At 59.6% G+C, this 57,280-nt stretch carries 50 protein-coding genes and 2 pseudogenes (2 of these 52 running past the window's edge); 22 read left to right on the top strand and 30 right to left on the bottom strand.

Translation table 11 applies throughout. The features are described from left to right. The 7 genes from glyA to fdhA all read left to right on the top strand — a co-directional run. Positions 1–555, top strand: the end of a protein-coding gene (glyA, locus tag HBN61_RS09385) for a serine hydroxymethyltransferase (RefSeq protein WP_094992769.1). It extends 699 nt beyond the left edge of the window; the window shows 555 of its 1,254 coding nt (coding positions 700–1,254); the start codon falls outside the window, past its left edge; it ends in the stop codon at positions 553–555. Between the two features lie 22 nt (positions 556–577). Beyond that, a complete protein-coding gene (locus HBN61_RS09380; RefSeq protein WP_170046588.1) occupies positions 578–1,828 on the top strand; it encodes a sarcosine oxidase subunit beta family protein in 1,251 nt (416 codons plus the stop codon). A 14-nt stretch (positions 1,829–1,842) separates the two neighbouring features. Next, positions 1,843–2,178: a sarcosine oxidase subunit delta gene (locus tag HBN61_RS09375; RefSeq protein WP_170046587.1), complete on the top strand. Its 336-nt coding sequence runs from the start codon at positions 1,843–1,845 to the stop codon at positions 2,176–2,178. Beyond that, positions 2,175–5,192 (top strand): sarcosine oxidase subunit alpha, encoded by a 3,018-nt coding sequence (locus tag HBN61_RS09370; RefSeq protein WP_170046586.1) that lies wholly within the window; start codon positions 2,175–2,177, stop codon positions 5,190–5,192. Before HBN61_RS09375 ends, HBN61_RS09370 begins: the two co-directional genes overlap by 4 nt. A gap of 11 nt (positions 5,193–5,203) precedes the next feature. Beyond that, positions 5,204–5,836, top strand: a complete 633-nt coding sequence (locus HBN61_RS09365; protein ID WP_170046585.1) for a sarcosine oxidase subunit gamma — start codon at positions 5,204–5,206, stop codon at positions 5,834–5,836. A 79-nt stretch (positions 5,837–5,915) separates the two neighbouring features. Then, positions 5,916–6,773, top strand: coding sequence for a formyltetrahydrofolate deformylase (gene purU / locus HBN61_RS09360; RefSeq protein ID WP_094992773.1), 858 nt, complete (start codon positions 5,916–5,918; stop codon positions 6,771–6,773). A gap of 82 nt (positions 6,774–6,855) precedes the next feature. After that, positions 6,856–8,055, top strand: a complete 1,200-nt coding sequence (fdhA, locus tag HBN61_RS09355) for a formaldehyde dehydrogenase, glutathione-independent (RefSeq protein ID WP_094992774.1) — start codon at positions 6,856–6,858, stop codon at positions 8,053–8,055. Between the two features lie 62 nt (positions 8,056–8,117). Here the strand turns inward: fdhA and HBN61_RS09350 are convergent, their stop codons facing one another. The 3 genes from HBN61_RS09350 to HBN61_RS09340 form a co-directional block, all read right to left on the bottom strand. Next, on the bottom strand, positions 8,118–9,104 hold the full coding sequence (locus tag HBN61_RS09350) for an RHS repeat-associated core domain-containing protein (protein ID WP_170046584.1): 987 nt from the start codon (positions 9,102–9,104) through the stop codon (positions 8,118–8,120). A 317-nt stretch (positions 9,105–9,421) separates the two neighbouring features. Continuing rightward, on the bottom strand, positions 9,422–10,396 hold the full coding sequence (locus HBN61_RS09345) for an RHS repeat-associated core domain-containing protein (protein WP_170046583.1): 975 nt from the start codon (positions 10,394–10,396) through the stop codon (positions 9,422–9,424). Between the two features lie 130 nt (positions 10,397–10,526). Next, positions 10,527–10,793, bottom strand: coding sequence for a short-chain dehydrogenase (locus HBN61_RS09340; RefSeq protein WP_170046582.1), 267 nt, complete (start codon positions 10,791–10,793; stop codon positions 10,527–10,529). 418 nt (positions 10,794–11,211) lie between these two features. On the opposite strand from HBN61_RS09340, the gene HBN61_RS09335 reads away from it, so the two are divergent. Beyond that, positions 11,212–11,787, top strand: a complete 576-nt coding sequence (locus HBN61_RS09335; protein WP_170046581.1) for a DUF2780 domain-containing protein — start codon at positions 11,212–11,214, stop codon at positions 11,785–11,787. Between the two features lie 3 nt (positions 11,788–11,790). Here the strand turns inward: HBN61_RS09335 and yihG are convergent, their stop codons facing one another. Beyond that, entirely contained in the window at positions 11,791–12,678 is an 888-nt protein-coding gene (gene yihG / locus HBN61_RS09330; protein ID WP_094992778.1) for a 1-acylglycerol-3-phosphate O-acyltransferase, YihG family, read from the bottom strand. 244 nt (positions 12,679–12,922) lie between these two features. Between yihG and rloA2 the strand changes: the two genes are divergently transcribed. Further along, positions 12,923–13,423: a retropepsin-like aspartic peptidase RloA2 gene (gene rloA2, locus HBN61_RS09325; RefSeq protein WP_094992779.1), complete on the top strand. Its 501-nt coding sequence runs from the start codon at positions 12,923–12,925 to the stop codon at positions 13,421–13,423. Here rloA2 and HBN61_RS09320 read toward each other — a convergent pair. The 9 genes from HBN61_RS09320 to HBN61_RS09280 all read right to left on the bottom strand — a co-directional run bounded on the left by HBN61_RS09320 (position 13,420) and on the right by HBN61_RS09280 (position 23,680). Next, complete coding sequence (locus HBN61_RS09320; protein ID WP_094992780.1) at positions 13,420–14,046, bottom strand: glutathione S-transferase family protein; 627 nt, start codon at positions 14,044–14,046, stop codon at positions 13,420–13,422. The two genes, rloA2 and HBN61_RS09320, sit on opposite strands and share 4 nt — an antisense overlap. Positions 14,047–14,344: 298 nt before the next feature. Then, the gene (locus tag HBN61_RS09315) at positions 14,345–14,521 is read right to left on the bottom strand and encodes a hypothetical protein (protein WP_094992781.1); all 177 of its coding nucleotides are present in this window, start codon (positions 14,519–14,521) and stop codon (positions 14,345–14,347) included. Further along, positions 14,518–15,630, bottom strand: coding sequence for a PepSY-associated TM helix domain-containing protein (locus HBN61_RS09310; protein WP_170046580.1), 1,113 nt, complete (start codon positions 15,628–15,630; stop codon positions 14,518–14,520). The genes HBN61_RS09315 and HBN61_RS09310 overlap by 4 nt, the downstream gene beginning before the upstream one ends. 86 nt (positions 15,631–15,716) lie before the next feature. Then, positions 15,717–18,131 carry a TonB-dependent receptor gene (locus tag HBN61_RS09305; RefSeq protein ID WP_170046579.1) on the bottom strand — a complete coding sequence of 805 codons (2,415 nt, stop codon included), beginning with the start codon at positions 18,129–18,131 and terminating at the stop codon, positions 15,717–15,719. Between the two features lie 154 nt (positions 18,132–18,285). Continuing rightward, positions 18,286–19,281 (bottom strand): acyltransferase domain-containing protein, encoded by a 996-nt coding sequence (locus HBN61_RS09300; RefSeq protein ID WP_170046578.1) that lies wholly within the window; start codon positions 19,279–19,281, stop codon positions 18,286–18,288. A 118-nt stretch (positions 19,282–19,399) separates the two neighbouring features. Next, positions 19,400–20,377, bottom strand: a complete 978-nt coding sequence (locus tag HBN61_RS09295) for a FecR family protein (protein WP_170046577.1) — start codon at positions 20,375–20,377, stop codon at positions 19,400–19,402. Next, a complete protein-coding gene (locus HBN61_RS09290; RefSeq protein ID WP_170046576.1) occupies positions 20,374–20,898 on the bottom strand; it encodes an RNA polymerase sigma factor in 525 nt (174 codons plus the stop codon). The genes HBN61_RS09295 and HBN61_RS09290 overlap by 4 nt, the downstream gene beginning before the upstream one ends. Positions 20,899–21,038: 140 nt before the next feature. Beyond that, positions 21,039–21,749 (bottom strand): 3'-5' exonuclease, encoded by a 711-nt coding sequence (locus HBN61_RS09285; protein ID WP_170046575.1) that lies wholly within the window; start codon positions 21,747–21,749, stop codon positions 21,039–21,041. After that, the gene (locus HBN61_RS09280) at positions 21,746–23,680 is read right to left on the bottom strand and encodes a putative nucleotidyltransferase substrate binding domain-containing protein (RefSeq protein WP_094992787.1); all 1,935 of its coding nucleotides are present in this window, start codon (positions 23,678–23,680) and stop codon (positions 21,746–21,748) included. The genes HBN61_RS09285 and HBN61_RS09280 overlap by 4 nt, the downstream gene beginning before the upstream one ends. Before the next feature lie 297 nt (positions 23,681–23,977). Between HBN61_RS09280 and HBN61_RS09275 the strand changes: the two genes are divergently transcribed. After that, the gene (locus HBN61_RS09275; protein ID WP_094992788.1) at positions 23,978–24,427 is read left to right on the top strand and encodes a response regulator; all 450 of its coding nucleotides are present in this window, start codon (positions 23,978–23,980) and stop codon (positions 24,425–24,427) included. A gap of 63 nt (positions 24,428–24,490) precedes the next feature. Here HBN61_RS09275 and HBN61_RS09270 read toward each other — a convergent pair whose 3' ends face one another. After that, positions 24,491–26,668, bottom strand: a complete 2,178-nt coding sequence (locus HBN61_RS09270) for a malate synthase G (RefSeq protein ID WP_094992789.1) — start codon at positions 26,666–26,668, stop codon at positions 24,491–24,493. A 423-nt stretch (positions 26,669–27,091) separates the two neighbouring features. On the opposite strand from HBN61_RS09270, the gene HBN61_RS09265 reads away from it, so the two are divergent. Then, the gene (locus HBN61_RS09265; RefSeq protein ID WP_094992790.1) at positions 27,092–27,610 is read left to right on the top strand and encodes a glycine cleavage system transcriptional repressor; all 519 of its coding nucleotides are present in this window, start codon (positions 27,092–27,094) and stop codon (positions 27,608–27,610) included. A 107-nt stretch (positions 27,611–27,717) separates the two neighbouring features. Here HBN61_RS09265 and rarD read toward each other — a convergent pair whose 3' ends face one another. The 5 genes and pseudogenes from rarD to HBN61_RS09240 all read right to left on the bottom strand — a co-directional run bounded on the left by rarD (position 27,718) and on the right by HBN61_RS09240 (position 33,395). Beyond that, positions 27,718–28,605, bottom strand: coding sequence for an EamA family transporter RarD (gene rarD / locus HBN61_RS09260; RefSeq protein WP_094992791.1), 888 nt, complete (start codon positions 28,603–28,605; stop codon positions 27,718–27,720). A 167-nt stretch (positions 28,606–28,772) separates the two neighbouring features. After that, positions 28,773–29,747, bottom strand: a complete 975-nt coding sequence (gene srkA, locus HBN61_RS09255; RefSeq protein ID WP_170046574.1) for an SrkA family protein kinase — start codon at positions 29,745–29,747, stop codon at positions 28,773–28,775. Between the two features lie 103 nt (positions 29,748–29,850). Then, positions 29,851–31,752, bottom strand: a complete 1,902-nt coding sequence (locus HBN61_RS09250; protein ID WP_170046573.1) for a PhoX family protein — start codon at positions 31,750–31,752, stop codon at positions 29,851–29,853. Positions 31,753–31,836: 84 nt separating this feature from the next. After that, positions 31,837–32,598, bottom strand: a complete 762-nt coding sequence (gene modE, locus HBN61_RS09245) for a molybdenum-dependent transcriptional regulator ModE (protein WP_094992794.1) — start codon at positions 32,596–32,598, stop codon at positions 31,837–31,839. 57 nt (positions 32,599–32,655) lie between these two features. Further along, positions 32,656–33,395: pseudogene (locus HBN61_RS09240) on the bottom strand (ComF family protein). Between the two features lie 88 nt (positions 33,396–33,483). On the opposite strand from HBN61_RS09240, the gene bioB reads away from it, so the two are divergent. The 6 genes and pseudogenes from bioB to HBN61_RS09210 all read left to right on the top strand — a co-directional run bounded on the left by bioB (position 33,484) and on the right by HBN61_RS09210 (position 38,431). Continuing rightward, a complete protein-coding gene (gene bioB / locus HBN61_RS09235) occupies positions 33,484–34,539 on the top strand; it encodes a biotin synthase BioB (protein ID WP_094992796.1) in 1,056 nt (351 codons plus the stop codon). Positions 34,540–34,660: 121 nt separating this feature from the next. After that, complete coding sequence (gene bioF / locus HBN61_RS09230) at positions 34,661–35,833, top strand: 8-amino-7-oxononanoate synthase (RefSeq protein WP_170046572.1); 1,173 nt, start codon at positions 34,661–34,663, stop codon at positions 35,831–35,833. Then, a complete protein-coding gene (locus HBN61_RS09225; protein ID WP_094992798.1) occupies positions 35,826–36,545 on the top strand; it encodes an alpha/beta fold hydrolase in 720 nt (239 codons plus the stop codon). Before bioF ends, HBN61_RS09225 begins: the two co-directional genes overlap by 8 nt. Further along, a complete protein-coding gene (gene bioC, locus HBN61_RS09220; protein ID WP_170046571.1) occupies positions 36,538–37,338 on the top strand; it encodes a malonyl-ACP O-methyltransferase BioC in 801 nt (266 codons plus the stop codon). Before HBN61_RS09225 ends, bioC begins: the two co-directional genes overlap by 8 nt. Further along, positions 37,335–38,015: a dethiobiotin synthase gene (gene bioD, locus HBN61_RS09215; protein ID WP_170046570.1), complete on the top strand. Its 681-nt coding sequence runs from the start codon at positions 37,335–37,337 to the stop codon at positions 38,013–38,015. Before bioC ends, bioD begins: the two co-directional genes overlap by 4 nt. Positions 38,016–38,134: 119 nt before the next feature. Beyond that, positions 38,135–38,431 (top strand): annotated as a pseudogene (locus HBN61_RS09210) (pyrroloquinoline quinone biosynthesis protein PqqE). Positions 38,432–38,492: 61 nt separating this feature from the next. Here HBN61_RS09210 and HBN61_RS09205 read toward each other — a convergent pair. Next, positions 38,493–38,687, bottom strand: a complete 195-nt coding sequence (locus HBN61_RS09205) for a hypothetical protein (RefSeq protein ID WP_169962043.1) — start codon at positions 38,685–38,687, stop codon at positions 38,493–38,495. Positions 38,688–38,717: 30 nt separating this feature from the next. On the opposite strand from HBN61_RS09205, the gene HBN61_RS09200 reads away from it, so the two are divergent. The 3 genes from HBN61_RS09200 to HBN61_RS09190 all read left to right on the top strand — a co-directional run bounded on the left by HBN61_RS09200 (position 38,718) and on the right by HBN61_RS09190 (position 43,989). Further along, positions 38,718–40,523 carry a phenylacyl-CoA dehydrogenase gene (locus HBN61_RS09200; RefSeq protein ID WP_170046569.1) on the top strand — a complete coding sequence of 602 codons (1,806 nt, stop codon included), beginning with the start codon at positions 38,718–38,720 and terminating at the stop codon, positions 40,521–40,523. 268 nt (positions 40,524–40,791) lie between these two features. Further along, positions 40,792–42,084, top strand: coding sequence for a GGDEF domain-containing protein (locus HBN61_RS09195; protein ID WP_170046568.1), 1,293 nt, complete (start codon positions 40,792–40,794; stop codon positions 42,082–42,084). Between the two features lie 126 nt (positions 42,085–42,210). Then, entirely contained in the window at positions 42,211–43,989 is a 1,779-nt protein-coding gene (locus tag HBN61_RS09190; RefSeq protein ID WP_170046567.1) for an acyl-CoA dehydrogenase C-terminal domain-containing protein, read from the top strand. 273 nt (positions 43,990–44,262) lie between these two features. On the opposite strand, the gene HBN61_RS09185 is transcribed toward HBN61_RS09190, so the two are convergent. Continuing rightward, the gene (locus tag HBN61_RS09185; RefSeq protein ID WP_170046566.1) at positions 44,263–45,162 is read right to left on the bottom strand and encodes a LysR family transcriptional regulator; all 900 of its coding nucleotides are present in this window, start codon (positions 45,160–45,162) and stop codon (positions 44,263–44,265) included. 229 nt (positions 45,163–45,391) lie between these two features. Here HBN61_RS09185 and HBN61_RS09180 point away from each other — a divergent pair, with 229 nt between their 5' ends. Further along, complete coding sequence (locus HBN61_RS09180; RefSeq protein ID WP_169962036.1) at positions 45,392–46,675, top strand: aspartate aminotransferase family protein; 1,284 nt, start codon at positions 45,392–45,394, stop codon at positions 46,673–46,675. A 191-nt stretch (positions 46,676–46,866) separates the two neighbouring features. Next, the gene (locus tag HBN61_RS09175; RefSeq protein ID WP_047278059.1) at positions 46,867–47,025 is read left to right on the top strand and encodes a YqaE/Pmp3 family membrane protein; all 159 of its coding nucleotides are present in this window, start codon (positions 46,867–46,869) and stop codon (positions 47,023–47,025) included. An 88-nt stretch (positions 47,026–47,113) separates the two neighbouring features. Here HBN61_RS09175 and HBN61_RS09170 read toward each other — a convergent pair whose 3' ends face one another. The 9 genes from HBN61_RS09170 to HBN61_RS09130 all read right to left on the bottom strand — a co-directional run. Then, positions 47,114–48,949: a S9 family peptidase gene (locus HBN61_RS09170; RefSeq protein ID WP_170046565.1), complete on the bottom strand. Its 1,836-nt coding sequence runs from the start codon at positions 48,947–48,949 to the stop codon at positions 47,114–47,116. Continuing rightward, positions 48,915–50,045 (bottom strand): pyrroloquinoline quinone biosynthesis protein PqqE, encoded by a 1,131-nt coding sequence (pqqE, locus tag HBN61_RS09165; RefSeq protein WP_524539066.1) that lies wholly within the window; start codon positions 50,043–50,045, stop codon positions 48,915–48,917. Before pqqE ends, HBN61_RS09170 begins: the two co-directional genes overlap by 35 nt. Positions 50,046–50,052: 7 nt before the next feature. Continuing rightward, positions 50,053–50,328: a pyrroloquinoline quinone biosynthesis peptide chaperone PqqD gene (pqqD, locus tag HBN61_RS09160; RefSeq protein ID WP_094992810.1), complete on the bottom strand. Its 276-nt coding sequence runs from the start codon at positions 50,326–50,328 to the stop codon at positions 50,053–50,055. Further along, complete coding sequence (gene pqqC, locus HBN61_RS09155) at positions 50,325–51,077, bottom strand: pyrroloquinoline-quinone synthase PqqC (RefSeq protein ID WP_094992811.1); 753 nt, start codon at positions 51,075–51,077, stop codon at positions 50,325–50,327. Before pqqC ends, pqqD begins: the two co-directional genes overlap by 4 nt. A 104-nt stretch (positions 51,078–51,181) precedes the next feature. After that, positions 51,182–52,093 carry a pyrroloquinoline quinone biosynthesis protein PqqB gene (gene pqqB / locus HBN61_RS09150; protein WP_169962030.1) on the bottom strand — a complete coding sequence of 304 codons (912 nt, stop codon included), beginning with the start codon at positions 52,091–52,093 and terminating at the stop codon, positions 51,182–51,184. Positions 52,094–52,178: 85 nt separating this feature from the next. Further along, a complete protein-coding gene (pqqA, locus tag HBN61_RS09145) occupies positions 52,179–52,253 on the bottom strand; it encodes a pyrroloquinoline quinone precursor peptide PqqA (protein ID WP_003444522.1) in 75 nt (24 codons plus the stop codon). A gap of 154 nt (positions 52,254–52,407) precedes the next feature. After that, entirely contained in the window at positions 52,408–54,852 is a 2,445-nt protein-coding gene (gene pqqF / locus HBN61_RS09140) for a pyrroloquinoline quinone biosynthesis protein PqqF (protein WP_170046564.1), read from the bottom strand. Positions 54,853–54,900: 48 nt separating this feature from the next. Next, positions 54,901–55,695 carry a carbon-nitrogen hydrolase family protein gene (locus tag HBN61_RS09135; RefSeq protein ID WP_170046563.1) on the bottom strand — a complete coding sequence of 265 codons (795 nt, stop codon included), beginning with the start codon at positions 55,693–55,695 and terminating at the stop codon, positions 54,901–54,903. A gap of 36 nt (positions 55,696–55,731) precedes the next feature. After that, positions 55,732–57,280: the 3' portion of a flavin monoamine oxidase family protein gene (locus HBN61_RS09130; protein ID WP_169962024.1), read on the bottom strand. The gene runs 134 nt beyond the window's last position; only the last 1,549 of its 1,683 coding nucleotides appear in the window; the start codon falls outside the window, past its right edge; the stop codon is at positions 55,732–55,734.

Genomic DNA, 57,280 nt, shown 5'->3' with positions numbered 1-57,280 from the left:
GGGCCGCGGGGCGGGCTGATTCTGGCCAAGGCCAATGAGGCGCTTGAGAAAAAGCTCAATTCGGCTGTGTTCCCCGGTGGTCAGGGCGGCCCGCTGATGCACGTGATTGCCGCCAAGGCCGTGTGCTTCAAAGAAGCACTGGAGCCGGGTTTCAAAACCTATCAACAGCACGTGATCGACAACGCTCAGGCGATGGCCGATGTGTTTATCAAACGCGGCTATGACGTGGTCTCCGGCGGTACGGACAACCATTTGTTTCTGGTCAGCCTGATCCGCCAGGGCCTGACCGGCAAGGATGCCGATGCCGCGCTGGGCCGCGCCCATATCACGGTCAACAAGAACGCCGTGCCCAATGATCCGCAGTCGCCCTTTGTCACCTCGGGCCTGCGCATCGGCACCCCGGCGGTGACCACGCGCGGTTTCAAAGTGGCGCAATGCACGGAGCTGGCGGGCTGGATCTGCGACATCCTCGATCACCTCGGGGATGCCGACATTGAGGCGGACGTGGCACAGCAAGTGACGGCGCTGTGCAAAGACTTCCCGGTTTATCGCTGAGCGCGGTTTTGGAGTAAATCCTATGCAACGGTATTCAGGCTTCGGCCTTTTCAAGCACTCCCTCAGCCACCACGAAAACTGGCAGAAGATGTGGCGCACCCCCACGCCGAAAAAGGTGTACGACGTGGTCATCGTCGGTGGCGGCGGGCACGGTCTGGCCACGGCGTACTACTTGGCCAAGCAACACGGCATCACCAACGTGGCGGTGGTTGAAAAAGGCTGGCTGGGGGGCGGCAATACGGCGCGTAACACCACCATCGTGCGCTCCAACTATTTGTGGGACGAGTCGGCGCATTTGTATGAGCACGCGATGAAACTGTGGGAAGGCCTGTCCCAGGACCTCAACTACAACGTCATGTTCTCGCAACGGGGTGTGTACAACTTGTGTCACACCTTGCAAGACATGCGCGACTCGGAACGCCGGGTCAGTGCCAACCGCCTTAACGGGGTGGACGGTGAACTGCTTAACACGCAGCAAGTGGCCGATGAAATCCCGTACCTGGATTGCTCCAAAAACACCCGTTACCCGGTGCTGGGTGCCACGGTGCAGCGTCGCGGCGGGGTGGCACGTCACGATGCGGTGGCCTGGGGGTTTGCCAGGGCGGCCGATGCGCTGGGTGTGGACTTGATCCAGCAGACTGAAGTGCTGGGCTTTCGCAAGGAAAACGGCGTGTGTATCGGCGTCGAAACCAGCAAAGGCTTTATCGGTGCCAAACGCGTGGGCGTGGTCACGGCTGGCAACTCGGGGCACATGGCGCGTCAGGCCGGGTTCCGCCTGCCGATTGAGTCGCATCCGCTGCAAGCGCTGGTGTCCGAACCGATCAAGCCAATCATCGACAGCGTCATCATGTCCAACGCCGTGCACGGCTACATCAGCCAGTCCGACAAGGGCGACCTGGTGATCGGCGCGGGCATCGACGGCTGGGTCGGTTATGGCCAGCGCGGTTCCTACCCGGTGATCGAACACACGATTCAGGCGATTGTGGAAATGTTTCCCGTGTTGTCCCGCGTGCGCATGAACCGCCAGTGGGGCGGCATCGTCGACACGACGCCCGACGCATGCCCGATCATCTCCAAAACCTCGGTGCCCAACCTGTTTTTCAATTGCGGCTGGGGCACGGGCGGGTTCAAGGCCACGCCTGGTTCAGGCAACGTGTTTGCCGCCAGCCTGGCCAAGGGCGAGATGCACCCGCTTGCTGCCCCGTTTTCCCTCGAGCGTTTCCACAACGGCGCGCTGATTGACGAACACGGCGCTGCTGCCGTCGCTCACTAACAGGAGAAAAACCTATGTTGCATATCTTCTGTCCCCATTGCGGCGAGTTGCGCTCTGAAGAGGAATTCCACGCGTCCGGGCAGGCGCATATCCCGCGCCCGCTCGACCCCAATCGCTGCACCGATGCCGAGTGGGGCGATTACCTGTTCTTTCGCGACAACCCGCGCGGGCTGCACCACGAACTGTGGAACCACGTGGCCGGTTGCCGTCAGTTTTTCAACGCGACCCGTAACACCGTGACGTACGAAATTCTTGAAACGTATCGCATCGGCAGCCAGCCACAGTTCACTGAACAGTCGCCTGCGCCCGCCTCGACAACGGCCCCCCGCGAGCTGGGAGAAAAGGTATGAGTCAGACCCATCGCTTGGCCCATGGCGGCCGCGTCAATCGCAGCAACGTGCTGACCTTTACCTTTAACGGGCAAACCTATAAAGGCTACGAAGGCGACAGCCTGGCCGCTGCGCTGCTGGCCAATGGGGTGCACATCATCGGCCGTAGCTTCAAATACGCGCGGCCACGGGGCATTTATGCCGCAGGCGCCGAAGAGCCGAATGCCGTGCTGCAAATCGGCGCCACTGAGGCCACGCAAATCCCCAACGTGCGCGCCACGCAGCAAGCGTTGTATTCAGGGTTGGTCGCCACCAGCACCAATGGCTGGCCCAACGTGAACACCGACATGATGGGCATCCTGGGCAAGGTCGGCGGCACGCTGATGCCGCCAGGGTTCTACTACAAAACCTTCATGTACCCGAAGTCGTTCTGGATGACCTACGAGAAGTACATTCGCAAAGCGGCCGGGCTCGGCCGTTCACCGACGCAAAACGACCCCGACACCTACGACTACATGAACCGCCACTGCGACGTGTTGATTGTCGGCGCCGGGCCTGCGGGGCTGGCGGCAGCATTGGCGGCGGCGCGCAGTGGCGCCCGGGTGATCGTGGCCGATGAGCAGGAAGAGTTCGGCGGCAGCTTGCTCGACAGCCGTGAAAGCCTCGATGGCAAACCGGCCATGGACTGGGTCGCCAGCGTGGTGGCCGAGCTTGGCGGCATGCCGGACGTGGTGCTGTTGCCGCGCGCCACGGTCAATGGCTACCACGATCACAACTTCCTGACGATTCATGAGCGCCTGACCGATCACCTGGGCGACCGTGCACCGATTGGCCAGGTACGCCAGCGCATTCACCGGGTGCGGGCCAAGCGCGTGGTGCTGGCCACGGGGGCCTGCGAACGGCCGCTGGTGTATGGCAATAACGACGTGCCGGGCAACATGCTGGCCGGTGCCGTGTCCACCTACGTGCGTCGCTACGGCGTGGCGCCGGGGCGCAAATTGTTGCTGAGTACCAATAACGACCATGCCTATCGCGTGGCGCTGGACTGGCTCGACGCCAGCCTGCCGGTGGTGGCCATTGCCGATGCCCGCAGTAACCCGCGTGGTGCGCTGGTGGAAGAAGCGCGTGCCAAAGGCATCCGTATTCTGACCGGCAGCGCCGTGATTGAAGCGCGGGGCAGCAAACACGTCACCGGCGCCCGCGTGGCGGCGATCGACCTCACCGCCCACAGCGTCACCAGCCCCGGCGAGATGCTCGATTGCGACCTGATTGCCAGCTCAGGCGGCTACAGCCCGGTGGTGCACTTGGCGTCGCACTTGGGCGGCAAACCGATCTGGCGCGAAGACATCCTCGGGTTTGTGCCCGGTGACGCACCGCAAAAACGCGTGTGCGTGGGCGGCATCAATGGCGTCTACCGCTTGGGCGACAGCCTGGCCGATGGCTTTGAAGGGGGCGTGCGAGCGGCCAGTGAAGCCGGGTTCAAGGCCGTTGAAGGCACATTGCCCAAAGCCCTCCTGACCTACGAAGAACCCACACTGGCGTTGTTTCACGTGCCCCACGAAAAAGGCACGGCACGGGCGCCGAAACAATTTGTCGACCTGCAAAACGACGTCACGGCGGCGGCCATCGAATTGGCCACCCGCGAAGGGTTTGAGTCGGTCGAGCATGTCAAACGCTACACCGCGCTGGGTTTTGGCACCGACCAGGGCAAGCTCGGCAACGTCAACGGGCTGGCCATCGCGGCGCGTTCGCTGAACGTCAGCATCCCGCAAATGGGCACGACCATGTTTCGCCCCAACTACACGCCCGTAACCTTCGGTGCGGTGGCGGGGCGTCACTGCGGGCACATTTTCGAGCCCGTGCGCTACACCGCGTTGCAGGCGTGGCACGTCAAACAGGGCGCAGCCTTTGAAGACGTCGGGCAGTGGAAGCGGCCGTGGTACTTCCCGCGGCCCGGCGAAGACCTGCACGCCGCGGTCAAGCGCGAGTGCCAGGCCGTGCGCGACAGCGTCGGTCTGCTGGATGCCTCGACACTTGGCAAAATCGACATTCAGGGGCCGGACGCGCGGGAGTTCCTCAACCGCATCTACACCAACGCCTGGACCAAACTGGACGTGGGCAAGGCGCGCTACGGGCTGATGTGCAAAGAAGACGGCATGGTCTTCGACGACGGCGTGACCGCTTGCCTGGCGGACAACCACTTTGTGATGACCACCACCACGGGCGGCGCGGCGCGTGTGCTGCAATGGCTGGAGTTGTACCAACAGACCGAATGGCCAGAGCTGAAGGTGTACTTCACCTCGGTCACTGACCATTACGCGACCCTGACCTTGTCCGGCCCCAACAGCCGCAAGCTGCTGAGTGAGGTGACCGACATCGACCTGGACCGCGACGCCTTCCCGTTCATGAGCTGGAAAGAAGGCCAGGTGGCAGGCGTACCGGCGCGGGTATTCCGTATTTCGTTTACCGGCGAGCTGTCGTACGAGGTGAACATCCAGGCCGACTACGCCATGGGCGTGCTGGAAAAAATCGTCGAGGCGGGCAAACAGTACAACCTGACCCCCTACGGCACAGAAACCATGCACGTATTGCGTGCCGAGAAGGGCTTCATCATCGTCGGCCAGGACACGGACGGCTCGATGACCCCCGACGACCTCAACATGGGCTGGTGCGTGGGCCGTAACAAGCCGTTCTCATGGATCGGCTGGCGCGGCATGAACCGCGAAGACTGCGTGCGCGACGCACGCAAACAACTGGTAGGGCTCAAGCCGGTCGACCCCACCCAATGGCTGCCTGAAGGGGCGCAGCTGGTGTTCGACCCCAAACAGGCCATTCCCATGAGCATGGTTGGCCATGTGACCTCCAGTTACACCTGCGGCTCGCTGGGGTACTCATTCGCCATGGGCGTGGTCAAGGACGGCCTCAAGCGCATGGGCGAACGGGTCTTTGCCCCGTTGGCCGATGGCAGCGTGATCGAAGCAGAAATCGTGTCTTCGGTGTTTTTCGACCCCAAAGGCGAACGGCAGAATATTTGATGGGTGATCTCATGACGAGCGCAAACGTATACCAACAGCGTCCGGATTCGGGCGCCAAAGCCGAGTCATCCTTGCATCACGCCCGGTTGTCGGCACTCATCGGCAAGGGGCGGCAGAACCCCGGTGTCACCGTGCGCGAGAAAAAACTGTTGGGCCACCTGACCCTGCGGGGCGATGCCCGGGACCCGGCGTTCAGCGAGGGCGTGCACAAAGCGCTGGGCATTGAACTGCCAGTCGCGTTGAGCCTGGTGGCCAAAGGCGAAACGTCCCTGCAATGGATGGGCCCGGACGAATGGCTGCTGATCGTGCCCGGCGGTGAAGAATTCAGCGTCGAGCAGGCTTTGCGTGAGGCCCTCGCGGGGCAGCACATTGCGGTGGTGAACGTCAGCGGCGGGCAGCAACTGCTGGAACTGCGCGGGCCGCACGTACGCGACGTGTTGATGAAGTCCACCAGCTACGACGTCCACCCTGACAACTTCCCGGTGGGCAAGGCGGTGGGCACGGTGTTTGCGAAGTCGCAGCTGGTGATCCGGCATACGGGCGAAGCCACGTGGGAGCTGCTCATCCGCCGCAGTTTTTCGGACTATTGGTGGCTATGGTTGCAGGATGCCGCGGCGCAATATGGGCTGAGTGTTGAGGCCTGAGTCACGGCTGGCCCCCACCCTGGCCCTCTCGCGCAGGGCCAGGGTGGTGGTTGTCACATTAAAACAATAAGGATTCCCCATGAGCCGCGCCCCTGACACCTGGATCCTCACCGCCGATTGCCCCAGCAAACTGGGTACCGTCGACGCCGTGACCCGTCACCTGTTTGAACACCAGTGTTACGTCACCGAGCACCATTCCTTCGACGATCAACGTTCCGGCCGGTTCTTCATACGGGTTGAATTCCGCCAGCCCGATGACTTTGACGAACGCAGTTTTCGCGGCGGGTTGGCGGATCGTGGCCAAGCCTTCGGCATGGCCTTCGAACTCACCCCGCCGCATTACCGCCCCAAAGTGCTGATTATGGTGTCCAAGTCCGACCACTGCCTGAACGACTTGCTGTACCGCCAGCGTATCGGGCAATTGTCGATGGACGTGGTGGCCGTGGTTTCCAACCACCCGGACCTGGCGCCGCTGGCCCAATGGCACGGTATCGCGTATCACCATTTTGCCCTCGACCCCGACGACAAACCCGCGCAAGAAGCCCGTGTCTGGCAAGTGATCGAAGACACCGGCGCCGAATTGGTGATTCTTGCGCGCTACATGCAAGTGCTCTCGCCCGAGTTGTGCCGCAAGCTGGATGGCAAGGCGATCAACATTCACCACTCGCTACTGCCGGGTTTCAAAGGCGCCAAGCCATATCATCAGGCTTACGAAAAGGGCGTGAAACTGGTGGGCGCCACTGCGCACTACATCAACAACGACCTCGATGAGGGCCCGATCATCGCTCAGGGCGTCGAGGCCGTGGACCACAGTTACTACCCCGAAGACCTGATTGCCAAAGGCCGCGACATTGAGGCCCAGACATTGGCCCGGGGTGTGGGCTATCACATTGAACGGCGCGTTTTCCTAAATGGAGGTCGTACCGTGGTGCTGTGACGTGCCAGTGCCAACTAAGCTGCAAGCAGATCGGCTTGCGGCTGGCCGGTCACCCCATTCAATAACAACAAGGGTGAACACGATGGCTGACAATCGCGGTGTGGTGTACCTGGGCAATGGCCAGGTAGAAGTGCAATCCATTCCTTTCCCCAAGATGCAAAACCCTCAAGGCAAACCGATTCACCATGGCGTGATCCTGCGTGTGGTGTCGACTAACATTTGCGGCTCTGACCAGCACATGGTGCGCGGCCGTACCACGGCGCAAACCGGTCTGGTACTGGGGCACGAAATTACCGGCGAGGTGATTGAAGCCGGGCGTGACGTGGAGCATTTGAAGGTCGGGGATTTGGTGTCGGTGCCGTTTAACGTGGCGTGCGGGCGGTGCCGCAGTTGCAAAGAGCAAAACACCGGCGTGTGCCTGACCGTCAACCCGGCCCGTCCCGGCGGTGCTTATGGTTACGTGGACATGGGCGACTGGGTCGGCGGTCAGGCTGAATATGTATTGGTCCCTTATGCGGATTTCAACCTGCTCAAACTCCCGAACCGCGACGCCGCGATGGAGAAAATCCGCGACCTGACCTGCCTCTCCGACATCCTGCCCACCGGTTACCACGGCGCCGTCACGGCGGGCGTCGGCCCCGGCAGCACGGTCTACATTGCGGGCGCAGGGCCGGTTGGGCTCGCCGCTGCGGCATCCGCGCGCCTGCTGGGCGCTGCTGTGGTGATTGTCGGGGACGTGAACCCGATTCGCTTGGCCCACGCCAAGGCGCAGGGCTTTGAAATTGCCGACCTGTCCATGGACACCCCGTTGCATGAACAGATCGCGGCGTTGCTGGGCGAGCCTGAAGTGGATTGCGCGGTTGATGCGGTGGGCTTTGAAGCCCGGGGGCATGGGCATGACGGCGTCAAACACGAAGCCCCGGCCACCGTGCTGAACTCACTGATGGGGGTGGTGCGGGTGGCGGGCAAAATCGGTATTCCGGGCCTGTACGTCACCGAAGACCCGGGTGCTGTGGATGCCGCCGCGAAAATGGGCAGCCTGAGCATTCGCTTTGGCCTGGGCTGGGCCAAATCCCACAGCTTTCACACCGGGCAAACCCCGGTGATGAAATACAACCGCCAATTGATGCAAGCGATCATGTGGGACCGGATCAAAATTGCCGACATCGTCGGGGTCGAAGTGATTAGCCTGGACGATGCACCTCGCGGCTACGGGGAGTTTGATGCGGGCGTGCCGAAGAAGTTTGTGATTGATCCGCATCGGTTATTTAGTGCGGTGTAAAACGTTAAGTGGCACGCTCTCTAGTGCAGGGTGCCACTTAAGCTTGAATGAACGTTGGTGTTTTACTGTGACTTTCGAATGGAGTTTAGATAGGGTTTAAATTGATCGGGCTTAGCGGCTAATATTACTGTTTTATAGTAGTTGGGTGGTGGTTCGTAGGGGGGAGGAGGACCAAGATATATTTCGGGCGCTACTGATCTTGATGAGGATGAGGATAAGCGTGGGGTTGAGGTGGAAGAAGGCGCATTTATTGTCGGCCCATTAAGGGCGTTATGAAGGTTAAGGAAATGTTGTACATCCTCACGTGCTTGGATGCCTTCTGGGGAATATATATTTCCACGTCTTTCCAGTCTGGGATGGCGTCTACCAGTAAACGCATCTGCCCCGGTGTCAAGAGGAGCGTTCTGTTCAAAAGGCAGTGGGCGTGTCGATAAAATATCATCCAGATTTGTTGCGCGCGCTCTGGCTTGTTTCATTACCCGCGAGGATACTCTTCCCATGAATATGTTTTGGAACGCTTTAACAAGGTTAGGGGTTTTTATAGGGAAATGACCGTCCTGGTCTATAGTGTTTGGCGCATTATTATCAAATGCGGCATATGCATTAATCCCCCCCTTTGCGAACGGGCTCCAGCTGTCCGGGCTATTAAACCGCATTAACACCGGGTTATAGGCTCGATACCCCTTGCCCAATAAATAATGGCCAGTCACGGCTTCGGGGCGTTCGCCGTTGAAAGCCAGTAGCCGGGTGATGCCATTTTCCACCGGGTGATGACCAAACGGGGTATAGGCGCACGCGTGTGTGCCTGCCGCGCTGACGTGTTGCAGCACCGATGTTTTCTGGTCGGTTGCAAGCAAGGTGGTAGCTTGCCCTTGTTGCACGGCCAGGGGTTGTACGTCGAACGCCATGAAGCGGCGGGCATTTGTTCCTTCAATTTCAGTGGCAATGCGCTCGTTTTGATAAAACCGGCGCGTGGTGTTGCTGATTATCAGGCGGTTCAGTGGGTCGTACTGGTAATTGCCTTGAGGGGCGTGGGGGGGCTTTTTCATCGTTGTTCCCGAATGAGTGGTTGAACACGATTTCAGCATCCACACGCTTTCGGGAGTTGCATAGCTGGCAGAAGTAATAGGTCGGCGGAGGGCCCGCGCACCTTCAAACGCAACCGTGTTTGGCGTTTTAGCCGTGCCAGGTTATACGGATTTATCCCAGTCCGTGGACGAGGCCTCATGAGGGGGCGTCGAAGAAGTTTGTGATGAACCCACATGGGTTGTTGAGGGTATTTGACTGAATGGGCCCCAAGGATACAAATCGTATCCTTGGGGTTGATAAGCCACAGGGGACTTAAAAAACGAACTTCTCGGACTGTTTAAGGTGCAATTCTGATGTTGCGATTTTCTATGACTATTTCTAAATTATTTTGTGCATCACGCAAAAGTTTAATGGCTTTATTTCTCTGTGTGCTTGCATTATTACGAATATGGCTATCCATGTTCATTTGATTTCTGGTTTGGGTCGCGCGAACATAGCCTTGTTGCATGTTTTCTGCGGCTACACGTCGTGGTTGACTTATAAAGTTACCCCTGTACGGTGTATAGCCAGCACGTGCATTGAGTTTATTGAGTTGTTTGGTTATTTTCTCTGCGCGCTTGACGTTGGTGGCGGCTTGTTTTACTAGCGCGCTGTTAGATAATGAAGAGGGTTTAATGTCAAAGTTCATGGGCGCACCCAATGCATCGATCGACTTTAAAGTTTTTAAGTAAAGCGATGTGGTTTGCGCATTTGTTATTTCTGTAGGTCTAATTATTTTAAACGCTCTTAGAACAGGCTTTGCCCATTGCCATATGTGCCCAGTGGGATCTTGCATCATTACAGGGTCTGTACAATACGCATACGCATTAACCCCCCCCTCCCCAAACGGGCTCCAGCTGTCCGGGCTATTAAACCGCATTAACACCGGGTTATAGGCTCGATACCCCTTGCCCAATAAATAATGGCCAGTCACGGCTTCGGGGAGTTCGCCATTGAAAGCCAGTAGCCGGGTGATGCCATTTTCGGTCGGGTGATGGCCATAGGGGGTATAGGCACACGCCTGTGTGCCTGTTGCACTGACGTGTTGCAGCACCGAGGTTTGCAGGTCGGTGGCCATCAGGGTAGTGGCTTGCCCTTGTTGTACGGCCAGGGGTTGAGCGTCGAACGCCACAAAGCGACGGGTATTGGTTCCTTCAATTTCAGTGGCAATGCGCTCGTTTTGATAAAACCGACGCGTGGTGTTGCTGCTGCTCAGGCGATCCAGTGCATCGTACTGGTAACTGCCTGGTAGGGAGCGAGGGGGCTTTTTCATCGTTGTTCCCGAATGAGTGGTTGAACACGCTTTGAGCATCCACACGCTTTCAGGGGTTGTATAGCTGGCAGAAATGCTAGGTTTGCAGCGCCCATAGCCGGGCACTGCGTGAGTCGCGGCCCGTACTGACTCAGGTTGAGACGTGCAAACGCCGGCCCATCACGTCGAGCAGGTCGCAGCCGTCGCGCAGTAAGAGGGCGCACGCGTGGGCCAACTGTTTGAGGTCGATGCTGTCAGTGTGGTGGGGGTCGAGCCGCTCAAGGCTTTCAAGCACTTGGGTGGCGGCCAGAATGCGCGCGGCGGCGTTGGCGTGCAGTACGTCGGGCGGGCTTTGGGCGTCTATTAGCAGGCTGGGGATCAGGCAGTCGATGGCGGTCAGCGGGATGTAGCGGTTCATGGGCAATGCTCTTTGTGTGTTTGATTTAACCCCACCTAATCGTCGCCAAACGACTAGGTGGCAGCTGCGCGCAGGTTGGCGAACCGGAAACACACCACCGGCAGACCCGAAGGTCTCCCACGCGCAGCTGCCATAAAGCAGCATTGCGGGTGCAAAAAGTCCTGCAAGTAAACAAGAGTTTTCGCATGGTGGTAAACAGGTCGCCAAACCTGGTCGTCATTGGGACGACGAGCGGACTATAAGCCGCTGGCCCGCCACCGGCAAACCTCAATTGCTGTAGGCATTGGCACTTTTCCATTAAGCTTGCCAACCGTTGAACCGGCCACAGGCATTGGGAACAACGGCCTTGGGTAGGGGTCTTACACACAGTTTCACTGCTCCGCCGGGAGTGGTCTTTGGCTTTTAAGAGGTGGATGCAATGAAGAAGTTGAGCGGCGTAGCACTGGCAACATTGATGACCGTGGCCGCGAGCCCGGTGTTTGCAGGAGGCTTTAGCCTGAACGATGCCGCGGGCATTTTGAATCAGGTTCAGGGCGGCAACAGCGCAAAGTCCGAGCAGACCGTTCAGGCCCTGGACCTGCTGGCTAAAACCCAGCAGATGGGTGTTAAGCCTGAGCAGGCAGCAGGTGGCGTGGGCGCGATGTTGAGCCTGGCCAAAAACCAGCTCACCCCCAATGATTACACGGCCTTGACGCAGCAAGTGCCGGGCATCAACAAAGTCACCGGGGCCGGTGCCTTTACCCAACTGAGCCAGTTCAGCGCCAAGAACCCGCAGCTTCAAGCCCTGGTCGGCCAGATCAACCCGGTCAGCAATGATGCCAAAGTGGCCGTGAGCAACGTGACGAATCAATCGCAGCTCAACAGCGCGTTCAAAGCGCTGGGCATGGAGAGCAGCAAGATTCAGCAATTCGCGCCGTTGATCACCCAGTACCTTGGCCAACAGGGCGTATCCAGCCCGCTGTTGACCACGCTGAGTACGCTGTGGGGTATCTAAAGGTCAGCTGCGCTCGGCACGCAAGGTGCTGATGCGCTGGTCCTTCTTGATCCAGAGCTGGTTGACCCAGCTCTGGACAACCTCGCGAAACACCGGGTCGTTTTCGTAATCCCCCTGCCACAAGGCCGGGTCCAGCTCACGGGTCTGGATGTCGACAATCACCTTGGGCACCTGCCCGCTGATCAAGTCCCAAAACCCCGGAATTTTGGCCTGTGGGTACACCACGGTCACATCGAGTACGGCATCCAGCTGTTCACCCATCGCCGCCAGCACAAACGCCACGCCGCCCGCCTTGGGCTTGAGCAGGTAGGTATAGGGCGAGTGTTGCAGGGCGCTTTTGGCCGGGGTGAAGCGCGTGCCTTCCAGGTAATTGACCACCGTCACCGGCTGGCGCTTGAACAGCTCGCAGGCGGCGCGGGTGATCTTCAGGTCTTGGCCTTTAAGTTCGGGGTGTTTGGCCAGGAACGCTTTGGAATAGCGCTTCATGAACGGGTAATCGAGCGCCCACCAGGCCAGTCCCAGAAACGGCACCCAGATCAGTTCCTTCTTCAAAAAGAATTTGAAGAACGGCGTGCGGCGATTCAGGCCCTGCATTAACGCCGGGATATCGACCCATGATTGATGGTTGCTGATCACCAGATAGGAGGTGTTGCGGCTCAAACCCTCGGCGCCACGGATGTCCCAGTGCGTTGGCAGGCACAAGGCGAAAATACGTTTGTCGATTTCGGACCACGTCTCAGCGATCCACATGACCGCCCGCGAGTTGTAATCGCGCAAACGCCCCGGCGAGATGAGCTTGAGCAACGCAAACAGCATCAGCGGACCAAACAGAATCAGGGTGTTGCACAGCAACAGGAGCGTGACCAGACAGCCGGTGAGCAGGCGGCGCATAAGCAACTCTTGACGATTTGAGGGTCGCCAATGATAAGCAGCACGCCGCAGAACGCCAAATTGGAGTGTGGACAAATGTTTCACACACGATGAAATAGGCTGCGCCCACACCCGAAAACGTGTAGCCGTTGACCCGCTGCGCGAGATCGCAAACCTCTATGCTCAATGACTGCGAGCCCGTTGCCTGCGGGAACCCAGGCGCAAACCGGGGTCTAACCCGCAACCTCCACAGGAAACCGCCACTATGAAATCCGTTTTCGTTTTGTTGTCCGTACTGGCTTTGCCGGTGATGGCTGCCGAGCCCACGCTCTACGGGCGCTATGAATACATCAAGCTCCCGGAAATCGGTGAAACCTTGCAGGCCAAGATGGACACGGGCGCGCTGACGGCGTCGTTGTCGGCCAAGAACATCGAAACCTTCACCCGCGATGGCGAGCCATGGGTGCGTTTCCAGCTTGCGACCAAAGGCGCGAGTGACAAGGTGTACGAGCACAAAGTGGCGCGCATCAGCAAAATCAAAAGCCGCGCTGATGAGGACGACGACAAGGAAGAGCCCGCGAGCGCCAAGCGCCCGGTGGTCGACCTTGAAATGTGCCTGGGTAACGTCAAGCGCACCGTGGAGGTCAACCTGACCGACCGCAGCAGTTTCAACTACCCGCTGCTGATCGGCGCCAAGGCACTCAGGGAATTTGGCGCGGCGGTCAACCCGGCGCGTCGGTATACGGCCGACAAGCCGGAGTGTTAAACCGGTCGCGTGGCGAGCATTGAGGGGCGCTGGCTGACCTCGGCATACCACACCGTCAACTGCGGGTTGGGCGTGCGCCAGTCAACGTCGGGCAGGCGCAGGTCAAGATAAGCCAGCGCGCAGGCCAAGCTAATGGCCGCAATATCAAAGTGGCTGGCCAGTTCGGCCATGGCGCCCTGTTCGAGTGAGTTCAACGCGCGCAAGATCTTGTCGCGTTGGGCTGTCATCCATTGCTGCCACTGCTTCTCGGCCGGCCGCAATCCGCGCTCGTAACGGATCAACACCGCCGCGTCCATGATCCCGTCGGCCGTGGACGCCAGTGTCAGGCGCCGCCATCGGGGCGAGCCGCCGGGTGGGATCAACGGGTTGCCCACGTGCTGTTGGTCGAGGTAATCGAGAATCACACGGCTGTCATGAATCACCGAGCCGTCGGCCAACTGCAAAGCGGGCACTTTGCCTAATGGGTTGGCCTTGTTGAACGTATCGTCGGGTGCGGTGGGCGAGAGCGTTACGGGGTGCAAGGTGACACGCGTTTGTTGACCGGTTTCGTGCAGCAATACCAGCACCTTGCGCCCAAACGGCGAAGCCACGTGGGAAAAGAGGGTCATGCTCGGGGTGGACATGGCGGGGTCTCTAACGAGTGGAAGTGAGCTCAGCCTAGACATTGACCGGGCAGGGTGCCAGATAACCATGCCGTCAGGATTAACCACTGCCCATTACGGCTTAACCCGGCGAGTGCCTATGCAGCGATCTGGCCGGGTTTTGCACGTGTGCACGCCTTAGTTCGCGTCAGGGTTCCGGATTGCTTTGAGGGTCGAGGCAGGCCTCGGAGGGCTTCAGCTCATTAATAAAGGTCCTAACGGGCAGGCGGATACTCTCAGAACGAATAGGGTTTAGACCGCTCATCGGACAGCGCGCCATTCACCGCTTAAGCAACCCGCGCGCGCTGATCCACACCGGTATGCCCAGGCCTATCCAGCTCAATACGTCCCACGCCCCGTCGTCCAGCAACGCGCTGAACAGGCCCATGGCGCTGAGCACGCCGATGGTCAGCGGCACGGAGAACACTTTCCAGAAATTCGACTGACGCGGCTTCATCGGGCGTTCTCCTTCGCGGCGTTGCGGCGCACCCACCACAGGTACAAGCCGCTGCCCAGGACGATGATGGTCAGCAGGTCGAGGGCCGCCCAGAGTATTTTCATCGGCATACCGCCGTAGTCCCCGAAGTGCAACGGTTGGGACATGCCCATGGCGTCCATGTACCACGGGCGCGTACCCACCGCCGTCACCTTCAGGGTGCTGGCGTCGATCAACACCGGCGTGAGCAAGTGGGAGGTCAGGTGCGTGCTGCCTTTCATGAATACCGCGTAATGGTGCTCGCTGGAGAAACGCGTGCCGGGGAAGGCGATGAAGTCCGGGCGCATGCCGGGGGCGGCGGTGGCGGCGATGTCCAGCAGGTGCGTGGCCGGGGCCAGTTGGGTCAAGGGCGGCGCGTCGCGGTAAGGCTCGACCATGGCCGTGAGGCTTTCGGTGCGCCAGGCGGCAATGATCAAGTCGGCGCAGGCGCTTATTACACCCGTGACGCCGACCACCAAGGCCCAGGTCAGCGTCACGACGCCAATCAGGTTGTGCAGGTCGAGCCAGCGCAGGCGCGTGGATTTTTCGGTGCGCACCGTGGCGAAGGTGTGGCGGCGCATGAACGGCAGGTACAACACAGCGCCCGAGACAATTGCCAGCACGAACACAACCCCCATGAACGCCAGCAACAGCTTGCCCGGCAGCCCGGCAAACATGTCCACGTGCAGGCGCAGCATGACCATCATGATCCCGCCATTGGCCGACGGCATTTCCAGAGCTTCGCCGGTGCGGGCGTCGAGCATGAAGGTGTGTGAGGAATTGGGCTCGGTGCCCGCCGTGGCAGCCATGATGGCGATCACCGCGTTGGGTTCATCGTCTTCACTGCCGAAGTACTGCATGACCTCCCCGGGCCGGTGTGCCTCGGCGGCCTTGACCAGCTGTTGCAGGTTCAGGCGCGGGGTATCGGCGGGCATCTCCCGCAGTTGCGGGCTATTGCCCAACAGGTGATCGATTTCGTGATGAAAAATCAGCGGCAAACCGGTCAGCGCCAGCAACAGCAAAAATGCGGTGCAAATCAGGCTGGTCCACGTGTGGATAAAGGACCAGCGACGGATGGTTTTGCTTTTCATGACATTCCAAAAATGACGCAGGCTGCGAGGGGTCGCCGGGCAGCCCGTTTATCGAGACTTCAGCCCGGTGAGGGCGTGCGAGGTGATTAGAACTCCAGCTGCGCCGAGAACTGTACGGTACGCGGATCACCCAGGTAGTGGCTGTTGAGCCAGTAGTCTTTGTTGGCCAGGTTGCTGACGTTCATGCGCAAGGTCAGGTCGTTCTGCGAGACTTTCATGCGGTAGCGCGCGCCGGCGTCAAACGTGGTGAACGAGGGCAATTGGTAGTCATTGGCTTCGTCGGTGTATTGCTTGCCGGTGTAGAACGCACCGCCGGTCAGCGCCAGGCCGGGCACCGCGTTGATGTCGTATTCGGCGTAGACCTTGGCCAGTTGCTTGGCCACGTCGACCGGTGCATTGCCGTCGTTGGCCTTGACGTTGGCGTCTTTGATTTTCGGGTCCAGCAGGGTGAAGCCGCCGACCACGGTCAGTTCGGGCGTGACCTTACCCGTCACGCTGAACTCCAGGCCGTTGTTCACCTGTTTGCCGCTTTCGCTGTAGACCATTGACTCATTCAGAAAGCCATTGGGCTTTTCGATGTTGAACAGCGCAAGGGTGAGCAAGGTTTCGCCCACCGTCGCTTTGGCGCCCACTTCGTATTGCTTGCTGACTTGCGGCGCGAAAATTTCGCCCACGTTGATGGCGTTGTACGGCGCCGTGCCGCCCGCCTGCAACCCCTCGATGTACGTGGCGTATGTGGTCAGCCAGGGCACGGGCTTGTAGATCAACGACACGCTGGGGGAGGTTTTCGTGGCGTCGTAACGGGTTTTCTTGTCCGTGGCGGAGTACACGAAGTCATTGGCGTAGGACTTTATCTGGGTGCGGGTGAGCCCCAGGATGCTCGACCATTGATCGTTGAAGGTGATGATGTCGCCGATCAGGACGTTGTTGGTCTCGGTCGTGTTGGCCAACCGCTGTTTGCCATGCCCGATGGAATACGAAGGTTTGCCCACTTGCTCGGCGGTTCCGAACGGCAGGGGGCCGCCGCCGACATCGGCATACTGAATGCCTGCTGGCGGGATGTGATCCTCGTACATGCGCACGCGGGCGTTGTTGCCTTGATAACCGAGGGTCATCTGGTGGCCGATAGCGCCCGTGTTGAAGGCGGCGTCGAGGAACAGATACCCGGAGTTTTCCTGGTGCTCGATGGGCGCGAAGGCGTACAGCGGCTGGGTGTAAACACCGGCGCTGGACACGGTCGGCCCGGTGTAGGTGTTTTCTTCGGTGAATTGTTGCGCGGCGAAGGCGGCTCGCAGGGTGAAGGTGTCGTTCAAGCGCCATTTGGCGCGAACGCCGCCCTTGTCGGTTTCGTTGTCCGAGAACGACCAGCGCTGGCTGTACAGTTTGTCGTTAGCCAGCACCGAGGCCCGTGGGCGCAGCGCTTGATCGCTGAAATACCAGTAACTGGTCAAACCGCGCACTTGGGTCTTTTTATGCGAGGCGTCGAACTGGATTTGCAGGTCGTCGCTGACGTTCCAGTCCACAGCGAGGCTGATCAACTCGCGGCGACGTTTCTGCATGTCGATGGCGGTTTCGCCATCTTGGGTCAGCAGGTTCAAGCGATAGGCGAACTGGCCTTCGTCGTCGAGCTTGCCGCCGAAATCGCCGTGCAGGTAATAGTTATCCCCGCCCGCATTGCCCAGCGTCACGCTGCGGTACGTGTGGTAGGTGGGGCGCTTGAGCACGTAGTTGACCAGGCCACCGGGCGACGCAGGCCCGTACAGAAACCCGGTAAGGCCGGTGACGACCTCCAGTTGTTCGGTTTCTTCGAGGAAGTTACCGGCGTCGGCCAGGGTCGAAAACCGCAGGCCGTCGTTGGCAATGCTCAAGTTGCCCGGTGCGCTGAACCCCCGGATGTTCACGGCACTGGCATAACCCGCCCCTGTGGGAGAAAACACCTGGGTGAAGGGGTTGCGTTTAAACACGTCATCCAGCGAAGTGGCTTGCGTATTTTTCAGAAAGTCCTGAGAGGTCACGCTCATGGAATAGGGCGCGTCTTGCAGTTTCATCCCGCCCAACGCGCCGACATTGTTGACGTTTTCACTGACATAACCTGCCGCCTCGGACCCTTCGGCCACGGCCGTGGCGTTGATGTTCACATCGCCCAGGGTCAGGGTGCCTTCTTCAATAGGGAGCAGGGTGTACGCGCCGCTGCCAGTTTGTTGCAACTGCAACCCGCTGCCTTGCAACGCCTCGCGCAACGCCGTGGTCGGTTCAAACTGGCCGTTGACGGGCGCCGAGGTTTTGCCTGCCAACCAGGACGCGTCGATGGCCAGCGTGATCCCGGCCTGACTGGCGATCTGGTTCAGGGTCGAGGCCAGCGGCCCGGCGGGCAGGTTGTAACTGCGGGCGGTGGTGCTGTATTCGGCAGCCATCAGCACGCTGCTGGTCAACGGAACACTGAACGCAATAGCGACGGCTAGCAGGCTGGGGCGCAATAACGTGTCGAGGGTACGGGACATTCGGCAAATTCCTGAATGGAAATGTTTCTCAATGCCTGTATGCCGAACGAGGGTTAAAAAGTGATAGGGCTCAATTGAAAATAATCTGCATTAAGTTTGAGCGCGTTGGTAAAGCTGGCGCTGGCTGTTAACCGGCCTGCGCCAGCACGTGCGCTTATCGCTGGCGCGTGAGGTCGGCCCGCAGGTCAAGCGCGTTTTGGGTCAGTGGCGCATAGGTCTGCGCACCGGGCAGGATTTTGCTGACGCAACGGGCCATGTAGCCGTTGCTGCCCAAATCGATGAAGACCGGGTTTGGGATGGCACGTGCCAACGCGTTCAGGGTATTGGGCAGGTGGCAGGGTTTTATCGTGTTGTCTGAAAACCCTTCGACCAGATCATCCTGCGGGGTGTAGGCACGTTGCTGCACGGTTGAGTAGAGCGCCAGCTTGAGCGGCGTCTGGGGAATGCCTGGCATGCTGCGCAACGCCGCCTGTTTGATGGCGGTGTGCTGCGGGTGGTGCGAGGCATAGCCGATGCCCAGTTCGCGCGGGGGCGGCGTACCCGCCGGGGTGGCATCAATCATGGCTTGCAATGCGTCGTGGGGGCCGCTGACCACCGTGTGGGTCGGGGAATTTACGGTGGCCAGACTCAGCTCGGGATGGTTGATTTGGCGCAGCACGGCGAGGGTGTGTGCTTCGCTGGCGTTTACCAGCAACATGTCGCCCTGATTCAGCACCGCGTAGTACGCGTCATTCAACGCGCAGGCCGTGCGGGCGCCGTTGGTAACGGTTACGTTGCCAGCACATTCCCGAGCGGCGATTTCTCCGAAGCTTTCTCCGAGCGCGGCATCCGGTTCAATACCGGCGTGGCGCAAAACGCGGGTCATGGCTACGGCACTGGTGTACAGAGCAAGCTGCTTGAGCCCGTAAGGCAGTACGGTGCCGGTGTCCGGGCTGAGCAACACCTCGCGCACCATGCCGGGGGCGATGGCGTGACCCCGTTGGTGACGCTCTTCGACCACGCCGTCGACGGCTGCTATCACCTCATCGATGGTTTGTCGGGTCTCGTCACTGACGCTGTACAACGCTTGCATGCTCCCCTGCGGGCTCCCCCCTTGGCCGGGGTACAAAAAAACGATGGAGTGACTGCGCAACTCAGGTAATAGCGGCATGGATCCTTCCTCGGCTAGTAAATGTGTTCGCTGCGAACAGCGCGCACGAGCTTAGCCTCGGGGCAGAAACCTGCAGGATCAATCGGCTATAGAGCGATAACCGGTAGCGCTGTGCCGATCACTGGGCCTCAGGCTTGCCGCTGACCGTGACCCACCACGGGGTGTGTTGGGTGATGTGCACCGGGAGGGTGGGCAGCAATGCATTGAGCGCCAATTCAATGTTGTTGAGCGGGAATGTGCCCGTAATGCGCAGGTCAGCGACGTCCGGGTCAACGCCCAGGTGGCCGCGGCGGTAGCGGTTAAGCTCGCGCACCATGTCGGCCAGGCGCACGTTGTCGAGCACCAGCATGCCGCGGGTCCAGGCGTCTGCGCCGGGAGCCAGCGCAACTCGCTGGCCCAGCCCGTCGCGGTGCATCAGCACTTGCTGGCCTTCGTTATAAACGGTTTCGTCCGGGGTGCTTTCGGGGTGCGCGGCGACCCGCGATTGCAGGACGCTGAGGCGGGTGCCGTCGTCTTCGCGCTTGACCAGAAACCGGGTGCCCAAAGCGCGCAGGCTGCCATCGCGGGTTTTGACGATAAACGGGCGGGCATCGTTGTGGCCGGTTTGCACCATGATTTCGCCTTCATGTAGCACGATCAGGCGTGTGCGTTCGTCAAACCGTACGTCCACGGCGCTGTGGGTGTTGAGGTTGAGCAGGGTGCCGTCGGCAAGTGTTACCACGCGCTGTTCGCCGGTGGCGGTGCGCTGATCGGCCATCCAGTAGTCCATCGGCAGGTAATTTTTACCGGCGAGTACAGTCAGTCCGATTACCAGTGCAAGGCTGGCCAGCCCGCTGCCGACTTTGCGCAGGCGTTGGTGGGCGGTGTGCCGTGCGTTGAGCAAGGCATTGCGGGCCGGGATGCTGGCTGTGCTGAAGCGATGGTCGAGCATGCCCAGTTGCAGCCACGCGCGGGCGTGTTCTTCGCTGGCGGCGTACCACTTGGCGAATTCGGCCTGTTCAACGTCGCTGCCGTTGCCGCAGTCCAGGCACAACTGCCAGGCAATGGCAGCGTCGAGCACGCGAGCGGACACCGGTTTGCTGTTGGCCTGACTCATGTCGGTTCGCCATGCAGTGCGATGTAGCACTGGCGAATGCCTTGGGCCAGGTACTGGCGTACCCGAGGCACCGACACGCCCAGACGGTCAGCGATTTCGGCGTGGGTCAGGCCGTCGAGGCGGCTGTAAAGAAAGGCTGCGCGGGACTTGCTCGACAGCTTGCCCAGCAAGCGATCAATGGCCTTGAGGTCTTCGAGGATCAATTGTTGTTCTTCAGGCGAGGGCTGCTCGGCTTCGGGTATCAGCATTAATTCGTTGAGGTAAGCCTGTTCCAGCGCGGCGCGCCGGAAGTAGTCGAACAACAGGCCTTTGGCAATGGCGGCCAAAAAAGCGCGGGGTTCACGGGGCGGTTGCAGTTCGGTTCGGCCGAGCAGGCGCACGAAGGTGTCCTGGCTCAAGTCTTCGGCCCGTTGCGGACAGGCCACATTGCGCCTCAACCACGCCAGCAACCAGCTGCGATGGTCGCGATACAGCGCTCCAACCAGCTCACTGTGGGGATTTTGGACTGACGACAAAGGCATCACCGACTGCGCGTTTTAACTAACGATAATTATTCGCGATTGTGTCAGAGCCAAAAGCCATGCGCAATTGACGCTCATCGGATGGCGGGGAGTGGGCGGTGGTCGCCGTCGCTGCCGGGGCGCAGCGACACCGCAACCGGTTAAAAGCTGTGCATCTGCTTGCGCCGTTGCCACTGATTCAGTCGCTGTTGCAGAGCCAGGGGGCTGTCGAGGTGTTGGGCGCGGGCCCGGCTGAACAGGATCAGCGCCAGTTCGGCAGTGGCCAGCGCGTCGGCACTGGCGTTATGGCGGTCTTCAACCTGCAAGTTGAAGTGCCTGACCCAGTGGTCCAGCCCCGCGTCACGCAAGTCGGCTTGTGGGCACAGCATAGGTGCCAGTGCCGCGACGTCCATGAACGGGTGTTGCAAGCGATACCCCAGGCTGTCTTTTAAGGCCCGCCCCAGCATGTGCTGGTCAAATGGGGCATGGAACGCCAGCAGAGGGCTGTCCCCCACAAAGGCCATGAAGTCGAGCAGCGCATCGGCGGGGTCGCAGCCGGCGGCAATTGCCTCCGGCCCCAAACCATGCAGTAACACGCTGGGGCTCAGCGGGTTGTGGGTGCGCAGCAACGTGCGCTCAAACGCTTGGCCCAGATCAATGGCGCCATCCTCAATCATCATCGCGCCAATCGACAGCACTTGGTCACGGTTGAGGTTCAGGCCGCTGGTCTCCAGATCGACCACTACCCAGCGCTGGCTGCGCAATGAGGTCTCGCCCAACCCTGGCGAGGGGGGCAATTGCAGCAGACGTTCTTGCTGTTCAAGGCTCAACACCGGGGTTTTGCGCGGCAGCAACCACGAGAACAGGCTCATAGCTGATACCGCAGCGCCAGGCTGCTTTGCAGTCGTTGGGCCTGACGCAGCGCTTCGCGCAGGATGCGGCGGTCGAGCTGGTTGAGGCGGTCCGGGTCGACGCGGTTGGAGTACGGTCGATTTTCCCGCGTTTGCAACTGGTGCTGTTGCATGCGCGTTTGCTGGATGAAGTGATACGCCTCTTCGTATGCCGCGCCGTCCAGCGCTTCAATGACGCCGAGCGCCACCAGTTGGCGCAAACGCTCCAGGGTGTTGATGGCCTCCACGCCATGGGCCAGCGCCAGTAACCGGGCGCCGTCCACAAAGGGCGTCAGGCCTTGCACTTTAAGGTCAAGGGTGGCTTTGTCACTGCCTTTGCGCTCGAGTACAAACTCACGGAAACGCCCCACGGGCGGGCGATGGCGCAAGGCATTGTCGGCCATCATGCGTTGGAACAGGCGATTGTCAGCCACTTGCTCAAGTATCCCGCGGCGCAACTGCTGGCAGCCGCTTTCGTCGCCCCACACCACGCGCAGGTCGAAGTAGATGCTCGACGCTAGCAGATTTTCGGGGGTCGCTTCGCGGATGAAGGCTGCGAAGCGGCGCGCCCATTCGGCTCGGGATAAGCACAGGTCGGGGTTGCCCGCCATGATGTTGCCTTTGCACAGGGTGAAGCCACAGGCTGCCAGGTGCGTGTTGATGAGCTGGGCGATGGGCAGCAAGCGCTGACGAATCTCGGCCGCCTGCGCCGCATCGGCCGCGTCGAACAGGATGCCGTTGTCCTGATCGGTGTGCAGTGTCTGCTCGCGACGGCCCTCGCTGCCGAAGCACAACCAGGTAAAGGGCACGCCGGGATCGCCCTTCTCGGCCAGCACCAGCTCGATCACGCGGCACACGGTGTGGTCGTTGAGCAGGGTGATGATGTGGGTGATTTGAGTCGACGAAGCGCCGTGGGCCAGCATGCGCTCCACTAACTGACCGATCTCGCCGCGCAGGCTGATCAGGTTGTCCAGCCGTGGGGCATGGCGAATGGTGCGCGCCAAGTGCACCAGGTCCACCCGTTGCAGGGAGAACAAGTCGCGCTCGGACACCACGCCGCACAGGCGCTGGTCTTTGACCAGGCACACGTGGGCAATGTGGCGTTCGGTCATGGCGATCGCCGCATCGAACGCGCTGTGGTCGGGGGACAAGTAGAACGGCCCCGGTGTCATGTGCAGTTCGATGGCGTGTTCGAAATCCTGGGTGCCGGCGGCCACCACCTGGCGTAAATCGCGCAGGGTGAAAATCCCCAGCGGCGCCTTGCGTTCGTCCACCACCACGATGCTGCCCACTTGTTGCTCATGCATCAGCCGCACGGCTTCGCGCAGGGCTGTTGCAGGCAGGCACGTGACGGGATGGCGCATGGCCAGTTCGCCCAGCCGGGTATTGAGCGAATATTGCGTGCCGAGGGTTTCAACGGCCTTTTGCTGAACTTGTTGATTAACCTTGTCCAGCAAGCTGCTGACCCCGCGCAGGGCGAAGTCACGAAACTCTTCGGACAGGGCGAACAGTTTGATAAAAGCGGGCTTGTTTAATTGCAGACAGAAGGTGTCTTCGGCGGCACGGTGCTCAGTGCGGGTGGCCCGCTCGCCCAGCAGGGCCGCGAGGGGGAAGCACTCGCCTGCGGTGATTTCAAACGTGGTCTCGGCTTCTTGACGGCCGACATGCGTGCGCTCGCCCACCACGCGCCCTTGCTTGACGATGTAGAAATGCTCAACCGGACCATCAGCGGGTCGAATGATGCTTTCGCCAGGCCCATAGAAGCGCAATTGGCACTGCTCGACCAGAAACGCCAGGTGGGCATTTTCCATTTGGTTGAAGGGCGGGAATCGCTGCAAAAACTGCATGGTGCCGTGAATGTTCTGCAACACCGCGGTTTTTCCTGCCTGGAGAAACGCATCCGATTTACTCATTGACCGTTACCGCATGTCTGACCGTTGTTGTTATGCCGGGGTACAGCCCCCTGTCGTCTTGATGTGTCTCATGCTCGGTTGTCTTCGGCCACGTGCCCATTGGACGTAAGTCTATGGCAGGGCAGGCCGGGATAATGGCCTATTGGCATATTTGAATCACTTCACAGAAATCAGGTCTGTAAATTGCGTTGCAAGGCTTGGAAATGCCGTGTGGCGAGCGCACATTGAGGCTGAGACTGACGAAAAGCTGACAGCCCCAGTAGGATATTTGACTGTTTAGCCCCGTTTGAGAACCGTATGACCGAACACGACATATTGAGCGACGCCGAACGGGAAGCCCTGATTGAGGTGATGAAAGCGCCTGCTCGCGCTCAGCCGACACAGCGGGTATTGGTGGTCGAAGACGATCAGCTGGCCTGCGATCTGCTGTGCGAATTGTTACAGATGCATGGCATACCATCGGTCAAGGCGGGCACTTCCGAAGATGCCCTGAAGGCACTGATGGCCGATAAAACCATTGGCTTGATCCTCACCGATTTACGCCTGCCTCAAGATGACGGTTTGCACTTGATCCGTACGGTGCGCAATTCACAGTGGGCCAATCTGCCGGTGATTATCATGTCCGGCGATGCCGGTGTACGCGACACCATTGCCGCGATGCACCTTAGCGTGCTGGATTTTTTGCTCAAACCCTTCGACACCGGGCACCTGATCAAACTGATCAAGCGTGAGTTGCGCATAGATTAGCAGGCCATAAAAAACCCCGGCTCAAAGGGCCGGGGTTGTTTATCACACGCAGCTAACGCTTAGTTACAGACCATTTTTAGCCTTGAACTCGCGGCGACGACGATGCAGCACGGGCTCGGTGTAGCCGTTGGGCTGTTTTGTGCCTTCGATCACCAGTTCGACCGCCGCCTGGAAGGCGATGTTGCTGTCAAAGTCCGGGGCCAGCGGGCGGTACAGGGGGTCGTTGGCGTTTTGGCGGTCCACCACGGGTGCCATGCGCTTGAGGCTGGCCATGACCTGTGCCTCGTTCACAATGCCGTGACGCAGCCAGTTGGCGATGTGCTGGCTCGAAATTCGCAGCGTCGCGCGGTCTTCCATCAGGCCGATGTCATTGATGTCCGGCACCTTCGAACAGCCCACGCCCTGATCGATCCAGCGCACCACGTAACCCAGGATGCCTTGCGCGTTGTTGTCCAGTTCGTTCTGGATCTGCTCGGGCGTCCACTGCGGGTTCACGGCCAGCGGGATGGTCAGAATGTCGTCCACCGACGCTTTGGCGCGCTTGGCCAGTTCGGCCTGGCGGGCGAACACGTCGACCTTGTGGTAGTGCAACGCGTGCAGCGCAGCGGCCGTCGGCGACGGCACCCAGGCGGTGTTGGCGCCCGCCAGCGGGTGAGCGATTTTCTGCTCGAGCATCGCGGCCATCAGGTCCGGCATGGCCCACATGCCTTTACCGATTTGGGCACGGCCTTGCAGGCCAGTGCTCAAGCCGACATCGACGTTGTTGTTCTCGTAGGCCGAAATCCACTTCTCGGCTTTCATGTCGGCCTTGCGCACCATCGGGCCGGCTTCCATCGACGTGTGAATTTCGTCGCCGGTGCGGTCCAGGAAGCCGGTGTTGATGAACACCACGCGCTCGCTGGCAGCCTTGATGCAGGCTTTGAGGTTGACCGTAGTGCGGCGCTCCTCGTCCATGATCCCGACTTTAAGGGTATTGCGCGGCAGGTTCAGTACGTCTTCGATGCGCCCGAACAGCTCGTTGGTAAACGCCGCTTCTTCAGCCCCGTGCATTTTCGGTTTCACGATGTAAACCGAACCCGTGCGGCTGTTGCGGCGCGAGGTATTGCCATTGAGGCTGTGGATCGCCGCGAGGCTGGTAATCAGGCCGTCGAGGATGCCTTCCGGCACTTCATTGCCATCTTTGTCGAGGATCGCGTCGATGGTCATCAAGTGACCCACGTTGCGCACGAACAGCAGCGAACGGCCGTGCAGGCTCACCGAACCGCCATTGGGTGCGGTGTACTCACGGTCAGGGTTCATGGTGCGGGTGAAGGTCTGGCCGCCCTTGGACACTTGCTCGCTGAGATCGCCCTTCATCAGGCCCAGCCAGTTACGGTAGATCACCACTTTGTCGTCAGCATCGACGGCGGCCACGGAATCTTCGCAGTCCATGATGGTGGTCAGCGCGGCCTCCATCAGCACGTCTTTGACGCCAGCGGCATCGGTCTGGCCGACAGGGCTTGAGGCGTCGATCTGGATTTCAAAGTGCAGACCGTTGTGTTTGAGCAGCACGGCGGTCGGTGCGGCGGCTTCGCCGTGGTAGCCGATCAGTTGCGCTGCGTCGCGCAGGCCGCTGCTGGTGCCGCCCTTGAGGGCCACCTGCAGGGCGCCGTTGACCACGGCATAACCCAGCGAGTCGACGTGGGAGCCGTTGGCCAGCGGCGCGGCCTCGTCGAGGAAGGCGCGGGCGAAGGCAATCACCTTGTCGCCGCGTACCTTGTTGTAGCCTTTGCCTTTTTCAGCACCATCGGCTTCGCTGATGGCATCGGTGCCGTACAGCGCGTCATACAGCGAACCCCAACGGGCGTTCGACGCGTTGAGGGCAAAGCGCGCATTCATTACGGGCACCACCAACTGCGGGCCGGCCATGCGGGCGATTTCGTCATCGACGTTTTGCGTCGTTGCCTGGAAATCCGCGGCTTCTGGCTGCAGATACCCAATGTCTTGGAGGAAGGCTTTATAAGCCACGGCGTCATGGGCCTTGCCAGCCTGAGCCTGGTGCCAGGCGTCGATCCGCGCCTGCAAATCATCGCGTTTGGCGAGCAGTGCTTTGTTCTTGGGTGCCAGGTCGTGAATAACCTTGTCGGCACCGGCCCAGAACTGGTCGGCATTCAGACCGGTACCGGGGATAGCTTCGTTGTTTACGAAGTCGAACAGGACTTTGGCGACCTGCAGGCCACCGACGTGAACGTGTTCAGTCATTGCTTGCCTCACTCATTTTTATTTAAAGCCTGGAGCGCTTCTTAAAACACCGCGTGGCTCATGCTTGCGGGGTTGTACGGGGTATTGCAGACGCTTTGGCGGACCGTGTTACGAATTATGTAGTGGTCGCCGGGGCATACTACATGATCAATTGCAGATGTGAAAATCAGACTAATCACGTCGTTCCACGACCATTTTTACGGGTTTGGTCATGTAGAAGAACAGGATGTTCTCAAGAAACACACAGGTTGTTCCAGATAATTCTAAAAACAGTACACAATTTAATGCGCTGGCGCTGTTTTCGTGCCGCTGAGTTCACTGCCCGGATGCTGAAAGAGCCGGTGCGCAGCCCACTGTAGCCGGCCACGCGGATTGCGCAGGGTTGCCTATACTCAATCGACATCTTTTCAGAGTGTTGGCGCCATGAACCATCTCGTGATTACGGTCTTTGCCCCGGACAAACCGGGTCAGGTCGAGCGCATCGCCCAGTGCATTGCCGAGCATGGCGGCAATTGGCTGGAGAGCCGTATGTCGCGCATGGCCGGACAGTTCGCCGGGATCTTGCGTGTCGGAGTCAGTGCTGAAACGTACGAAGCGCTTGTGGATGCGCTCATGGCGCTGGAAGCGGAAGGTATTCGGGTGTTGGTGGCGGAAAGCGGGATTGAGCAGGCCTGCACCTGGAAGCCCATCGCCATGGACTTGGTCGGCAACGACCGCCCGGGGATCGTGCGTGATATCACGAAGGTGCTAACTGAGCATGACGTCAGTCTGGAGCGACTGGTGACTGAGGTGCGCCCGGCGCCCATGAGCAATGAACCGTTGTTTCATGCCGAAGCCATTCTGGCAGTGCCGCTGACGCTGTCGCTGGAGGTGCTGCAACAACGTTTGGAAACCCTCGCCGATGAACTACTGGTTGAGTTGAAGTTACGCACAGAGGAATAAGGCGAAAGGTTATCCCATGAAACGCTGCACCTGCCTGTGGATAACCGTTGGAAACATCGTTGCAGGCCATAGGCGGTATGGCCTGCAACGAAGTGTACGTTTTTTGATCAGGCGCGGCGGCGCAGGTTGACCCACGCATCGATGCTGTACACCAGCAACCCCGCCCAAATGAACATGAATGCGATCAGGGTACTTTCAGACAAGTGCTCGCCGTACAGTGTGACAGCCAGAATCAGCACCAGCGTGGGTGCCAAGTACTGCATGAAACCCAGCGTGGTGTAGGGCAAATGCCGTGCCGCTGCGTTGAAACACACCAGCGGGATTAGCGTTGCCGGGCCTGCGGCCACCAGCAGCCAGGCTTCTGAGCTGGCCCAGAATTCGGCGTGCGCGCTGTTGGCTTCGGGGTGCATCAGCAGCCAGCCTATGGCAATCGGCACCAGAATCCAGGTTTCAACCACCAGGCCGGGCAATGCCTTGACCGGCGCCTGTTTGCGGATCAGTCCATAAAAGCCAAAGGTCAACGCCAGGGCCAGCGACACCCAGGGCAGGCTGCCCACTTGCCACACTTGCTGTGCCACGCCGACTGCCGCCAACCCTACGGCGATCCACTGCAACCGACGCAGACGCTCGCCCAGTAACAACATGCCCAACAGCACGTTGACCAGCGGGTTGATGTAATACCCGAGGCTGGCTTCCAGCATCCGGTCATTGTTGACCGCCCACACGTAGGTCAGCCAGTTGGCTGCAATCAGCAAGCCGCTGACGGTCAGCACAGCAAGGCGCTTGGGGTTGTCGCGCAGTTCTTGCCACCACCCGGGATGCTTCCACACCAGCAACAGCAACGAGCCGAACAGAGCGGACCAGAGCACGCGGTTGACGATGATTTCTGCGGCGGGAACGCTGGCCAGCAGCTTGAAGTAGATGGGGAACAGGCCCCAGATGATGTAGGCGCTAAGGCCCAGAATGTACCCGTGGCGCGGGTTGGCGGCTTGCATGCGAAATCCTTGCGTGAACAACTGTCAGACACTGTGAGGGCAAGAGTGTAAGCAGGTTTTACCAAGGTGTCGTGTGAAAGGCAGGGGCAGACAGGATTTTGCTACCGCCGCCCGAGGCTGCGAAAACCTTCTCAGTCCGGGGCGGCGGCAACGCAGTGTCAGGGCGGTTAAAACAACTTCAGCGGTTCTTCATTCAATGCTGACAATTGCTCGCGCAAGGCCAGCACCTGATCGCCCCAATAGCGTTCGGTACCAAACCACGGAAAGCTATGGGGGAACGCCGGATCGTCCCAGCGCCTTGCCAGCCAGGCGCTGTAATGCATCAGGCGCAGGGCGCGCAGCGGCTCGATCAACGCCAGTTCACGCGGGTTGAAATCATGGAATTCGCTGTAGCCGTCCATCAATTCGGACAACTGCCCCAGGCATTCCTGATGATCCCCGGCGAGCATCATCCACAGGTCCTGCACCGCAGGCCCCATGCGACAGTCATCCAGGTCGACAATGTGGAACACCTCGTCGCGGCACATCATGTTGCCGGGGTGGCAATCGCCGTGCATGCGGATGTTGGTGTGGGGCGTGGCGGCGTATACATCTTCGACGCGCTTGAGCAGATCACGTGCCACGGACTCGTAGGCCGGGAGCAAACTGCGGGGTATGAAGTTGCCTTCAAGCAAGGTTGTCAGGGAGTCATGGCCAAAGTTCTTCACACCCAGGGCTTCGCGGTGTTCGAACGGTTTGGTTGCCCCGACCGCGTGCAGGCGGCCGAGCAATTGCCCGAGTCGATAAAGTTGATCGAGGTTGCCCGGCTCTGGCGCACGGCCGCCGCGGCGGGGGAACAGGGTGAAGCGGAAACCGGCGTGTTCGAACAGGCTTTCGCCGTTGTGAATCAACGGTGCGACCACCGGCACGTCACAGTCGGCCAGTTCAAAAGTGAAACGGTGTTCTTCGAGAATGGCTTCGTTGGTCCAGCGCTGTGGGCGGTAGAACTTGGCGATCAGCGGTTCCGAGCCTTCAATGCCAACTTGGTACACGCGGTTTTCATAACTGTTGAGCGCGAGCACGCGGGCGTCGCTGAGAAAACCGATGCTTTCAACGGCATCGAGCACCAGATCGGGGGTAAGTGTTGCAAACGGATGAGACATGCTGACTCCTGCGCGCAGCAGGCTGCCGCGTCCGGCCCCGCATGTTAGCGCAGACAGCTGAACAGGGGGCGATAGATATCCATTGCCCCCCCGGGTGTTTTCCTCACGCGCCGACAATGCCACCGTCTTCGCGGCTGATGGCCATTACCGAGGAGCGCGGCGTGCCGTTGGGCAGGTTCTCGGGGAAGGTAGAGCCGCCATTTTCGCCCGGATGCTGAATGCCCACGAACAGGGTTTTCTGATCCGGGGCAAAGCTGATCCCCGTCACTTCGCAGCCAACCGGGCCGACCATGAAACGGCGAATTTCACCCGTGTTCGGGTCGGCGCACAGCATCTGGTTGTTGCCCATGCCGGCAAAGTCGCCGGTATTGCTGACGTCGCCGTCGGTCAGGATCCAGAGCCTTCCCGCGTCGTCAAAGCCTATGCCGTCCGGGCTATTGAACATGTTTTGCGGGGTGATGTTGGCCGACCCGCCCTTGGGCTGCTTAGGGTGCACGGCCGGGTTGCCTGCGACAACGAACAAATCCCAGTCAAAATGGGCAGCGCCATGGTCATTGCCCTGTTCGCTCCAGCGCAGGATTTGCCCGTACACATTCTTCTCGCGCGGGTTGGGGCCGCCGACGGGCTGACCGTCTTCTCCGCGTTTAACGTTGTTGGTCAGGGTGCAATACACCTGGCCGTCCTTGGGGCTGACGACGATCCACTCCGGCCGATCCATGCGCGTGGCGCCGACCGCGCTGGCGGCCAGGCGGGCATGGATGAGCACTTCAGCCTGATTGGCGAAACCGCTGCCCGCGTTGATACCGTTTTTGCCGTGGCTCAGTTCGATCCATTGGCCTTTGCCCTTGGGCCGGTCGGGTTGGCTGTCGCCATTGTCAAACCGTGCGACATACAACGTGCCGTGGTCCAGCAAGTCGCGATTGGCCTTGGGGTTTTGGTGGTCAATCTTGTCGCGGCTGATGAATTTGTAAATGAACTCCCCGCGCTCATCGTCGCCCATGTACACCACGGCATGGCCGTCGCGGGTTTCAGCCAGCGCGGCGTTCTCGTGTTTGAAACGGCCCAGTGCCGTGCGCTTGACCGGCGTTGAGTGCGGGTCGAACGGGTCGATTTCCACCACCCAGCCGTGACGGTTCAGTTCGTTGGGGTTGTACGCCAGGTCGAAGCGCGGGTCGTGCAGGTGCCAATTGATGTCTTTACTGGCTGCGACCACGCCGTAGCGCTTTTGCGCAGCGTTAAAGGTTTGATTCGGATCGGTGCTGCCAAAGCAGTCAGTGAAGTTTTCTTCGCACGTCAAATACGTGCCCCACGGGGTTTTACCGTTGGCGCAGTTCTGAAACGTGCCTAACGCCCGGGTACCGGTGCTGTCGGCCTGGGTGCGGAGCAACGCATGACCGGCGGCGGGACCGCTCAGGCGAATGGGCGTATTGCCGTGAATGCGCCGGTTGAATGGCGAACCTTGAACAAATTGCCAGCGGTCGCCCGTGCGCTGAATTTCAATCACCGACACGCCTTCACTGGCCTGCGCTTTGTGCGCATCTTCGGCCGAGGTCGGCTGTCCGCCGTGGGGGTAGAGGTAGCGATAGTTGGTGTATTCGTTGTTGATGGCCATCAGTGCGCGGTTGGGGTCGTCGGGGAATGCAAACAGGCTCATGCCGTCATTGTTATCGCCCAATTGCACTTCCTGCTGCGCCGCCGTGCCGGTGCCGTCGGGCTTGAAGGCCGGGCCACCCGCTTGCAACGGTTGGCCCCAACTGATCAGTACCGAGGCGCGATAGCCGGGCGGCAAGGTGATGGCGTCGGTGGTAGCTGCGTCGATACTGTTGAAACCCAGTAACGGGCTGGACGCTGCGCGAACCCCGTCTGCCAGCACGCTGCGGCTCAGCAGGCTACCGCCCAGAAACATTGCCGCGCCACACAAGGCGCCCGCACTTATGAAACCCCGACGGCTGAGGCCGATGATCTGTTCAAGGTCGGTGGTTTGGTCTTCTTGTAATAGGTTCATGGCAGGCTGCCCTCGCAACGGTTTTGGCAGCCACCTTAATCAGAGGGTGTGACAGGGATGTTTCAAATGACTGCGATCGGTGCGCTAAAGCGGCGTCCCCAACAGCACCAGCGTCGGCGCGAACTGCACCAGTGCTTCACTGCCCACAACCAATCCGAGTGTTTCGAGGTGTTGCGCTTCGCTCAGCGCACACAGTGTCTGGCCATTGGGCAAGCTGATGCGCACTTCGCTTGGCCCGTCGTTGGCGTGGAAAATCTGTTCGATCCTGCCGTGTAACCGGTTATGGCCCGCAACCGCTGCGTCGGGCTTTATCAGCTGCAACCAACCTGCCTTGATCAAGGCCACCACCTGCGTACCGGGTTCAAGTTCCAAACGCTGCGTGCTGTCGCGAGTGATGTCGGCCTGCAGGCTCAGTCCGCCGCCGAGTTGCAGATCAATCTGGTCGTAATGGCCGTGTCCGCGAATCGTTTTCACGGTGCCGTGCAACTGGTTGCGGGCGCTGGTTCGCAACATCAGGCGGCCTAGCAGCTCGAGGTCTTGCGCTTCTTCCGCGGCTTCGAGTACTTGGCTTTGCAACACTTGCAGGCGTTGATAAAGCCGCAGCACACGCTCGCCCGCCACCGACAACCGGGCGCCGCCACCGCCCTTGCCACCCACGCTGCGCTCTACCAATGGGGTTTGCGCCAGATTGTTGAGTTCGTCAATGGCGTCCCATGCAGCCTTGTAACTCATGCCGGCGCTTTTGGCGGCTCGGGTGATCGAACCCTGCTCGGCAATGTGCTGCAACAGCGCTATGCGCTGGGGGCGGCGAACGATGTGCTGCGTAAGCAATGTCGGCAAATGCATGACGATTGATTCAATTGGCAGGTGGGCTTGGCAAAGTGCCCACTTGCCGGGGCGTCGTCAAGTCGGCCCGTCCGGCTTTGGCGTGCGTGCCAGGCAGTACACATCCACCCGTTTCGCCCCGGCCTTGAGCAACATAACGGCGAGGCTTTGGGCCGTGGCGCCGGTGGTCACCACGTCATCCACCAGGGCCACGTGCAACCCGCGTACTTGGGCGTCAGGCGCCAGCGCGAAGGCGTTGAGCAGGTTGCGTTTACGGGTTTTAGCGTCAAGCCCTTGCTGTGCCGGGGTGTCCAGGGTGCGCAGCAACCAGTGCGCCTGGCAGGGAATATCAAGGCGTTCATTGAGCCACTTGCCCAGCATGCCGGACTGGTTGTAACCGCGTTGCCGCTGCCGGGCCGTGGACAGGGGAACGGGCAGCAGGATGTCAGGGCGCGGGCGTGAATGTTGGTAAGCATCCAGCAGTGATTTGCCGAGAAGTTCTGCCAAAAGGCGGCCAAACGGCCAGCGACTGTTGTGCTTGAAACGCAGGATCAGGCTGTCCACCGGGAAGTCGTAGGTCCACGGGGCATGTACGTATTCAAAAGCTGGCGGGTGTTTAAGGCAATTCCCACAGGTCAGGCCAGGCATAGACAGCGGCAGGGCGCATCGCTGGCACGGGGTTTTCAGCCACGGCAGTTCGTGTTTGCAGGGCCCGCACACTGCTTCACCGGCAGTGGAGCGCTCATCGCACAGCAAACAGGTCTGTACATTAAATGACCAGATGTAAACCTCCGTATTTATCTTGGTTGACAGCGTATGTCACATCCTTAAACATACCAGCCATCCGTGCCGTGCCTGAAGAACGTGCTTCAGGCCTAAACCAAAGCATAAACAAGAGAGACGCCGATGAGCGCCAGCACCTTTAACACCATGCGTCATGATTGGTCTTTAGCCGAAGTGCGGGCGTTGTTTACCCAGCCGTTCAATGACCTGATGTTTACGGCGCAAGGTGTTCACCGCGCGCATTTCGACGCTAACCGGGTACAGGTGTCGACGCTGCTTTCGATCAAAACCGGCGCCTGCCCGGAAGATTGCAAATATTGTCCGCAGTCGGGCCACTACAACACCGGGCTGGCGAAAGAGAAATTGATGCAGGTTCAGGCCGTGCTGGAGGAGGCGGCCAAAGCCAAGGCCATTGGCGCCACGCGTTTTTGCATGGGCGCCGCCTGGAAGCACCCGTCGGCCAAAGACATGCCCTATGTGTTGAAAATGGTTGAAGGCGTGAAGGCGCTGGGCCTGGAAACCTGCATGACGCTGGGCAAGCTCGATCAGGAGCAAACCGCAGCCCTGGCCCACGCCGGGCTCGACTATTACAACCACAACCTCGATACCTCGCCGGAGTTCTACACCAGCATCATCACCACCCGCACTTACAGTGAGCGCTTGCAAACCCTGAGTTATGTGCGCGATGCGGGCATGAAAATTTGCTCGGGCGGCATTCTGGGCATGGGGGAGTCGCTCGATGACCGGGCCAATTTGCTGATTCAACTGGCCAACTTGCCGGAGCACCCGGAATCGGTGCCGATCAACATGTTGGTAAAAGTGGCGGGGACACCGATGGAAAATGCTGACGATGTTGACCCGTTCGACTTCATCCGCATGTTGGCCGTGGCGCGCATCATGATGCCCAAGAGCCATGTACGGTTGTCCGCGGGGCGCGAGGCCATGAACGAACAAATGCAGGCACTGGCATTTTTGGCCGGGGCCAACTCGATTTTTTACGGCGACAAACTGCTCACCACGTCCAACCCGCAAGCGGACAAGGACATGCAGTTGTTCAGTCGCCTGGGCATCCTCCCCGAGGCCCGTGAAGATCATGCTGACGAAGTGCATCAAGCGGCTATCGAGCACGCCCTGATGGATCAGAAATCCAGCGAGCAGTTCTACAACGCTGCGGTTTAACGCCATCCACCGCAACGGTCGGCGCTGGCGCAGGCTGAGATCGGGTCTGTGACGGTACGGCGGTGGCCGCCGCTCAGCTTTTCGCAGCCTGCAACAGTGGCTACAAGGGGGCTTGCTCAGCATGTCTTTTGATTTATCTGACCGTCTGGCTGCGCGCCGGGCGAAAAACCTCTATCGCCATCGCCCTTTGCTTGAAAGCCCCCAAGGCCCACGCGTGGTGGTAGACGGGCAGCCGTTACTGGCCTTTTGCAACAACGACTACCTGGGGCTTGCCAATCACCCGCAGGTTATCGAAGCCTGGCAACAAGGCGCTTCGCGTTGGGGGGTCGGCGGCGGGGCATCGCATTTGGTGATCGGTCATAGCCGTGCGCACCACGCACTCGAAGAAGCGCTGGCCGAGTTCACCGGTCGTCCGCGTGCGTTGCTGTTCAGTAATGGCTACATGGCCAACATGGGGGCCGTCACAGCGCTGGTCGGGCAGGGCGATACCGTGCTGGAAGACCGCCTCAACCATGCGTCATTGCTGGATGCGGGGCTGTTGAGCGGGGCGCGCTTTAACCGTTACCTGCACAACGATGCCGCCAGTTTGGGCAAGCGCCTGGAGAAAGCTGTCGGCGATACATTGGTGGTCACGGACGGCGTGTTCAGCATGGACGGCAATCTGGCCGACCTGCCCGCGCTGGCCCGCGAAGCCAAGGCCAAAGGTGCCTGGCTGATGGTCGATGATGCCCATGGCTTCGGGCCGCTGGGGGCAACCGGCGGCGGGATTGTCGAGCATTTCGGCTTGGGGCTGGACGATGTTCCCGTGCTGATCGGAACCCTTGGCAAAGCCTTCGGCACCAGCGGTGCATTTGTGGCGGGCAGTGAGGCGTTGATCGAAAGCCTGATTCAGTTCGCCCGTCCTTACATCTACACCACCAGTCAGCCGCCTGCGCTGGCGTGCGCGACGTTAAAGAGCCTCGAACTGCTGCGCAGTGAACACTGGCGACGTGAGCACGTGAACCTGTTGATTCGTCAGTTCCGTCAAGGGACCGAGCAGATTGGCCTGCAACTGATGGACAGCCTTACGCCAATTCAACCCATCCTTATCGGTGACAGCGCGAAGGCCGTGCAGGTATCGCAGCAATTGCGTGCGCGCGGCTTGCTGGTGACCGCCATCCGCCCGCCGACCGTGCCCGTTGGCGGTGCGCGTTTGCGCGTCACCCTGTCGGCCGCGCACACAGAAGCCCACGTGCAGCTACTGTTAGACGCATTAAACGACTGCTGCCCAACCGTGGAGCCGGACCATGCGTGACCGCTTGATTTTGTTGCCGGGCTGGGGGCTGGGTGTGTCGCCGCTGGAGCCTTTGGCGGCCGCCTTGCAAGGGCTGAACGAGCACCTGCGGGTCGAAATTGAACCCTTGCCTGTGCTTGCGTCCGCGCAATTGGACGACTGGCTCGATGAACTCGATGCTGCTGTGCCTCAAGACGTCTGGCTGGGGGGGTGGTCGTTGGGCGGCATGCTCGCCAGTGAGTTGGCTGCGCGCAGAGCAGAACGTTGTTGCGGGTTGGTGACGCTGGCCAGTAATCCGCGTTTTGTCAGCACCGAAGAATGGCCAGGCGCCATGCCACCGGCCACGTTTGACGCGTTTATCAACGGATTTCGTGAAGCGCCGAACACAACGTTGAAGCGTTTCTCTTTGTTGTGCAGTGACGGCAAGGCCATGGCCAGCCTGCTGCTCAACGGAGCACCGAACGCGCAGCCGGACACATTGCTGGCGGGGCTCGAGTTGCTCGCTACGCTGGACACGCGCCAGGCGCTTAAAGCGTTTAACGGGCCGCAGTTTCACGTTTTCGCCGGGCAAGACGGGCTGGTGCCCGCGCAAGCGGCCAGCGATTTGCTGGCGTTATTGCCCGATGTCCAAGTGGGTCTGATGGAACAGGCCTGTCACGCGTTTCTTCTGCAAGCACCCCACGAACTGGCGGCGGCGATTCAGAGTTTTTTAAACGAGTTGGGTGATGACTGATCTGAGTGTGGGCAACCTGCCGGACAAACGTCTGGTTGCGGTTTCGTTTTCGCGTGCAGCAGCCTCTTATGACAGCGTGGCTGACCTTCAGCGTGCGGTCGGTCATGAATTGGTCGGGCGATTACCCCCTCATTTGAACCCTCGGCGCTGGCTGGATGTGGGCAGTGGCACCGGCTATTTCAGTCGCGTGCTGGGTCAGCAGTTTGCGGGCAGTGAAGGTGTGGCACTGGATATCGCGCAGGGCATGTTGACGTATGCGCGGCCGTTGGGTGGAGCGCAGCACTTCATTGCCGGGGACGCTGAATGTTTGCCGTTGCAAGGCAACAGTTGCGACGTGATTTTTTCCAGTCTGGCGTTGCAGTGGTGCGAGCATTTTGACGTTGTGCTCAAGGAGGCGCAGCGCGTGCTCAGACCGGGCGGGGTGTTTGCCTTTGCCAGCTTGTGTGTCGGTACGTTGAGCGAATTGCGGGACAGCTGGAAGGCGGTTGACGGGCAAGTCCATGTGAACCGTTTTCGAGCGTTCAACCAATACCAGCGCCTCTGCGCCGAGAGTGGTTTTCAGGTGCACAGCTTGCAGACTCAGCCCCATGTGCTGCACTACCCTCAGGTGCGTAATCTGACCCATGAACTCAAAGCCCTGGGCGCCCATAACCTCAATCCGGGTCGGCCTGAAGGCTTGACCGGCAGGGCGCGGCTTCAGGCCCTGATGGCGGCTTACGAACAATTCCGTCAGCCCCAAGGGCTTCCGGCGACGTATCAGGTGGTCTACGGCATTTTGGAGAAAGCGCGATGAGTCCTGCTTATTTCATAACCGGTACGGACACCGATGTGGGCAAAACCACGGTCGCGGCAGGCCTGTTACAGGCAGCGCGCGCGGCGGGTTTAAGCACAGCAGCGGGTAAGCCGGTGGCCTCCGGGTGCGAGGCTACGCCTGAGGGGCTGCGCAACGCAGACGCGCTGGCGCTGATGGCGCAATGCACCGTTGCATTGAGCTATGAGGAGATCAACCCGGTCGCGTTTGAACCCGCCATCGCGCCGCACATCGCGGCCCGCGAGGCGGGCGTGGCGTTGACGGTGCAGGCCTTATTGAAACCGATGCAGCGCATCCTCAATCAGCAAGCCGATTTCACCCTGATAGAAGGCGCGGGCGGTTGGCGCGTGCCGTTGTCGGGGCAGGACAGTTTGTCGGATGTGGCTCGGGGGCTGGGGTTGCCGGTGATTCTGGTGGTGGGTGTGAGGCTGGGGTGCATCAGCCATGCCTTGCTCACGGCCGAAGCCATTGCTCAGGATGGCCTGCAACTGGCTGGCTGGGTGGCCAATATCATCGACCCGAAAACCTCACGTCTTGAAGAGAACCTCGCCACCTTGGCCGAGCGTTTGCCTGCACCCTGCCTGGGACGCGTGCCGAAGCTCAAGTCACCTACCGCCGAGGCAGTCGCGCAATACCTGCAGCTGGACCTGCTCGACTGAGCCTGACCCTATTGCTGTGGCCTATCGACTGGCCAGTAGCCATGAGCTTTTTTGACGGGCCTTTTGCCATCGGGTCTGCTTGAATAAGGTCGATTACCTCCTCAAAGGATCATGCCGCCATGGAAATCTCAGGAAGCACTGCGTTTTACGCGGGTCTGAGCACCGTTTAGGCCGGGCAGAACCGGGTTGATCAAGCCGCCGGGCAGATTGCCAATGCCACGGTTGATCGCTCGCTGGGTAGCCAATCCTCCGATACTCAGGTCAACCGCATGCGCGCCGTTGATCGTAGCCAGCTTTCTGATATTGCCAGTGATGTGGCTGATTTAAGCGTAGGCAAAGCACAAGTCGAACTCGGCGCCAAAGTGGTACGCACGGCTGACGAAATGGTTGGCACGTTGATCGATACCTACGCCTGATTTTGCGGGTGCTGATATAGGCGCAGCTTCGGGCTGTGTCGACGTCTGCCCCGGATCATCCTCAAGGCTGCTTTAAGCAGCCAGACGCCACCCCGGCATTGTTGCGCTCATCTGTTTTATGGCTTTTTTCAAAGGCAGGTTGCTGTGTGTCCGTCGGGACGAACGGCGTATTGCGCCTGCTTGACAATAAATGGGCGTAAACGTATGTTTCAAACACCTGTTTGACCGCAATAACAAATTCTACGCGGTTGTTCATTCCCGGATTCATCAGCAGAGGTTTATCGCTATGCCTGATTACAAGGCCCCCTTGCGTGATATTCGCTTCGTACGTGACGAACTGCTCGGTTACGAAGCGCACTATCAGAGCCTGCCGGCTTGCCAGGACGCTACGCCTGACATGGTTGACGCCATTCTTGAAGAAGGCGCCAAGTTTTGTGAGCAGGTGCTGGCACCTCTGAACCGTGTGGGTGACACCGAAGGCTGCACCTGGAGCGAGTCCGGCGTTAAAACCCCGACTGGCTTCAAAGAAGCCTACAAACAATTTGTGGAAGGCGGCTGGCCAAGCCTGGCCCATGACGTCGCGCACGGTGGCCAGGGTCTGCCTGAGTCGCTGGGTCTGGCGGTCAGTGAAATGGTCGGTGAAGCCAACTGGTCGTGGGGCATGTACCCCGGCCTGTCTCACGGTGCGATGAACACCATCTCTGAGCACGGCACTCCCGAGCAGCAAGAGACGTACCTGAGCAAGCTGGTGACCGGCGAATGGACCGGCACCATGTGCCTGACCGAACCGCACTGCGGCACCGATCTGGGCATGTTGCGCACCAAGGCCGAGCCTCAGGCTGATGGTTCCTACAAAGTTTCCGGCACCAAGATTTTCATCTCGGCCGGTGAACATGACATGGCCGACAACATCGTCCACATCGTACTGGCGCGTCTGCCGGACGCACCGTCTGGCACGAAGGGCATTTCGCTGTTTATCGTGCCCAAGTTTGTGCCCAATGCCGATGGCACCATTGGTGAGCGCAACGCAGTGAGCTGTGGCTCCCTTGAGCACAAAATGGGCATCCACGGTAACGCCACGTGCGTGATGAACTTTGACGGCGCCACCGGCTTCCTGATCGGTCCGCCGAACAAAGGCCTGAACTGCATGTTCACCTTCATGAACACCGCTCGCCTGGGGACTGCGCTGCAAGGCCTTGCCCACGCCGAAATCGGTTTCCAGGGCGGCTTGAAATACGCCCGTGATCGCCTGCAAATGCGTTCGCTGACCGGTCCTAAATTCCCGGAAAAAGCCGCTGACCCGATCATCGTCCACCCGGACGTACGTCGCATGCTGTTGACCATGAAGGCATTCGCCGAAGGCAACCGCGCGATGGTCTACTTCACTGCCAAACAAGTCGACATCGTGAAATACGGCGTTGATGAAGAAGAGAAGAAGAAGGCCGACGCCCTGCTGGCGTTCATGACGCCGATTGCAAAAGCGTTCATGACCGAAGTGGGTTTTGAAGCCGCCAACCACGGCGTTCAAATTTACGGCGGCCACGGTTTCATCTCTGAATGGGGCATGGAGCAAAACGTTCGCGACAGCCGTATTTCGATGCTGTACGAAGGCACCACCGGCATTCAGGCACTCGACCTGCTGGGCCGCAAAGTGCTGATGACCCAAGGCGAAGCCCTCAAAGGCTTCACCAAGATCGTGCACAAGTTCTGCCAGAACAACGAAGGTAACGAAGGCGTTCAGGAGTTCATCGCACCTTTGGCTGCGCTGAACAAAGAATGGGGCGACCTGACCATGAAGGTCGGCATGGCAGCCATGAAGGACCGTGAAGAAGTGGGCGCGGCTTCGGTCGACTACCTGATGTATTCGGGTTATGCCTGCCTGGCGTACTTCTGGGCTGACATGGCGCGTCTGGCTGCTGAGAAACTGGCTGCCGGCACGTCGGAAGAGGCGTTCTACAAAGCTAAATTGCAGACTGCCCGTTTCTACTTCCAGCGCATCCTGCCACGCACTCGCACTCATGTTGCGGCCATGCTGTCGGGCGCTGCCAACCTGATGGACATGAAAGAAGAAGACTTCGACCTGGGCTACTAAGCCCCGCCGGGTCGCAGTCTGAAAGCCGCTTCTCCTTCGGGGGAAGCGGCTTTTTTCGTTGTGGGCCGAGCCTGCACCACGCTCGGCAATGACGAGGAGATGCCGGACGCGTCCTGCAACATTTAAACCCGACAAATCCCCTAAGGCTTTTACGTTGACGGCCGTTAAAACCTATGGCCGAGGCGAACGGGACGTCACCAGGTGTGCTTAACTGCGGTAAAAGCAGGCACAATGCCACTACTTGGTTGTTCAGGTCGGAGCTTTACTTTTGTCGCGTCCTTCTGCTGCACGTTTCAGTCATTTTTTACCGTCTCTTCTGCTGCTCACAGCGGGCCTTGCGGCTGCGTATGTCAAACACCTCAATGTGTTTTTCACCTCACTGTTTAACGTGCTCCCCACCCTTGTGTTGTTATTGGGCGGTGCTTACTGCGCGGTCTACCGGCGTCAGCGCGAACTGTTTTTAATGCTGACGGTGTACATCGCCTATTTCCTGCTTGATACCCAGACCGATTACTACCGTGACAACGGGCATGTGCGCACAGATGCCGCCTTGGTGTTCCATTTGTGCTCACTGTTATTGCCGCTGTTGTACAGCCTGTACGCGGCCTGGGAAGAGCGCACCCACCTGTTTCAAGACTTGGTGGCGCGATTTGCGGTGCTGTTGGCCGTGGGCAGTGTCGCCCTGGGGCTGGAGCAAAGTTACCCACAGGTCCTGCTGAACTGGCTGGCCGAAATTCGCTGGCCCGCGCTGCATGGCAGCTGGATGAGCCTGATCCAGTTGTCTTACCCGGTGTTTTTTATCGGTTTTGTGTTGCTGGGCTGGCAGTACTGGCGCAATCCCCGACCGTTGCATGCTGCGCAATTGGTGGGGTTGCTAGGGTTGTTCTGGATGTTGCCGCAAACCTTCATCTTGCCGTTCACGCTCAACATCATGTGCGGTCAGGTGATGTTGATGATTGCGGCCGCGGTGGCGCATGAGGCGTATCAAATGGCGTTCCGTGACGAATTGACCGGCTTGCCGGGGCGTCGGGCTCTGAACGAACGCTTGCAACGGCTGGGGCGTAATTACGTACTGGCCATGAGCGACGTCGATCATTTTAAGAGATTCAACGACACCCACGGTCACGATGTCGGCGATCAGGTCTTGCGTCTGGTCGCCAGCAAGCTGTCCAAGGTCGGCGGCGGGGGGCGTGCCTATCGCTACGGCGGTGAAGAGTTCGCGCTGGTTTTCGCAGGCAAAACGCTGGACGAGTGCATGCCGCATCTCGATGAGTTGCGCGAGTCCATCGCCAGCTACAACATTCAATTACGTAATCAGGAAAGCCGCCCGCAAGATGACCAACAAGGCCGCCAGCGCCGTGCAGGCACGCGGGCCAGCAGTGTGTCGGTCACCGTGAGTATCGGCGTCGCCGAGCGCATGCCAGAGCAGCGTACGGCGGAAGAGGTGCTCAAAGCGGCGGACAAGGCGCTCTACAGTGCGAAAAGTGCTGGCCGCAACTGCGTCATTGCCTACGGCCAAACCCGCCGGGGTGCGGTCAGGACCAGCGAAGTCCCGGCTTGATGTGACTATTTTTATGCATATAGTCACTAGGCGACCCTATGTATCGCTCTCGTTGTTAAGTTAGACTGGGCCACTTCTGTACGTGGCCCGTCCGGGCTTTCACCGTTAGCGATTACGAGGTTTGCCATGGCTGATTACAAAGCGCCCCTGCGCGATATGCGCTTCGTCCTCAATGAAGTGTTCGATGTCGCCTCCCTGTGGGCAAAACTGCCGGCACTGGCAGAGACCGTAGACGCAGAAACGGTTGAAGCCATTCTTGAAGAAGCAGGCAAGGTGACAGCCAAAAGCATTGCGCCCTTGAGCCGTGGCGGTGATGAAGAGGGTTGTCATTGGAACGACACTGTCGTAACCACGCCAGCTGGCTTTGTCGACGCGTATAAAACCTACGCCGAGGGCGGTTGGGTAGGCGTCGGCGGGGATCCCGAGTTCGGCGGCATGGGCATGCCCAAGGCGGTGTCGGCTCAAGTCGAAGAGATGATTAACTCCTCCAGCCTCGCATTTGGCCTGTACCCGATGCTGACGGCCGGTGCGTGCGTGTCGATTAATGCCCATGCCAGCGACGAGCTGAAAGCTACCTACCTGCCGAATATGTACGCTGGCGTATGGGCCGGCTCCATGTGCCTGACCGAGCCCCATGCCGGTACTGACCTGGGGATTATCCGGACTAAAGCTGAGCCACAGGCTGACGGCGCTTACACCATCAGCGGGACTAAAATTTTCATCACCGGCGGCGAACACGACCTGACCGAAAACATCATCCATTTGGTACTGGCCAAGCTGCCGGATGCACCGGCGGGGCCCAAAGGCATTTCGCTGTTTCTGGTGCCGAAATTCATGGTTAATGCCGATGGCAGCCTGGGTCAGCGCAATACGGTCACCTGCGGCTCTATCGAACACAAAATGGGCATTCAGGCCTCGGCCACGTGCGTGATGAACTTCGATGAGGCTGTCGGCTACCTGGTGGGCGAGCCCAACCGTGGCCTGGCGGCCATGTTCACCATGATGAATTACGAGCGTCTGGGGGTCGGTATTCAGGGGCTGGCGTCGGGCGAACGCTCGTACCAGAACGCTGTGGAATACGCACGCGACCGCCTGCAAGGTCGCGCTGCCACTGGCGCTCAAGCCAAAGACAAAGCCGCAGACCCGATCATCGTCCACGCCGACGTGCGTCGCATGCTGCTGACCATGAAAGCGTCGAACGAAGGTGGTCGTGCCTTTTCCACCTACGTGGCCAATCAGCTGGACATTGCCAAGTTCAGCGATGACCCGGGCGCCCGTGAACGGGCCGATGCCCTGGTGGCATTGCTGACGCCGGTGGCCAAAGCGTTCATCACTGATCTGGGGCTCGAAACCACGGTCCACGGCCAGCAAGTGTTTGGCGGTCACGGTTACATCCGTGAATGGGGTCAGGAGCAATTGGTGCGTGATGTACGCATCACTCAAATCTACGAAGGCACCAACGGCATCCAGGCGCTGGACTTGATGGGTCGCAAGATCGTGGGTAACAACGGCGCCTATTACCGCTTGTACGCGGATGAAATTCGTCAGTTCATCGCTTCGGCCTGTGGCGATCTGAATGCGTTCACGGCGCCTTTGGCGTCAGCTTTGGACACACTTGATGCGTTGACTGCCTGGGTTCTTGAACGTGCGAAATCCAATCCGAACGAGATTGGCGCGGCTTCGGTCGAGTACCTGCAAGTTTTTGGTTACACAACGTATGCCTACATGTGGGCGCTGATGGCCAAAGCAGCACATGGCAAGGAATCCGAAGACGCCTTCTACGTCAGCAAGATGGGCACTGCGCGCTTCTATTTCGAGCGTTTGCTGCCACGTATTCATTCGCTGAGCGCGTCGGTCAAGGCCGGTAGCGAGTCGCTGTACGTGCTGGATGAAGCACATTTTTAAGCTGTTTAGGTGTATGTAAGCATTTGCTTACATAACGCGCTGCCAATCGTCCATATCGCTAAATTGGATCCAGCGGTAATCTACTTCACATGGACGTCGAGCAGGAAGCTCAAAGCAACAACAGGGACACGTAGGATTCTGCCAGGATGGCGGAGTGAAAAGGATGTCAGGGAAACAGTCTGCAAAACCCCGCTTCGGCGGGGTTTTCTTTTTTGTGGCGCAGAAAGGTGTTTACACCGCGTAGGAGCAAGCGCTCTAGCGGATCTAAACACGTCAGAGCGGCGTTTCTTCCTGCTGGATCACATCCTCAAGCAGCGTGCGCAGCAACCCCAATGTGGCTTGCTGACGTTGCACATCGCGACACACCAACCCCACTTTCAAAGGCACCCGCGGTTCGCTGAGCGGTTTCCACAATAGCGCCTTGTCATCGTGCTCATGACGCGAGCGTCCCGGCAGCACCGTGGCCAATTTGGTGTGCGGCAAACTGTCGAGAATGCCGGCCATGTTGTTGAGCTCCGCCTGTACCTGAGGGCGGCGGCCCAGATTGGCCAATTGGCTCTGCCAGATTTGGCGCACCTGAAACTCTTCTCCTAACAGCAGCATTGGTAACTCTGCCGCTTGAGTCAGTGAGACTTTCTTGAATTCACGCAGCGGGTGATCTGCCGGGATGACAAGTTGCAGCTCATCTTCGTACAACAGCATGCCGTGCAACCCCGGCTGACGCGGCGGCAGGTAGCTGATGCCGATGTCGAGCGAGCCGTTGAGCAGGCGACGCTCGATCTCCAGCCCTGTCAATTCGTAAATCTGCACCACCAAGTGCGGTTGCGCCTGGCGCACGCGCTCCAACATCTGCGGCACCAGACTGGTGTGTACCGTTTGCAGTACACCAATCGCAATCGTGCGCAGGGCCTGGCCCTGAAAGTTGCGCAAGGCTTCTTTGGCCCGCTGCAACCCGTCGAGCAGTGGCAGCGCGTGGTTATACAGGGTGTGCGCCGCCAGCGTGGGCAACAGGCGTTTGCTGCTGCGTTCGAACAGGCTTACATCAAGGTTGTGTTCGAGTTGGCGGATCTGTTGCGAGAGGGCCGGCTGCGAGATGGAAAGACGTTCGGCAGCACGCCCCACATGGCCTTCTTCATACACCGCGACGAAATAACGCAGTTGCTTTAAATCCATAAGTATTACTTATCGAAAATGCTTAAAAAACGAAATGGCCCTAAAGCCGCCAGGCGCCTAGTCTACGCCCATTCCAAAGGGCTCGTAGCGTCACAGAGCCAGAGAAAGTGCAAGGGTGTAGCGTTACTTTGCATAGGCAAGGCAGAAAACCCCGCAGAGGGATTTACCCTGACTAAACCCAGCACCCGGTTGCAAATCGAAACGGCTTATGGTCACAAGGTCAGCGTGCATGAACCTGTTTAACCTGCGTCGCCAATCCCCCAGCCTTGATGAGCTGGCGATTGAGCCTCAGTCTTTGCCTATGAATCACGGTGTCTCCCGCGAATGTTTAATGCCCAGCGTAGAGCGGCCAGCGCAAGTTTTTGTGCGTGGCCAGGGGTCATGGATGTGGGACAGCGACAGTCGGGCTTACCTGGATTTTACCCAGGGCGGGGCTGCCAACAGTCTGGGCCACAGCCCGGCCGCGTTGACCCGGGCGATCGCAGAACAGGCGCAGTCATTGATGAACCCCGGTTCCGGGTTCTTCAATCGCGGCATGCTGAACCTGGCTGAGCGCTTGTGCCACAGCACCGGCAGCGATCAGGTGCATTTTCTGAACACCGGGGCCGAGGCCAATGAAGGCGCGATCAAGCTGGCGCGTAAATGGGGCCAGCTGCATCGTGGCGGCGCTTACCGGATTATTACGGCGACCGGCAGTTGTCACGGCCGTAGCTTTGGCGCGATGTCAGCGTCGGGCAGCGGCACGTTTGATAACCGCTTCGAGCCGCAACTGCCGGGGTTCATCAATGTGCCGTTCAACGATTTACCCGCGTTGCACGCCGCAGTCGATGCTCAAACTGTGGCCATCATGCTGGAACCGGTGCAGAGCGAAGCGGGGGTGATCCCGGCAACCGAGCATTACCTCAAAGGCGTGGAACGGCTGTGTCGGGAGTTGGGCATTTTGCTGATTCTCGATGAAGTCCAAACCGGCATTGGGCGCTGCGGCACCCTGCTGGCGGAACAGAATTACGGCATTCGTGCAGATGTCATCACGCTGGGCAAAGGCCTTGGTGGCGGCGTGCCACTGGCGGCATTGCTGGCACGAGGCAAAGCATGTTGCTTGGAAGCTGACGAACTGGGCGGCACGCATCACGGCAATGCGCTGATGACAGCGGCCGGCAGCGCAGTGCTGGAAACCGTATTGGAAAAAGGCTTTTTGCAACAGGTTCGCGACGCAGGGCAACACTTGCACGAGGGACTGGGGCGCTTGGCCAATCGTTATGCGCAGGGAGAACTGCGTGGGCAAGGCCTGATGTGGGGCCTGACACTGTCCGATGATTCGGCAGATGAAGTCGTAAAAGCGGCGTTGTATGAAGGTTTGCTAATCACGGCCCCGCAACCCGATTGTCTGCGGTTCACCCCGGCGCTGTGCGTCAGCAAAGGCAATATTGATGAAATGCTGCTGCGTCTGGCCCGTGCTTTTTCCAGGGTCAGGACTGCGCAGTTGCAGTGTCGGCGTGCCGTGTTGGTGTAACGGCTGACTTACCGGCGCACACAGAATTTAAAGAACCGTCTCGCGGTATAACGCATCGCCCCGTGCCTGTTTCGTTCGGCACGGGGCGTTTTTTTGTCCGTAGAAACGTACTGAGTGAACCTTTTGACAGCGCTCAGAGTCGATTAATCGTAGGGCTTGATTGAGCCCATCATTGATTGGGGACTGAACACATGGACATCATTCGCATCATCATCGCCATCCTGCTGCCGCCGCTGGGTGTGTTTTTACAAGTCGGTTTCGGCGGAGCTTTCTGGCTGAATATTCTGTTGACGCTGTTGGGTTATTTCCCGGGTGTGATCCATGCGGTGTACATCATCGCCAAGCGATAACGTTCCCCTCGCCCTGATCTCCAACAGTTGCCAAGCAGTCGAAGCTGCGCCAGTCGCAGCTTCGTTTTCCGCCGGTGACTTCAGCGGTTCAGTCAGGGGTTGATTGCATCACTTCCTGATAAAACAACCATTCCTGCTCCAGGGCGTGGGCCTGATTACTGGCTTTGCGGAACCCGTGGCGCTCGTCCGGGTAGTAATACGCTTTGGCAGGAATACCGTTCTTTTGCAGGGCGCTTAACATGTCGCGGGTTTGTTGCGGCACGACGACCGCGTCCAGTTCACCTTGAAAGAAAATGACGGGTACGCGGATGTTGGCAGCGTGCAGCAAAGGCGTGCGCGCTGCGTAGCGTTCAGCATCCCGGTCGGGATCGCCAATCAGCCAGTCCATGTAATCGCCTTCGAACTTATGGGTATCGCGCGCCAGTGCAACGGGATCGCTGACGCCATACAGGCTGGCGCCCGCGCGGAACACATTCTTGAACGCCAGTGCACAGAGCGTGGTGTAACCGCCAGCACTCCCACCGCGAATGAAAGCGTTGTGACGATCAATCAGCCCTTGATCGGCAAGATAACTGACCACGGCACAGGCGTCTTCCACATCCACTTCGCCCCATTTCAGATGCAGTGTTTGCCGGTACTCGCGGCCATAACCGGTACTGCCACGGTAGTTGAGGTCAGCGACTGCAAAGCCGCGTTGCGTCCAGTATTGAATGCGCGGGTCGAGCATTGGATAGCACGCCGATGTCGGGCCGCCATGGATAAACACCACCAGCGGCGGCTGTTTTTCGCCGTGCATGGCCGGGTAGAAAAAGCCGTGGGCGTCGCCACCCGACGAGGGGTAGCGCAACGTTTGCGGGCGGCTGACGCGGTCAGCCGGCAACGGTGCTACACCGCCGGCCAGCACGGTGACGTGTCGGCTGTTGCGGGCGATACGAATGATGGCCGAGGGGCTGACCGGTGAGGCAGCGATGCAATAGATCGCCTGCTCATCCAGCGCCAGACTGCGGAAACGGCTGTATGGCCCCGTGAATTCTTCAAGGCTGGCGTCAGAGGTGCGTATGCCCAAGTGTCCGAACCCTGCCTGTGTCCATGTGGCGACGTAGGCATTGTCATTCAGCGGCAGCCAGGTGCTGCCGCCCAACTGCCAGGGTGCCGGCGCGTGGTCGGCAGACTCGCCCGGTAATTTATTCAGGCCGCCCGCCGATTCGATCCACGGTTGCCAATAACCCTCGCGGTCTGTCAGGCAGTACAGGCGGTTATGCTGATCGAAACGCGGTTGTTGCAGCGACTCTTCGCCCGCATTGCCCGCAACGCACCGTGGCGTTTGCCAGCGGTGTTCCGGACTGCGCTGCGCGACCATCAAGCGCGTTGAGGTCCATGGCTGATGCGGACGGCTCCACTCGATCCACGCCAAACGCCGGCCATCAGGGCTCAACGTTGGTGCCGCATAGAAATCAGCGTTTTCGGCCAGTACGTGGCGCGCTGACGAGGCAGGGTCAATGCTGACCAAACGATGCCGGTCCTTGTCCTCTTCAACCGCCAGCACTTGCCCGTCAGCAAACTGCACATCGCCATAGCGGCAGGTGCCTTGCGTCAAGGCGCGAGGTGCTGTGCCCTCCAGCGCTTGCACGTACACCTGTTGATCGGACTCATTGACGAACACAATGCCGTCATCGCTCAGGCAAAACGACCCGCCGCCGTACTCGTACACGCGGCTGCGCACGCTGAAGCCGTCCGGCGTCAGGCAGTGCGCCTGACCGTCGCGCCAATGCCAGATGCGGCAGGCTGCATCCTGTGGGCGGTATTCGTTCCAGAACAGGCCGTGGGGGCCGAGTTTCAGTTCGGCAAAATCCACACCGGCGGCGACGGCGAGGTCGGCGCTGAAGGGTTCAGCCTTTGGCGATGAGTCGTGAGTTTCGGTCATTTCTGAAGGCCAGTTGCTCAATGGTTTGGGTGGCGTGTTCGGCTTCTTCGCGCGCCTTGAGAATCAGGTCGTGGTGCGGCGACTTGCTGCACACCGGGTCGGCGTTACTGGCGTCCCCCGTGAGCATGAAGGCCTGACAGCGACAGCCACCGAAGTCTTTTTCCTTCTCATCGCAGGAGCGGCAGGGTTCGGGCATCCAGTCATAGCCCCGAAAGCGGTTGAACCCAAACGAGTCGTACCAGATGTGCTGCATGCTGTGGTCACGCACGTTGGGGAATTCAACCGGCATTTGACGTGCACCATGACAGGGAAGAGCGGTGCCGTCCGGGGTCACAGTCAGAAAGATGCTGCCCCAGCCATTCATGCACGCTTTGGGGCGCTCTTCGTAATAGTCCGGTGTGACGAAAATCAGCTTGCAGGGATGGCCTTCGGCTTCCAGTTTGGCGCGGTATTCGTTGGTGATGCGCTCGGCACGAACCAGTTGTTCTTTGGTGGGTAGCAGGCCCACGCGGTTGAGCTGCGCCCAGCCGTAGAACTGGCAAGTGGCGAGTTCTACGAAGTCGGCTTCGAGCGCAATGCACAGCTCGATGATGCGGTCGATTTTGTCGATGTTGTGCCGATGGGTCACAAAGTTCAGCACCATCGGGTAGCCGTGGGCTTTGACGGCGCGGGCCATTTCCAGCTTTTGTGCGAAGGCTTTTTTTGACCCGGCCAGCAAGTTGTTCACTTGCTCGTCGCTGGCTTGAAAGCTGATCTGGATATGATCCAGCCCGGCCTTTTTGAAGTCGCTGATCTTCTGCTCGGTCAGACCAATGCCGGACGTGATGAGGTTGGTGTAGAACCCCAATGTGCGCGCCTCGCCAATCAGTTCAGCCAAGTCCTGACGCACAAGCGGTTCGCCTCCCGAGAAGCCCAGTTGAGCCGCACCCATTTCCCGTGCTTCGCGAAACACTTTTATCCACTGTTCTGTGGTCAGCTCTTTGCCTTGTTGGGCGAAGTCCAGCGGGTTGGAACAGTACGGGCATTGCAGCGGGCAACGGTAGGTCAGTTCCGCCAATAGCCACAGCGGCAGCCCGATTTCGGGCGTGGGCGGCATCAGGTTGTCAGGCAAGTTCGATCCAGTGCTCTGCACGAGCGACCTCCATAAATTGCTCGATGTCATCACCGAGCTCGGGCACGCCGGGGAACTGTGAGTTCAGTTCGCCAATGATGGCCGCGACATCGCGCTGGCCATCAATCAGGCCGCCGATCAGCGCGGCGCTTTCATTGAGTTTGATCATGCCTTCGGGGTACAGCAGCACGTGACCTTTTTGCGCAGGCTCGTACTGGAAGCGATAGCCGGGGCGCCAGGTCGGGATTTTGCTGCGATCGAAGCTCATAGGGTGATTCCTTTATGCCAGACGCGTTGGTCGGTCACGCTGTGGTACGGCGGGCGGTCCAGTTCGTAAGCCATAGTCATGGCGTCGAGCATGCTCCAAAGAATGTCCAGTTTGAACTGGAGAATTTCCAGCATGCGCTGCTGGCCTTCCCACGTGGTGTAGTGCTGCAAGGTAATGGCTAACCCGTGTTCGACGTCGCGGCGGGCCTGGCCCAAACGGGTGCGGAAGTATTCGTAGCCCGCCGGGTCGATCCATGGGTAGTGCTGTGGCCAGCTGTCGAGGCGCGACTGGTGAATTTGCGGGGCAAACATTTCGGTCAGCGAGCTGCTGGCGGCTTCTTCCCAACTGGCGCGGCGGGCGAAGTTGACGTAGGCATCCACGGCAAACCGTACGCCGGGCAACACCAGTTCCTGAGAGCGCAGTTGATCCGGGTCCAGGCCGACGGCTTGCCCCAGGCGCAACCAGGCTTCGATGCCGCCATCTTCGCCGGGGGCGCCATCGTGGTCGATCATGCGTTGAATCCACTCGCGGCGAACTTCGCGGTCAGGACAGTTGGCCAGAATCGCGGCGTCCTTGAGCGGGATGTTGACTTGATAGTAGAAGCGATTGGCGACCCAGCCCTGTATCTGTTCGCGCGTGGCGCGGCCTTCATACATCGCCACCTGATACGGATGGTAGATGTGGTAATACGCGCCCTTGGCTCGCAATGCGGCTTCGAACTCGGTTTTGGACAGTGGGGCTTGGGTCATCGTGTGCCTCCAGAAAATACGGTTTGTCGTTGTTGGCGCAGGTTGTGGCGCCAGCTGAGCGCCGCGCCCCTTATCGCCGTGTGCGGCAGCAGCAGGGGGGCGGCTTACAGCTCGATGCTCATGCCATCGAAGGCGACTTCTACGCCACGGCGGGCGAGTTCGGCACGTTCGGCTGAGTCTTCGTCGAGGATCGGGTTGGTGTTGTTAATGTGTATCAGCACTTTGCGTTGTTGGGGCAATTGCTCAAGCACTTCGAGCATGCCGCCGGGGCCATTTTGTGCAAGGTGGCCCATTTCTCGGCCGGTGCGCGTGCCTACACCGCGGCGCTGCATTTCGTCGTCATCCCACATCGTGCCGTCCACCAGCAGGCAATCACTGCTGGCCATGATGTCGAGCAGGGGCGCATCCACTTTGCCCAACCCCGGTGCGTAGAACAGTTTGCCGCCGGTGCGCAGGTCTTCAACGATCAGGCCAATGTTGTCGCCCGGGTGCGGGTCGAAGCGGTGCGGCGAATACGGCGGCGCGGCACTGCGCAGCGGCAACGGGCTGAAGCGCAGGTTCGGGCAGGCCGGGATGGTGAACGATCCTTGCAGCTCGATGCGGTGCCAGTTCAGGCCGCCGTTCCAGTGCTTGAGCATGGTGAACAGCGGGAAGCCGGTGCTCAGGTCCTCGTGAACCATGTCGGTGCACCACACATCGTGCGGGCAGCCTTCGCGCAGGCTCAGCAGGCCGGTGGTGTGGTCAATCTGGCTGTCCATCAAGATGATGGCGCTGATCCCGGTGTCACGCAGGGCACGGCCAGGCTGCATTGGGGCGAAGCTTTGAAGCTGGGCGCGGATGTCGGGCGAGGTGTTGCACAGCACCCAGTTCACGCCGTCATCGGAGATCGCAATCGAGGACTGGGTACGGGCCGTGGCGCGCAAGGTGCCATCACGAAAACCGGCACAGTTGACGCAGTTACAGTTCCACTGCGGGAAACCACCGCCAGCGGCGGAACCTAGAATCTGGACGAACATGGGTGACTGTTCTCTTGCAAATCTGGAAATAAAAACGCCCCGGCGAACCGAGGCGTTGGGTTGCTCTGCTCAATAAAGCGGCAGATCAACGGCTTGCGAAGTACATGGTGACTTCAAAGCCAATGCGCAGATCGGTGTAAGCCGGTTTTGTCCAAGCCATGAGGTGACTCCTTAGCAGTGGGGGTGGGTGGGGTGTCTTTAACTTAGTCCAGCTCCCGGGGGAGATGTTCAGATGCTTAGGTGGCTATGTTACTAAATTTGACTGGGATTGAACGACCAAAGACGAAGAAAGCTCGTTACATGGTTGGTAAAAATCAGCTTCTACGCAGATAAAACGATTCAGTTTCAGGCCCTGTGGCCGTACACAGCCAGTCGCTATCCGGGTCATTGAGGCACTCGGCTGCTCTGAGTGTAGTGGCTTGATCCAGCGTTATAAGCCCGTTGTGGAGCGCCTTAAGGTAATCCGACGAGTGGCCCGCCAGTTGCGCGTGCCATAACAGATCGGCGGCTTGAGGCAGGCTGAGCGTGTCGAGGGTGAACTGCTCTGCCAGAGCATTGCGCGACTCGATGAAAGAAGCTTCATCAAGGGCGGCAATCTGCTGCGGTAATTGCCTCAGGAAAGTTCGGATCTGCTCGAAGATGTCTGCCGTCGTGGCTTGAGGCGATTGCACCCCCAGTAGCAGGCCGGTTCTGTCGCCAAGCTGACGCAAGCCGCTGAACACGGCGTAACCCAGTTGCAACTCCACGCGCAGACGCTGATAGAACGGGGTTTGCACCAAATGGGCCAGCAAGCGCCAGGCGGCTTCTTGCGTAAGGTCAGCCCGTGGTGCAGGGCAGAACAGCAACACGGCCTGTTCGCTCGATTCATAAGGTTCGGTGTGCCAGTGGCGTTCTGCTGTCGCTTGGACGGGGTGCGTCAGCAGCGGGTCCGGGGTGCCGGGGGCTTTGCTCAGCGCGCTTGTGATCAATGTATGGCTGGCCGGGGTACAGCCTACAGCCATGCCGTGCCATCGGGCTGATTGCCAGAGGTCCTGGGCAGTGTCAGCAGCAGGCATTGCCAAGTGGGTGTGTAGCTCCGGCAGGCGCTTGAGCAATTGGCGGATCGGCATCTGTGGCGCTTGCGGCTGAGGCACCGGCGCATCATTCGTGGGCGTGGCGAGCAAATGCAACGCATGTTCCAGGATGGCGGGCAACGGTTCTTGTACGCCATGCAGCTTCAGCAGCCAGTCATTGCCCTGCGCCGTGAGCGACAATTCAATGCCTGCTTCGCGCGCATCTTGTTGCAGTGTCAGCAGGCGGTGTTGCAGCGCCGGTAATAGCGAGGGCGCAGGGATCGCGCCCAAGTGCCAGCGCAGGTACAACGCCGCTTCGCCGCTGTGGGTCGCGAGTGCAGTGCTGAACGTCATGGCCGACACCTCGCGGCGGCTGCGCAAGCGGTCTTGGGCAAAGGTGCGCAAGCCACGGTGGGCACTGGTTTGTCCGCGAATAAGGCCAGCGGTCACGGGGTGTTTCTCCGATTTGAGGTATGGATTGGGTGTGGGTAATTGCCAAGTGTGCTGGCAGGCAGGCCGACGTTCGGGTTGCATCTGTTTCAGGACCCTCGCCAGGGCTTCAACGCCTTGGTCTGACAACCCTGGCGGATATTGCTGAATATCGCGGCGGGCCAATTCCAGTGCGCTGCTGACCTGTTGCTGACGCTGCTGCAAGCGTTGGTATTCGTCGCGCAGCCCCGCCCAGGGCTGCTGCGCACCGAAAAAAGACAGCCAGTCGTAGACGATGTCACGGATGGGTTGAGCCTTGGCCGTCATGTCTGACGACCCTGTGAAGGTCAAGCCTAGCAGGGCTTGGCCCTGGAACTGGTACACCGGCTTGGCGTGCAGACTGTCGCTCACTTGCTGCTGACGTAAGTGAGCCAGAAGTCCGCCCGGTTTGTCAGCGTTGATCCAGTGACACAGAAATGCCAACGCTTCTTCTGATGCAGGCGGTAACTGTTCCAGGGTAAACATCAGGTTCACGTTTGAACCCTCGACCTGCACGTACTGTGACGAACCTTCGCTCATCAGCGGCGGCGGGGGCTGTTGCGAGACGGCCGTACCCTGACGCAGCTCAAGGCTGTAACGCTCGGCAAGTGCAGTCAGTGTGTCCAGCGATTGTGGCCCAGCCAGGCTCAAGGTCATCTGCCCGGTTTGATAAAACTGTTCATGGAAATGCGTCAAGGCGCGCTGAAAGGCTGCACATGGCACGGGCAGGCTGTAACGATTGCCCGCGTGGAAGCCCCGCAGCGGGTGTGCGGCGTTGAGCGGTTGAAGCCGCTGCAGTTCCCGTTGCGCCGAAGGCTCGCGTGCCCAGGCAATGAATTCCGCATGCAGGACTTCGCGTTCGCGTCGTTGATCGTCCGGATGCAAACGCGGATGGGCTAGCATGTCGCACAGGCGGTCCAGCCCGCCCGCAAAGGCTTCTGGGGGCAACTCAAAGAAGAAGTCGGTATGGCGTTCGCTGGTGCGTGCGTTGATGTGCCCGCCGTGCTGTTGCACATAGGCCATCAGGCCCTGAGCTGCGGGGAAGCGCTCGGTGCCAAGGAACAACAAATGCTCCAGAAAATGAGCCAGCCCCGGCCAGTCGGCGGGCACGTCATGGCTGCCTGCCGCTACCCGCAAATAGGCTGCGCTGCGCTTGAGTCGAGGGGCGTGGCGTGCGCTCAGCGTCAGACCGTTGCGGGTAGTCAGGTGAACGACGTCAGGGGTGTTCAACGCGGGCATGGGCACTTCCGTTACAGAGAAGCGCTCATGCTAGCGGATTACTGGCAATCAGCGCGCGCTCAGCGCACCGTAAAGTTCCGGACGGCGGTCGGCCAAGTAGCTGTTGCCAGCTTTTGCGTCCGTCAGTTTTTGTGGGTCAAGCACGGCGCTGATTAGGGTTTCGTCCCGCTGAGCCAATGCAACTTGCTGGCCATCAGGCGCCGCGATGCTGCTCTGGCCACAGTAGTGAATGGTGCTTTCGCTGCCGCAGTAATTGGCGTAGGCCACATAACACTGATTTTCAAAGGCGCGGCTGCGCACGGTGACATCGGCAATGAAGTCATAAGGTGCCATGTTGGCGGTGGGCACGACGATCAATTGAGCACCCGCCAGCGCCAGACGACGCGTGTTCTCCGGGAACTCCAGGTCATAACAAATCAGCATGCCGACCTTCCAGCCGTTGAGCTCGATGACGGGAAATGCATCCGGGCCGGGGCTGAACAGGCTGTGATCGAGCGCCCCGAACAAGTGAGTTTTGCGGTAATTGAGCAGGCGGTGGCCGTGGGAGTCGATCAGTTGCACGCTGTTGTAGATGCGCCCGTCAGGGCCTAGCTCAGGGTAGCCATAGGCAATGGCCATGTTGCAGGCCTGAGCTATCCGGGCAATCTGCCGTGCCGCGTCGCCGTCCAGAGGTTGCGCCAATTGCGCCACGGCCTGTGGACCAATGTTGTACCCCGTGAGGAACATCTCCGGCAGGACCAACAGGTCAACCCCGGGGTTGTGTTGCGCGATGTGATTCAGGCGTTGCAGGTTGCCTGCGACGTCCAGTGGCAGGGGCGGGCATTGGTAAAGGGCGACGCGCATGGGGTTCTCCTGTCTTTGGGGTTGTAGGCGCGCCGTTCAGTCCGGCAGGGCAATCGGGCCAATGTCGTTGAACACATCACCCGGCCCGGGATTGTCGGCGTGTGTGCGCCCGCCAAAGTGGGTCATGATGCCCCAAACGGCATTCAACGAAGTCTGCACGGCTCCCTCCACCCAAGCGGGTGTCCACGAGACATCGTCGCCGGCGATAAAAATCCCGCGTTGTTCTGCAGGCATTTCCTGCTGCATAAAGTGCGCGTACATACGCTGGTTGTAACGGTAATGACCGGGCAGTGCGCCTTTGAAGGCACCCAGGAAGTGCGGGTCGGCCTCCCACGAAACGGTAATCGGGTCGCCAATAATCCGACTGGCGATGTCCACTTTCGGGTAGATTTTTTTCAACGAGTCCAAGGCCAGCTTCACGCGCTTTTCGACAGGGTGCGGAAGCATTTTCAGCGCATCGCTCATCCATGAGTACGACAGACAAATAACGCCCGGTTTGTCGTCGCCGTTATCGAACAAATAAGTACCACGGGTCAGGCGGTCGGTGAGGGTCATGCTCATCACGTCGCGGCCGGTGTCGGGGTCTTTGTCTTTCCAGAACGGGCGGTCGACCATGACGAAGGTTTTGGACGATTGCATGTAACGCGTGCGGTCGAGGGCCATCCACATTTTTTGCGAGAACAGCGCTTCTTCGCACTCGATCTGGGTCGTCAGTAACCAGCTTTGGCACGTGACCAACACGGCCTCGAATGGACGGGTCACACCGAGGTTATCAGTGACAGAAAACTGACCGTCTTCTGTACGGGAAATCGCCTTGACCCCTGTGCGCGGAGCACCGTGGTGCAGCGAACTGAGGCTGGTGCCTTCAGGCCAGTGCGCACAGCGCTGCGGCGCGTGACGCCAGATCCCCAGCGGCACCTGCTCAACCCCGCCAACCACCAGGTGTTGATGGTCATCGCAGTTGGTCATGACCACGCGGAAGATTTCGAGCATTGAATTCGGGAAGTCAGAGTCCCAGCCACCTGTGCCAAACCCGACCTGACCAAACACTTCGCGGTGTTGGAACGAGAGTTTGGCAAAGGCTTTGGAGGTGGCGACAAAGTCATAAAAGGTGCGGTCGTCCCACAGTGGGACAAGGGTATTCCACAACGCTTTCAAGCGCGGCACATCGCGGTCGCGGATTGCCTGTTGGATGTCGCCAAATTGCGACCCTTCTTCCAGTGCGTCCGCCCATGCGTCAGCCACTTCCTGAAACAACGCAGGCAGATCAGATAGTTTCTGTGCGTAGAAGGTTTGGCCTTCGAGGTCGATCACAGTGCTGCCGGAGGCGGGTGTCAGTGGGTTGGGGAAGGGTTTTGTCTCAAGCCCGAGCTTGTCGACATAGTGGTAGAAGGCCGTTGAGGACACCGGAAAGCGCATGCCGCCCAACTCAGCGATGACGCCTTCACTGCCTTCAAACGCTTGTGAGCGCAAACGGCCCCCCATTTTTGAGGCCTCGTACACCACAGGCTTGAGGCCGAGTTTCATCAGCTCATACGCGGCGACCATTCCCGCCATCCCTGCACCCACAATCGCGACCTCTGCG

This window comes from Pseudomonas sp. WS 5071, assembly GCF_012985765.1.
In the GTDB taxonomy this organism is placed as follows: domain Bacteria; phylum Pseudomonadota; class Gammaproteobacteria; order Pseudomonadales; family Pseudomonadaceae; genus Aquipseudomonas; species Aquipseudomonas lundensis_A.
The sequence above is the reverse complement of the archived record's forward strand: the minus strand, read 5'-3'. Positions and strand labels throughout refer to the sequence as shown.

Coding starts and splice junctions, on each gene's coding strand:
- HBN61_RS09310 (WP_170046580.1), bottom strand. CDS start 15,630: ATGAAAAGCAAAACCATCCGTCGCTGGTCCTTTATCCACACGTGGACC.
- HBN61_RS09350 (WP_170046584.1), bottom strand. CDS start 9,104: ATGAAAAAGCCCCCCCACGCCCCTCAAGGCAATTACCAGTACGACCCA.
- pqqE (WP_524539066.1), bottom strand. CDS start 50,045: ATGCCGCCCACGCCCGAAATCGGGCTGCCGCTGTGGCTATTGGCGGAA.
- HBN61_RS09185 (WP_170046566.1), bottom strand. CDS start 45,162: ATGGATTTAAAGCAACTGCGTTATTTCGTCGCGGTGTATGAAGAAGGC.
- srkA (WP_170046574.1), bottom strand. CDS start 29,747: ATGTCTCATCCGTTTGCAACACTTACCCCCGATCTGGTGCTCGATGCC.
- HBN61_RS09375 (WP_170046587.1), top strand. CDS start 1,843: ATGTTGCATATCTTCTGTCCCCATTGCGGCGAGTTGCGCTCTGAAGAG.
- HBN61_RS09205 (WP_169962043.1), bottom strand. CDS start 38,687: ATGAACAACCGCGTAGAATTTGTTATTGCGGTCAAACAGGTGTTTGAA.
- bioF (WP_170046572.1), top strand. CDS start 34,661: ATGTCTTTTGATTTATCTGACCGTCTGGCTGCGCGCCGGGCGAAAAAC.
- pqqD (WP_094992810.1), bottom strand. CDS start 50,328: ATGAGCTTCGATCGCAGCAAAATCCCGACCTGGCGCCCCGGCTATCGC.
- bioD (WP_170046570.1), top strand. CDS start 37,335: ATGAGTCCTGCTTATTTCATAACCGGTACGGACACCGATGTGGGCAAA.
- HBN61_RS09365 (WP_170046585.1), top strand. CDS start 5,204: ATGACGAGCGCAAACGTATACCAACAGCGTCCGGATTCGGGCGCCAAA.
- rarD (WP_094992791.1), bottom strand. CDS start 28,605: ATGCAAGCCGCCAACCCGCGCCACGGGTACATTCTGGGCCTTAGCGCC.
- HBN61_RS09170 (WP_170046565.1), bottom strand. CDS start 48,949: ATGACCGAAACTCACGACTCATCGCCAAAGGCTGAACCCTTCAGCGCC.
- HBN61_RS09275 (WP_094992788.1), top strand. CDS start 23,978: ATGACCGAACACGACATATTGAGCGACGCCGAACGGGAAGCCCTGATT.
- pqqB (WP_169962030.1), bottom strand. CDS start 52,093: ATGTTCGTCCAGATTCTAGGTTCCGCCGCTGGCGGTGGTTTCCCGCAG.
- pqqC (WP_094992811.1), bottom strand. CDS start 51,077: ATGACCCAAGCCCCACTGTCCAAAACCGAGTTCGAAGCCGCATTGCGA.
- HBN61_RS09320 (WP_094992780.1), bottom strand. CDS start 14,046: ATGTCCACCCCGAGCATGACCCTCTTTTCCCACGTGGCTTCGCCGTTT.
- HBN61_RS09370 (WP_170046586.1), top strand. CDS start 2,175: ATGAGTCAGACCCATCGCTTGGCCCATGGCGGCCGCGTCAATCGCAGC.
- HBN61_RS09135 (WP_170046563.1), bottom strand. CDS start 55,695: ATGCGCGTCGCCCTTTACCAATGCCCGCCCCTGCCACTGGACGTCGCA.
- HBN61_RS09380 (WP_170046588.1), top strand. CDS start 578: ATGCAACGGTATTCAGGCTTCGGCCTTTTCAAGCACTCCCTCAGCCAC.
- HBN61_RS09265 (WP_094992790.1), top strand. CDS start 27,092: ATGAACCATCTCGTGATTACGGTCTTTGCCCCGGACAAACCGGGTCAG.
- yihG (WP_094992778.1), bottom strand. CDS start 12,678: ATGCGCCGCCTGCTCACCGGCTGTCTGGTCACGCTCCTGTTGCTGTGC.
- HBN61_RS09200 (WP_170046569.1), top strand. CDS start 38,718: ATGCCTGATTACAAGGCCCCCTTGCGTGATATTCGCTTCGTACGTGAC.
- HBN61_RS09280 (WP_094992787.1), bottom strand. CDS start 23,680: ATGAGTAAATCGGATGCGTTTCTCCAGGCAGGAAAAACCGCGGTGTTG.
- HBN61_RS09190 (WP_170046567.1), top strand. CDS start 42,211: ATGGCTGATTACAAAGCGCCCCTGCGCGATATGCGCTTCGTCCTCAAT.
- bioC (WP_170046571.1), top strand. CDS start 36,538: ATGACTGATCTGAGTGTGGGCAACCTGCCGGACAAACGTCTGGTTGCG.
- HBN61_RS09340 (WP_170046582.1), bottom strand. CDS start 10,793: ATGAACCGCTACATCCCGCTGACCGCCATCGACTGCCTGATCCCCAGC.
- purU (WP_094992773.1), top strand. CDS start 5,916: ATGAGCCGCGCCCCTGACACCTGGATCCTCACCGCCGATTGCCCCAGC.
- HBN61_RS09270 (WP_094992789.1), bottom strand. CDS start 26,668: ATGACTGAACACGTTCACGTCGGTGGCCTGCAGGTCGCCAAAGTCCTG.
- HBN61_RS09175 (WP_047278059.1), top strand. CDS start 46,867: ATGGACATCATTCGCATCATCATCGCCATCCTGCTGCCGCCGCTGGGT.
- rloA2 (WP_094992779.1), top strand. CDS start 12,923: ATGAAATCCGTTTTCGTTTTGTTGTCCGTACTGGCTTTGCCGGTGATG.
- HBN61_RS09225 (WP_094992798.1), top strand. CDS start 35,826: ATGCGTGACCGCTTGATTTTGTTGCCGGGCTGGGGGCTGGGTGTGTCG.
- HBN61_RS09305 (WP_170046579.1), bottom strand. CDS start 18,131: ATGTCCCGTACCCTCGACACGTTATTGCGCCCCAGCCTGCTAGCCGTC.
- HBN61_RS09295 (WP_170046577.1), bottom strand. CDS start 20,377: ATGAGTCAGGCCAACAGCAAACCGGTGTCCGCTCGCGTGCTCGACGCT.
- HBN61_RS09345 (WP_170046583.1), bottom strand. CDS start 10,396: ATGAAAAAGCCCCCTCGCTCCCTACCAGGCAGTTACCAGTACGATGCA.
- HBN61_RS09335 (WP_170046581.1), top strand. CDS start 11,212: ATGAAGAAGTTGAGCGGCGTAGCACTGGCAACATTGATGACCGTGGCC.
- HBN61_RS09285 (WP_170046575.1), bottom strand. CDS start 21,749: ATGAGCCTGTTCTCGTGGTTGCTGCCGCGCAAAACCCCGGTGTTGAGC.
- modE (WP_094992794.1), bottom strand. CDS start 32,598: ATGCATTTGCCGACATTGCTTACGCAGCACATCGTTCGCCGCCCCCAG.
- pqqF (WP_170046564.1), bottom strand. CDS start 54,852: ATGCCCGCGTTGAACACCCCTGACGTCGTTCACCTGACTACCCGCAAC.
- HBN61_RS09290 (WP_170046576.1), bottom strand. CDS start 20,898: ATGCCTTTGTCGTCAGTCCAAAATCCCCACAGTGAGCTGGTTGGAGCG.
- bioB (WP_094992796.1), top strand. CDS start 33,484: ATGAGCGCCAGCACCTTTAACACCATGCGTCATGATTGGTCTTTAGCC.
- HBN61_RS09250 (WP_170046573.1), bottom strand. CDS start 31,752: ATGAACCTATTACAAGAAGACCAAACCACCGACCTTGAACAGATCATC.
- HBN61_RS09180 (WP_169962036.1), top strand. CDS start 45,392: ATGAACCTGTTTAACCTGCGTCGCCAATCCCCCAGCCTTGATGAGCTG.
- fdhA (WP_094992774.1), top strand. CDS start 6,856: ATGGCTGACAATCGCGGTGTGGTGTACCTGGGCAATGGCCAGGTAGAA.
- HBN61_RS09300 (WP_170046578.1), bottom strand. CDS start 19,281: ATGCCGCTATTACCTGAGTTGCGCAGTCACTCCATCGTTTTTTTGTAC.
- HBN61_RS09315 (WP_094992781.1), bottom strand. CDS start 14,521: ATGAAGCCGCGTCAGTCGAATTTCTGGAAAGTGTTCTCCGTGCCGCTG.